54 protein-coding genes and 10 pseudogenes (1 of these 64 running past the window's edge) are annotated in these 57671 nt (G+C 66.2%); 42 read left to right on the forward strand and 22 right to left on the reverse strand.

The features are described 5' to 3' along the window. From JWS13_RS03760 to JWS13_RS03770, 3 genes are all read right to left on the reverse strand, one after another. Window positions 1-229: MFS transporter (locus JWS13_RS03760; protein WP_338050642.1), on the reverse strand; the 229-nt coding region annotated here is incomplete at its 3' end. Window positions 230-314: 85 nt separating this feature from the next. After that, on the reverse strand, window positions 315-680 hold the full coding sequence (locus tag JWS13_RS46365) for an MFS transporter (protein ID WP_206004560.1): 366 nt from the start codon (window positions 678-680) through the stop codon (window positions 315-317). An 11-nt stretch (window positions 681-691) separates the two neighbouring features. Further along, the gene (locus JWS13_RS03770) at window positions 692-1045 is read right to left on the reverse strand and encodes an MFS transporter (RefSeq protein WP_206004561.1); all 354 of its coding nucleotides are present in this window, start codon (window positions 1043-1045) and stop codon (window positions 692-694) included. Between the two features lie 530 nt (window positions 1046-1575). Here JWS13_RS03770 and JWS13_RS03775 point away from each other — a divergent pair. The 14 genes and pseudogenes from JWS13_RS03775 to JWS13_RS03835 all read left to right on the forward strand — a co-directional run. After that, window positions 1576-1773 carry a VOC family protein gene (locus JWS13_RS03775; RefSeq protein ID WP_206004562.1) on the forward strand — a complete coding sequence of 66 codons (198 nt, stop codon included), beginning with the start codon at window positions 1576-1578 and terminating at the stop codon, window positions 1771-1773. Window positions 1774-1927: 154 nt separating this feature from the next. After that, window positions 1928-2186 (forward strand): annotated as a pseudogene (locus tag JWS13_RS45375) (VOC family protein). Between the two features lie 242 nt (window positions 2187-2428). After that, window positions 2429-2857: a fumarylacetoacetate hydrolase family protein gene (locus tag JWS13_RS03785; protein ID WP_206004564.1), complete on the forward strand. Its 429-nt coding sequence runs from the start codon at window positions 2429-2431 to the stop codon at window positions 2855-2857. After that, on the forward strand, window positions 2854-3435 hold the full coding sequence (locus JWS13_RS03790) for a fumarylacetoacetate hydrolase family protein (protein ID WP_206004565.1): 582 nt from the start codon (window positions 2854-2856) through the stop codon (window positions 3433-3435). The genes JWS13_RS03785 and JWS13_RS03790 overlap by 4 nt, the downstream gene beginning before the upstream one ends. Window positions 3436-3463: 28 nt before the next feature. Further along, on the forward strand, window positions 3464-4414 hold the full coding sequence (locus tag JWS13_RS03795; RefSeq protein ID WP_206004566.1) for a fumarylacetoacetate hydrolase family protein: 951 nt from the start codon (window positions 3464-3466) through the stop codon (window positions 4412-4414). A 130-nt stretch (window positions 4415-4544) separates the two neighbouring features. Further along, the gene (locus JWS13_RS03800; protein ID WP_225929616.1) at window positions 4545-6284 is read left to right on the forward strand and encodes an FAD-dependent monooxygenase; all 1740 of its coding nucleotides are present in this window, start codon (window positions 4545-4547) and stop codon (window positions 6282-6284) included. A 51-nt stretch (window positions 6285-6335) separates the two neighbouring features. Further along, window positions 6336-7961, forward strand: coding sequence for an acyl-CoA synthetase (locus JWS13_RS03805; protein WP_206004567.1), 1626 nt, complete (start codon window positions 6336-6338; stop codon window positions 7959-7961). A 436-nt stretch (window positions 7962-8397) separates the two neighbouring features. Further along, a pseudogene (locus tag JWS13_RS46370) lies at window positions 8398-8479 on the forward strand (hypothetical protein); the annotation flags it as partial. A 48-nt stretch (window positions 8480-8527) separates the two neighbouring features. Beyond that, on the forward strand, window positions 8528-9067 hold the full coding sequence (locus JWS13_RS03815) for an MFS transporter (RefSeq protein WP_206004569.1): 540 nt from the start codon (window positions 8528-8530) through the stop codon (window positions 9065-9067). 336 nt (window positions 9068-9403) lie between these two features. Beyond that, complete coding sequence (locus tag JWS13_RS03820) at window positions 9404-9898, forward strand: MarR family winged helix-turn-helix transcriptional regulator (protein ID WP_206004570.1); 495 nt, start codon at window positions 9404-9406, stop codon at window positions 9896-9898. Window positions 9899-10247: 349 nt separating this feature from the next. Further along, window positions 10248-10490, forward strand: a pseudogene (locus tag JWS13_RS03825) (transposase); the annotation flags it as partial. A 114-nt stretch (window positions 10491-10604) separates the two neighbouring features. Next, window positions 10605-10934: pseudogene (locus JWS13_RS46160) on the forward strand (site-specific integrase); the annotation flags it as partial. A 12-nt stretch (window positions 10935-10946) separates the two neighbouring features. Beyond that, a pseudogene (locus tag JWS13_RS03830) lies at window positions 10947-12029 on the forward strand (tyrosine-type recombinase/integrase); the annotation flags it as partial. Window positions 12030-12077: 48 nt separating this feature from the next. Next, window positions 12078-12314 (forward strand): annotated as a pseudogene (locus JWS13_RS03835) (transposase); the annotation flags it as partial. 432 nt (window positions 12315-12746) lie between these two features. Here the strand turns inward: JWS13_RS03835 and JWS13_RS03840 are convergent. After that, window positions 12747-13565, reverse strand: coding sequence for a class I SAM-dependent methyltransferase (locus tag JWS13_RS03840; RefSeq protein WP_206004572.1), 819 nt, complete (start codon window positions 13563-13565; stop codon window positions 12747-12749). Window positions 13566-14137: 572 nt separating this feature from the next. Between JWS13_RS03840 and JWS13_RS03845 the strand changes: the two genes are divergently transcribed. Next, window positions 14138-14572, forward strand: a complete 435-nt coding sequence (locus tag JWS13_RS03845; RefSeq protein WP_005569791.1) for a DUF6653 family protein — start codon at window positions 14138-14140, stop codon at window positions 14570-14572. A 437-nt stretch (window positions 14573-15009) separates the two neighbouring features. Here the strand turns inward: JWS13_RS03845 and JWS13_RS03850 are convergent, their stop codons facing one another. Continuing rightward, on the reverse strand, window positions 15010-15936 hold the full coding sequence (locus tag JWS13_RS03850; RefSeq protein WP_206004573.1) for an MBL fold metallo-hydrolase: 927 nt from the start codon (window positions 15934-15936) through the stop codon (window positions 15010-15012). Window positions 15937-16336: 400 nt separating this feature from the next. Continuing rightward, window positions 16337-16801, reverse strand: coding sequence for a hypothetical protein (locus JWS13_RS03855; RefSeq protein ID WP_206004574.1), 465 nt, complete (start codon window positions 16799-16801; stop codon window positions 16337-16339). 204 nt (window positions 16802-17005) lie between these two features. On the opposite strand from JWS13_RS03855, the gene JWS13_RS03860 reads away from it, so the two are divergent. The 4 genes and pseudogenes from JWS13_RS03860 (at window position 17006) to JWS13_RS03875 (ending at window position 18856) form a co-directional block, all read left to right on the forward strand. Then, window positions 17006-17197, forward strand: coding sequence for a cupredoxin domain-containing protein (locus tag JWS13_RS03860; RefSeq protein ID WP_206004575.1), 192 nt, complete (start codon window positions 17006-17008; stop codon window positions 17195-17197). Between the two features lie 217 nt (window positions 17198-17414). Next, on the forward strand, window positions 17415-17615 hold the full coding sequence (locus JWS13_RS03865; RefSeq protein WP_206004624.1) for a hypothetical protein: 201 nt from the start codon (window positions 17415-17417) through the stop codon (window positions 17613-17615). 243 nt (window positions 17616-17858) lie between these two features. Next, a pseudogene (locus JWS13_RS03870) lies at window positions 17859-18176 on the forward strand (cutinase family protein); the annotation flags it as partial. A 338-nt stretch (window positions 18177-18514) separates the two neighbouring features. After that, window positions 18515-18856, forward strand: a complete 342-nt coding sequence (locus JWS13_RS03875; protein WP_241032070.1) for a hypothetical protein — start codon at window positions 18515-18517, stop codon at window positions 18854-18856. Between the two features lie 486 nt (window positions 18857-19342). Here the strand turns inward: JWS13_RS03875 and JWS13_RS46375 are convergent, their stop codons facing one another. Further along, window positions 19343-19900, reverse strand: a complete 558-nt coding sequence (locus JWS13_RS46375) for a CPBP family intramembrane glutamic endopeptidase (protein WP_420854991.1) — start codon at window positions 19898-19900, stop codon at window positions 19343-19345. 439 nt (window positions 19901-20339) lie between these two features. Beyond that, window positions 20340-21050 carry a hypothetical protein gene (locus JWS13_RS03885; RefSeq protein WP_206004578.1) on the reverse strand — a complete coding sequence of 237 codons (711 nt, stop codon included), beginning with the start codon at window positions 21048-21050 and terminating at the stop codon, window positions 20340-20342. 296 nt (window positions 21051-21346) lie between these two features. Here JWS13_RS03885 and JWS13_RS03890 point away from each other — a divergent pair, with 296 nt between their 5' ends. Continuing rightward, the gene (locus JWS13_RS03890; protein ID WP_206004579.1) at window positions 21347-22516 is read left to right on the forward strand and encodes an alpha/beta hydrolase; all 1170 of its coding nucleotides are present in this window, start codon (window positions 21347-21349) and stop codon (window positions 22514-22516) included. 442 nt (window positions 22517-22958) lie between these two features. On the opposite strand, the gene JWS13_RS03895 is transcribed toward JWS13_RS03890, so the two are convergent. The 3 genes and pseudogenes from JWS13_RS03895 to JWS13_RS03905 form a co-directional block, all read right to left on the reverse strand. Then, entirely contained in the window at window positions 22959-23453 is a 495-nt protein-coding gene (locus tag JWS13_RS03895; protein WP_206004580.1) for a hypothetical protein, read from the reverse strand. A 186-nt stretch (window positions 23454-23639) separates the two neighbouring features. Next, window positions 23640-23879 (reverse strand): hypothetical protein, encoded by a 240-nt coding sequence (locus tag JWS13_RS03900; protein WP_206004581.1) that lies wholly within the window; start codon window positions 23877-23879, stop codon window positions 23640-23642. A 379-nt stretch (window positions 23880-24258) separates the two neighbouring features. Next, window positions 24259-25185, reverse strand: a pseudogene (locus tag JWS13_RS03905) (phospholipase D family protein); the annotation flags it as partial. Between the two features lie 282 nt (window positions 25186-25467). Between JWS13_RS03905 and JWS13_RS03910 the strand changes: the two are divergent. Next, a complete protein-coding gene (locus tag JWS13_RS03910) occupies window positions 25468-26352 on the forward strand; it encodes a hypothetical protein (RefSeq protein WP_206004582.1) in 885 nt (294 codons plus the stop codon). Continuing rightward, complete coding sequence (locus tag JWS13_RS03915) at window positions 26352-26564, forward strand: hypothetical protein (protein WP_206004583.1); 213 nt, start codon at window positions 26352-26354, stop codon at window positions 26562-26564. Before JWS13_RS03910 ends, JWS13_RS03915 begins: the two co-directional genes overlap by 1 nt. A 140-nt stretch (window positions 26565-26704) precedes the next feature. On the opposite strand, the gene JWS13_RS03920 is transcribed toward JWS13_RS03915, so the two are convergent. Further along, a complete protein-coding gene (locus JWS13_RS03920) occupies window positions 26705-27508 on the reverse strand; it encodes a phosphoadenosine phosphosulfate reductase domain-containing protein (RefSeq protein ID WP_206004584.1) in 804 nt (267 codons plus the stop codon). Window positions 27509-27531: 23 nt separating this feature from the next. Between JWS13_RS03920 and JWS13_RS03925 the strand changes: the two genes are divergently transcribed. The 6 genes and pseudogenes from JWS13_RS03925 to JWS13_RS03945 all read left to right on the forward strand — a co-directional run bounded on the left by JWS13_RS03925 (window position 27532) and on the right by JWS13_RS03945 (window position 32087). Next, entirely contained in the window at window positions 27532-28203 is a 672-nt protein-coding gene (locus JWS13_RS03925) for a hypothetical protein (RefSeq protein ID WP_206004585.1), read from the forward strand. A 110-nt stretch (window positions 28204-28313) separates the two neighbouring features. Next, the gene (locus JWS13_RS03930) at window positions 28314-28748 is read left to right on the forward strand and encodes a hypothetical protein (RefSeq protein ID WP_206004619.1); all 435 of its coding nucleotides are present in this window, start codon (window positions 28314-28316) and stop codon (window positions 28746-28748) included. Beyond that, complete coding sequence (locus JWS13_RS03935) at window positions 28745-29599, forward strand: RAMP superfamily CRISPR-associated protein (protein ID WP_206004586.1); 855 nt, start codon at window positions 28745-28747, stop codon at window positions 29597-29599. Before JWS13_RS03930 ends, JWS13_RS03935 begins: the two co-directional genes overlap by 4 nt. Further along, complete coding sequence (locus tag JWS13_RS03940) at window positions 29596-30339, forward strand: hypothetical protein (RefSeq protein ID WP_206004587.1); 744 nt, start codon at window positions 29596-29598, stop codon at window positions 30337-30339. The genes JWS13_RS03935 and JWS13_RS03940 overlap by 4 nt, the downstream gene beginning before the upstream one ends. A gap of 163 nt (window positions 30340-30502) precedes the next feature. Next, window positions 30503-30754, forward strand: a pseudogene (locus JWS13_RS46165) (ParA family protein); the annotation flags it as partial. A 1063-nt stretch (window positions 30755-31817) separates the two neighbouring features. Beyond that, window positions 31818-32087 carry a hypothetical protein gene (locus JWS13_RS03945; RefSeq protein WP_206004588.1) on the forward strand — a complete coding sequence of 90 codons (270 nt, stop codon included), beginning with the start codon at window positions 31818-31820 and terminating at the stop codon, window positions 32085-32087. Window positions 32088-32142: 55 nt separating this feature from the next. Here JWS13_RS03945 and JWS13_RS03950 read toward each other — a convergent pair whose 3' ends face one another. Next, window positions 32143-32787: a PAS and ANTAR domain-containing protein gene (locus tag JWS13_RS03950; protein ID WP_206004589.1), complete on the reverse strand. Its 645-nt coding sequence runs from the start codon at window positions 32785-32787 to the stop codon at window positions 32143-32145. Between the two features lie 129 nt (window positions 32788-32916). Beyond that, window positions 32917-33147: a hypothetical protein gene (locus tag JWS13_RS03955; RefSeq protein ID WP_206004590.1), complete on the reverse strand. Its 231-nt coding sequence runs from the start codon at window positions 33145-33147 to the stop codon at window positions 32917-32919. Between the two features lie 209 nt (window positions 33148-33356). On the opposite strand from JWS13_RS03955, the gene JWS13_RS03960 reads away from it, so the two are divergent. The 5 genes and pseudogenes from JWS13_RS03960 (at window position 33357) to JWS13_RS03975 (ending at window position 37671) form a co-directional block, all read left to right on the forward strand. Then, the gene (locus JWS13_RS03960) at window positions 33357-34517 is read left to right on the forward strand and encodes a site-specific integrase (RefSeq protein ID WP_206004591.1); all 1161 of its coding nucleotides are present in this window, start codon (window positions 33357-33359) and stop codon (window positions 34515-34517) included. 4 nt (window positions 34518-34521) lie between these two features. Continuing rightward, on the forward strand, window positions 34522-35052 hold the full coding sequence (locus tag JWS13_RS45385; RefSeq protein ID WP_241032071.1) for a hypothetical protein: 531 nt from the start codon (window positions 34522-34524) through the stop codon (window positions 35050-35052). Between the two features lie 287 nt (window positions 35053-35339). Beyond that, the gene (locus tag JWS13_RS45390) at window positions 35340-35528 is read left to right on the forward strand and encodes a hypothetical protein (protein WP_241032072.1); all 189 of its coding nucleotides are present in this window, start codon (window positions 35340-35342) and stop codon (window positions 35526-35528) included. Between the two features lie 302 nt (window positions 35529-35830). Further along, window positions 35831-36667: pseudogene (locus tag JWS13_RS03970) on the forward strand (site-specific integrase); the annotation flags it as partial. A gap of 2 nt (window positions 36668-36669) precedes the next feature. Continuing rightward, window positions 36670-37671: a hypothetical protein gene (locus JWS13_RS03975; RefSeq protein WP_206004592.1), complete on the forward strand. Its 1002-nt coding sequence runs from the start codon at window positions 36670-36672 to the stop codon at window positions 37669-37671. A 523-nt stretch (window positions 37672-38194) separates the two neighbouring features. Here JWS13_RS03975 and JWS13_RS03980 read toward each other — a convergent pair. Continuing rightward, the gene (locus tag JWS13_RS03980; RefSeq protein WP_241032073.1) at window positions 38195-39004 is read right to left on the reverse strand and encodes a GntR family transcriptional regulator; all 810 of its coding nucleotides are present in this window, start codon (window positions 39002-39004) and stop codon (window positions 38195-38197) included. 140 nt (window positions 39005-39144) lie between these two features. On the opposite strand from JWS13_RS03980, the gene ilvC reads away from it, so the two are divergent. Next, window positions 39145-40158 carry a ketol-acid reductoisomerase gene (gene ilvC, locus JWS13_RS03985; RefSeq protein ID WP_206004593.1) on the forward strand — a complete coding sequence of 338 codons (1014 nt, stop codon included), beginning with the start codon at window positions 39145-39147 and terminating at the stop codon, window positions 40156-40158. 51 nt (window positions 40159-40209) lie between these two features. On the opposite strand, the gene JWS13_RS03990 is transcribed toward ilvC, so the two are convergent. Next, on the reverse strand, window positions 40210-41121 hold the full coding sequence (locus tag JWS13_RS03990; protein WP_206004594.1) for a LysR family transcriptional regulator: 912 nt from the start codon (window positions 41119-41121) through the stop codon (window positions 40210-40212). Between the two features lie 98 nt (window positions 41122-41219). Here JWS13_RS03990 and mmsB point away from each other — a divergent pair, with 98 nt between their 5' ends. From mmsB to JWS13_RS04030, 8 genes are all read left to right on the forward strand, one after another. Beyond that, window positions 41220-42104 (forward strand): 3-hydroxyisobutyrate dehydrogenase, encoded by an 885-nt coding sequence (mmsB, locus tag JWS13_RS03995; RefSeq protein WP_206004595.1) that lies wholly within the window; start codon window positions 41220-41222, stop codon window positions 42102-42104. Between the two features lie 100 nt (window positions 42105-42204). Then, entirely contained in the window at window positions 42205-43680 is a 1476-nt protein-coding gene (locus tag JWS13_RS04000) for an aldehyde dehydrogenase family protein (protein WP_206004596.1), read from the forward strand. A gap of 281 nt (window positions 43681-43961) precedes the next feature. Next, the gene (locus tag JWS13_RS04005) at window positions 43962-44840 is read left to right on the forward strand and encodes an enoyl-CoA hydratase/isomerase family protein (protein WP_206004597.1); all 879 of its coding nucleotides are present in this window, start codon (window positions 43962-43964) and stop codon (window positions 44838-44840) included. A 1-nt stretch (window position 44841) separates the two neighbouring features. Then, entirely contained in the window at window positions 44842-46047 is a 1206-nt protein-coding gene (locus JWS13_RS04010; protein ID WP_206004598.1) for a CaiB/BaiF CoA transferase family protein, read from the forward strand. Then, window positions 46044-46817, forward strand: coding sequence for a (Fe-S)-binding protein (locus JWS13_RS04015; protein ID WP_241032074.1), 774 nt, complete (start codon window positions 46044-46046; stop codon window positions 46815-46817). Before JWS13_RS04010 ends, JWS13_RS04015 begins: the two co-directional genes overlap by 4 nt. Beyond that, window positions 46799-48241, forward strand: a complete 1443-nt coding sequence (locus JWS13_RS04020; protein WP_206004599.1) for a LutB/LldF family L-lactate oxidation iron-sulfur protein — start codon at window positions 46799-46801, stop codon at window positions 48239-48241. The genes JWS13_RS04015 and JWS13_RS04020 overlap by 19 nt, the downstream gene beginning before the upstream one ends. Continuing rightward, on the forward strand, window positions 48234-48848 hold the full coding sequence (locus JWS13_RS04025) for a LutC/YkgG family protein (protein WP_206004600.1): 615 nt from the start codon (window positions 48234-48236) through the stop codon (window positions 48846-48848). The genes JWS13_RS04020 and JWS13_RS04025 overlap by 8 nt, the downstream gene beginning before the upstream one ends. 174 nt (window positions 48849-49022) lie before the next feature. After that, complete coding sequence (locus JWS13_RS04030; RefSeq protein WP_206004601.1) at window positions 49023-49766, forward strand: GntR family transcriptional regulator; 744 nt, start codon at window positions 49023-49025, stop codon at window positions 49764-49766. Window positions 49767-49773: 7 nt separating this feature from the next. Here the strand turns inward: JWS13_RS04030 and JWS13_RS04035 are convergent, their stop codons facing one another. The 6 genes from JWS13_RS04035 to JWS13_RS04060 form a co-directional block, all read right to left on the reverse strand. Then, window positions 49774-53247 carry a serine/threonine-protein kinase gene (locus tag JWS13_RS04035; protein ID WP_206004602.1) on the reverse strand — a complete coding sequence of 1158 codons (3474 nt, stop codon included), beginning with the start codon at window positions 53245-53247 and terminating at the stop codon, window positions 49774-49776. 142 nt (window positions 53248-53389) lie between these two features. After that, a complete protein-coding gene (locus tag JWS13_RS04040; protein WP_338050643.1) occupies window positions 53390-53719 on the reverse strand; it encodes a WhiB family transcriptional regulator in 330 nt (109 codons plus the stop codon). 22 nt (window positions 53720-53741) lie between these two features. After that, window positions 53742-54272, reverse strand: a complete 531-nt coding sequence (locus JWS13_RS04045) for a gamma carbonic anhydrase family protein (RefSeq protein ID WP_206004604.1) — start codon at window positions 54270-54272, stop codon at window positions 53742-53744. A gap of 131 nt (window positions 54273-54403) precedes the next feature. Next, complete coding sequence (locus JWS13_RS04050) at window positions 54404-55996, reverse strand: acyl-CoA synthetase (RefSeq protein ID WP_206004605.1); 1593 nt, start codon at window positions 55994-55996, stop codon at window positions 54404-54406. After that, window positions 55993-57165: a thiolase domain-containing protein gene (locus tag JWS13_RS04055; protein WP_206004606.1), complete on the reverse strand. Its 1173-nt coding sequence runs from the start codon at window positions 57163-57165 to the stop codon at window positions 55993-55995. The genes JWS13_RS04050 and JWS13_RS04055 overlap by 4 nt, the downstream gene beginning before the upstream one ends. Window positions 57166-57510: 345 nt before the next feature. Continuing rightward, window positions 57511-57671 carry the final stretch of a PDR/VanB family oxidoreductase gene (locus tag JWS13_RS04060; protein ID WP_420854992.1) on the reverse strand. Its footprint extends 808 nt past the window's final position, so 161 of the gene's 969 nt are visible here — the last part of the coding sequence; its start codon lies off the right edge, out of view; it ends in the stop codon at window positions 57511-57513.

Consider the following 57671-nt stretch of genomic DNA (forward strand, 5'->3'; position numbering starts at 1 on the left):
CCACTGCGGTGATGCAGGTCATCACGAAGGTGATGTACAAGGTCAACGACACGATGAGCAGCGCACTGTTGAGTTGGTCGATGACCCAGAACAGCGGGAAGGACACCGCGGCGGTCAGGGCGGTCCCGACGAGCAGGATGGGTCGACGGCCGACTCGATCGGAGAACGACGAGATGACAGGGGTGAGGAGCGCTGACCCGATCGTGCCCAGCAGTACAGCGGTCAGCACGGTAGAGCGCTCGTGGCCCAGGCCTGTGCGTAGGCAAGGATGTAGACGCCGAAGATGCCGGTCCCGGCTACTCCGCCGATCAGGATCAGCGTGCCGAGTACGAGGTTGCGAGGCTGGGTCCGGAAGAGTTCGAGTACCGGTACTCGGGTGGGTTCGGCGGTGGAGACCTGCTTCTCGAGACCGGGCTTTCGACGACCTTGTGACGGACGAAGTAGCCGATGATCAGCAGACCGAAGCTCAGGAGGAACGGGATTCGCCATCCCCACGCCTGGAACTGTTTCGGTGGTGAGCACGCCGGTGAGGGTGAGAACGGACAGCATGCCCAGGCCGAACCCGCAGGGTTACCCATCACGGTGAGGCTGGTGGTCCGTCCGCGCTTGTTGTCCGCGGAATGCTCCGCTGTCATCAAGACGGCTCCGCCGAACTCGCCGCCGAGTGCGAATCCTTGCACCAACCGCAACGTCAGCAGCAGAAGTGGTGCGGCGGCGCCGATCTGTGCCTGTGTGGCAGCAGACCGATGAGGCCGCTGGCCAGACCCATCACGATCATGGTGATCAGCAGGGCGGATTTGCGGCCCAAACGGTCGCCGTAGTGCCCGAAGATGATCGCGCCGAGCAGACGGGACAGGTAGCCGGCCGCAAGTGTGGCAAAGGCTGCGATGGTGCCGACGAGGGGATCGAGGTTGTTGAAGAAGACCTGGTTGAAGACCAGGGCGGCAACAGTCCCGTAGACGTAGAAGTCGAAGTACTCGATCGTCGTTCCCAGGAAGCCTGAGAGTGCGACCCGCCTGGACATGGCGGTGTTGTGGTCTGACATCCGATCTCCTTGAAAGGCGGCATTCGGCCCAGCCGAAAATGCTGATGGAGGGGTGGTGTGCGGCCGCATGGTTGGGGGAGTGCCGGTGTATCGGCCTGCGAGGCCCGCGGCCGCCGGGCCCGATCCGCGGTGGAATTAGGTACCTAACACCACGCCGGTGATGTCTATCACATAGCTACCGATAGGGCAAGAAGCCGATCGAATTTCCCGCGTCCGCTTCGAGTTCTACTGCGCCCCTTGACTCCGGGTCGGCAATGTGGTTTCGTTCACATCAGCAGTTAGGTGCCTAACTCATGGACGTCCATGTAACAGGTGGAGTCCCGATCGCTTTCCCGTGCATGCGGTGCAAGCGCCCAACACCGGCCGAACCCGAGGCACCAGCCCAAGCCCGATCCAGGGCAGAAATGGAGGAAGTACATGGCGGCGGTGACAGCCCTCGGCCACATCGGTGTCGACACGACCGACATCGACCTGTGGCGGCGTTGGGGCAACCTGATCGGCGCTGTGGTCGTCGACGACACCGTGACTCGTTGGGCCTGCGGCTCGACACCGAAGCCGGCGCACGCATTCTGGTGCGCTCGTCCACCCAGGACTCGTTTGCATTCGCGGGATGGGAAGTCGAGAACGAAGCGGCATTGAAAGGTATCTGCAGCAGGTTGAAGCTGCGGGTGCACAACCGAAGGACCGACCCGACCTGGCCGCCGAGCGTGGCGTGGTGGACCTGGTGACATTCGTTGATCCCGACGGATTCGTCGCCGAGTTGTACTGGGGCCGTATGAGCCGTGTTCGAACCGATTCCTCTCTCCCCACGGCGTGGACTTCTCCATTGGAGATATGGGGATCGGACACCTCGTGCTCGGCGTGACCGACTTCCGCCGCACGATGGCCTTCTACACCGAGGTTCTGGGCATGGTCCGTCACCGAGACCATGAACATCGGCGGCAACCGGGTCGCGATGGTGCGCTGCAATCCGCGACATCACAGCCTGGCGTTCGCGGAGGTGACGTCGGCGCGTCCACGCGTGCTGCACTTCGCAGTCGAAGTCGACCACCTCGATGCTCTGGGCGCCATCCGAGACCGGCTTCTCGACGAAGGATTTCCGATCTCTCGTGATCTCGGGCGCCACCCGGCGACGGCGTGATCTCGTTCTACCAGCCCATGGGTGACGCCTTCGAGGTCGAAGTGGCATGGGGGACAACTCGAATCGACGAGCGAACGTGGCCGCAACGACGGCACGACCGCCCCTACTGGTCGTGGGGTCATCGACCGCTGACCGGCGCCGCCACGGCCTTGGGTTCGGATGTCGAGTAGACGTTCGCGCCGTCGACTCCATCTGACCATCACTGCACGAATATCCGCACACAACTATCGAAGGACAGCAATATGAGACTCGCTTCTGTCGCCATCGCGGGCACCGATCACGTCGTGGTCGCGGTTCCGGACCAGGACCGCGTGGTCACGCTCGCCGATCTGTACGCCAAGGCCGGCCTCGGTGATGCCCCCGCCACCGTCAAGACGCTGTTGAAGGCAGGCGCCGACGAATGGGCGAAGGTCCGGCAGGCCTACCAGGGGATCGCCGACGCGCCGTCGGTGAGCCTCGACGAGCTGACCTGGCTGCCGCCGGTCCCCGACACCGGCAAGATTCTCTGCGCCGCGATGAACAACTCGCTGCTCACCCGCGGTGCCCACGTCGAGGCCGCGGCTCCGATGTTCTTTCTCAAGCCGCCGAGCGCGATGGTCGGCCACGGTGACAACATCGAGATCATCCCGACGACTACGGTTTCACCTTCCCTGAACTCGAAGTCGGCGTGATCATCGGGCGCAAAGCCAAGAACATCTCCGAGGACGAGGCCCTCGACCATGTCGCCGGCTACACGATCGTCAACGACATCACCTCGCAGGGTCTCAAGCGGGGCGACTCCATCGCCGTCGACGTAAGCCGGCAGCAGGCCGACTCCCCCGGCTACTCGGAGTACTTCGCATGGCGCCGGGTCAACGGCCCCGACGATCTGGCCGTGTACCTCACCTACCACACGCGTTCCAAGGGAACCGACACCTTCGGCCCGATGGGACCGTGGCTCACCACCGCCGACGAGATCAGCAACCCCGACGCGCTCGCGGTCCGCGGCTACGCGGACGGCGAGGTGTTCGCCGAGGACTCCACCTCCGCCTACAGCTTCACAGTCGCCAAGCTCATCTCCTGGGCCAGCCGCTACTTCACCCTCGAGCCGGGCGACATCATCCTCACCGGCACGGCCGCGAAGGGCAACGAGAAGTTCCCCCGCGGACACCACGAGATCGACATGAGCCGCATGACGCCGACCATCGACATCGAGATCGAGGGCCTGGGCACGCTCACGAACAAGGTCACCCACATCACCCGCGCGTGACCCCATACGGAAGGACAGGAGGCACACCGTGAAATTCGTGACCTACATTTCGCCCTCGACCGGTTCGACCGCCGTCGGAGTGGTGCAGGACGATCAGATCGTCGGTGACCCCGCGTCTGCAACCCTGCTCGAGCTGGTGCAAACCTCGGACCTCGTCATCGCCGGTGAGCGAATCCTCCAGGCGCACAACGAGACCATTCCGCTGACCGAGGCGCGAATGCAGGCCCCGATCGCGGCGCCTCCGTCCTTCCGTGACTGCATGACATTCGAAGGTCATGTCGTCAACTGCAACAAGTGGCTCGACCGACCCGTACCCGAGGTGTGGTACGAACAGCCCACCTTCTACTTCTCCAACCCTCAGGCGATCGTAGGACCCAACGACGAGGTCCCGATCGCTCCGGGATCCTCGATGTTCGACTTCGAACTCGAGATCGCAGCGGTGGTCGGTAGGACCGGCGCGAACCTGACACCCGAACAGGCGGAAGACCGCATCGCCGGCTACATGGTGCTGTGCGACTGGAGTGCACGTGACGTGCAGATGCACGAGATGACCGGATCCCTGGGACCGGTCAAGGGCAAGGACACCGTCACCAGCACCGGACCGTACCTGGTCACCCCCGACGAGCTGGCCGATCGGCGCCGCAATCTCGGATATGACCTCACCGCCCGCGTCAGCGTCAACGGAAGCGTTATCGGCGAAGGCAACTGGGCCGACACCTACTGGTCCTTCGCCGATGTGATCGCGTACGCCTCCCGAGGTACCCGTGTGGTTCCGGGCGACGTCATCGGCGGCGGCACCCTGCCCACCTGCTGTCTGTTCGAACACCTCGGCCTCGACACCACCTCGTCTCGCTGGCTCACTCCGGGCGACACCGTAGTCCTGGAGGTCGAACGCCTCGGCCGCATCGAGACCACCGTCGTCACCGGTCCGGAGGTCGTGCCGGTCCCACCGCGCGGATCGCGCCTCGCGGCCCGCTGATCCGCGTCGAAAACTACCCCACCAACCGAAACCCCTGGATGTCACTGTTCGCCTGCAACGCCGTCGACACACGCGAAGCCCGAACGAATGACACTCATTCACCCACGGATGCACGAGAAGGACACCTCCCATGGCTGATGCTGAAACCCCGGTGCTCATCGTCGGTGCCGGACCCGCCGGGTTGACCGCCGCCCTGGCGCTTGCGAAGTTCGGAATCGAGCACGTACTGGTCGAAAAGTACCCGGGAACCGCACACTCGCCGCGTGCCCACATCGTCAACCCCCGCACCGTCGAGATCATGCGACACCTGGGTGTCCAGGAAGAAATCGAGGCAGTGTCCTCACCCCACGAGCGCCTGCGACACCACGTCTGGTACACCACGCTGAACCAGCCCGAGATCGCCCGCAAGGAAGCATGGGGCACCTCCCCGCACCGCAAGGCCGACTACCTCGCGGCGAGCCCCTGCCCCTCGATCAACTGCCCCCAGACCCGGTTCGAACCGGTCCTGGTCGAGGCACTGCGTGATGCCGGCTCCGACGTGCAGTTCCAGCGTGAACTCCTCTCGATGGAGCGCGAGGGGGACCACTGGGTCAGTACGATCCTCAACCGCGAGGACGGCACGACATTGACGGTCCGCTCCCGCTACGTCATCGGTGCGGACGGTGCCCGCACCAAAGTGCTCGGCTTCGCCGGGCTCGACATCGAGGGACCCTCGGGGCTGTTCCACGCCGCGAACATCTGGTTCAAGGCCGACCTCAGCCGCTATCTGGCACACCGACCCGGCGTGCTCACCTGGAATATGCACCCCGGCCCGCAACCGCCGCTTGCGCTCGGCACGTTCATCTGCATGAACCCCTTCGACGAGTTCGTGCTCAACAGGTTCTACGACCCCGAGGTCGAGGATCTGTCCGAGATGACCGAAGAGCAGGCGATCGGTCACATTGAACGGGCCGTCGGCGAGCCCGTCGACGACATCGAGATCCTCGGCATCTCGGGGTGGAAGGTCAACGCGCAGGTCGCCCCCGAGTACGCCCGCGACGGCGTGTTCTGCATGGGTGACGCCGTGCACCGCCATCCCCCGACGAACGGCCTCGGCCTGAACATGTCGGTGGCCGACGCCTACAACCTGGCCTGGAAGCTTGCACTCGTCCTCCGCGATGAGGCCGGTGCCGAGCTGCTGGACACCTACAACAGTGAGCGCCAGCCCATCGGCGCGACGGGCGTCGACCGAGCCATCAAGAGCCTGCACCAGGCAACGGCGATCCAGGAAGCTGTCGGACTCCACGAAGGGCTTTCCGAGGAAGAGGGATGGGAAGCGCTGGCGTCCCTCGAGGATCCGGGTCCGCTGGGAGATGAACGGCGCGCGGCTTTGCGCGCTGCCCTCGACAAGAACGAGAACCGTTTCAACGCATTGGGTCTGGAAGTCGGATACCACTACGACGAGGGTGCCCTCGTGCACGACGAGACGCCCTACCCTCCGTTCGAGGGTGATCCCGTCCTGGACTTCCAGACCACCACCAGGCCCGGGGCGCGTGTGCCCCACGCGCGGCTGATCCGGAATGGGGAGCAGATCTCCACGCTCGACCTCGTCGACGGGTTGGAATTCGCCCTGCTGGTCGGTCTGGACGCCGAGCACTGGTTCGAAGCTGCCGAGAAGGTCTCGGCCGAACTCGGGGTGCAGGTCGTCGCCCATCGGATCGGCGGTGACATCCTCGACCCCTACTGGGAATGGAGCGACGCCCGCGAGGTCGGGCACGCCGGCGCGGTGCTGGTCCGTCCCGACCGGCATGTTACCTGGAGGAGCGTCGACCGTCCGACGGATGCAGCAGCCGAGCTCTCCCGCGTGATGAGGACTGTGCTGCACCTCTGACCGCGCTCGCTCCTCTCCACTCCCCGACACTTCACCGGAGACAGAAGACACATGGACACGACGTTCACACCGGAGACCACCGCTGCCGTCGCAGATGCCCGGCAGCACTCCATCGGAGACCTGCTGCACCGTACCGCCTTACGGTATCCGGACAAGCTCGCGGTCGTCGCCGGAGACCTGCGGGTGACCTACGCCGAATTCGACGCCGCGGCCAACCGGATGGCCCATGCGCTGACCGCCCGTGGCCTGACCAAGGGCGACCGGCTGGCACTGCTGAGTCACAACTGCTGGCAGTACGCTCTGACCGTCTTCGCCACCGCGAAGCTGGGCGTGGTCCTGGTGCCGGTGAACTTCATGCTCGGCCCGGACGAGATCGCCTACATCCTGCAACACGCCGATGCGCGTGGGATCCTCGTGGAGGACACGCTCGCCCCCACAGCAGGCAAGGCACTGGCCACCGCGCGCATCGACGGTGTGCGGGGATGGATCTCGACCTCAGGGGCAGCACCCGACGCCGGGTGGGAGGACGTCGACGACTGGTGGCGTTCCGGTCACGACTCGGCACCGAACGTCCTGGTCGCCGACGACGATCCGGTCCGCCTGATGTACACCTCGGGCACCGAATCGCGCCCCAAGGGCGTGATGCTGTCCAGTCGTTCTTTGATAGCCCAGTACACCTCCTGCGCGATCGACGGTGGAATGAGCGTGGACGATGTCGAGGTGCATGCGCTGCCGATGTTCCATTGCGCGCAGCTGGATTGCTTCTTCTCCGTCGATGTCTACCTCGGCGCAACCAGCATCATCCTGCCGGCCCCGGACCCCGCGGTGCTGCTCGAGACCATCGCCCGGGAGAACGTGACCAAACTGTTCTGCCCGCCGACGGTGTGGATCTCGTTGCTGCGCCATCCTTCGTTCGACAGCACGGACCTGTCGAGTCTGCGCAAGGGCTACTACGGTGCGTCGCCCATGCCGGTGGAGATCCTCCGGGAGTTGCAGCAACGCCTGCCGCAGGTGCAGCTGTGGAACTTCTACGGCCAGACCGAGATGGCACCTCTGGCAACGATATTGCGCCCACATGAACAAGTCGAACGAGCCGGGTCGGCGGGCCGTGCCGCCCTGAACGTCGAGACCCGGTTGGTCGACGACGACGGAAACCCCGTGCCGGTCGGCGAGATCGGCGAGATCGTGCACCGAAGCCCGCAGGCCGCACTCGGCTACTACAACGACGAGGAGAAAACCGCCGAGGCGTTCCGTGACGGCTGGTTCCACTCCGGCGATCTCGGCATCATGACCGAAGGCGGCTACCTGTCGGTCGTGGACCGCAAGAAGGACATGATCAAGACCGGCGGAGAGAACGTCGCCAGCCGTGAGGTCGAGGAAGCGATCTACGAACACGACGATGTCGCCGAGGTCGCGGTTTTCGGCATCAGCCATCCGTACTGGGTTGAGGCCGTCACCGCAGTCGTCGTCCCCAAACCTGGAGCGGCAGTGACCTCTGAGCAGATCAAGGACCACACCCGTGGCCGGCTCGCCGGCTACAAACAGCCGAAATATGTTGTCGTCAGCGACGCGCTGCCGAAGAACCCGAGTGGCAAGGTACTCAAGCGTGAACTGCGTGATCTGTACGGCGGCCTCGCATCGAACATCGGCTCGGCAGAGAATGATTCGGGCCAGTAGTTGAGCCGAGCACCCGTGGATCCCTCGACCGACGACCCGCAGAATCGCAGTCGAGGGGCCTTCCGGCTAACCGTCGATCCGGTCTTCGGGCCGTTCTTCTGGGGCAAACTGCTCTCGTCGTGCGGCACGTGGACCTTCGTGGTGGTCGCCGCGATCCTGACATTCGATCTGAGCGGTTCGGCCTGGGCCGTGGGCATGGTGACGGTGGCCCACTCCGCCCCGCAACTGCTCTTCGCGCCGTTCAGCGGGCAGTTGGCCGACCGTGGCAAGGCCGCCACCCAGATCGTGGCGGGTTCGTTGTTGACCGGGGTCGGCGCGGGTGGCCTGGCGTTGTGGCTCTGGCTGTCCGGGGGGAGTGGACGGACTGTCAGGTCTCACTCCGGTGATGCTGTCCTCCGTCGTCGTCGGACTGGGCTTCGCGATCGGCGGCCCTGCGATGCAATCGATCGTGCCCGCAATGATCAGACCGGGGGAAATGACCGCGGCAATGTCGCTGAACACGGTCCCCATCACGGTAGGCAGGGCCGGTGGGCCTGCCATGGGTGCCGCCGTGGCACTCTCACCGGGTGCTGCTCGTGCTTCTGCTCGGGATCGCGGCGGTTGGAGTCGGCGTAGACCCAGCCGTCACTTTGGCGCCGGCATTGGCGGAGCAACTCGGCGCCGAAGCGGCTCTGGCCGGATGGATGGCGTCCTGCTTCGGTATCGGTGCCGGCGTCGGCTTCTTGCTGTTCGGTCCGCTGCACCGCGCCGTGGGGATCGAGTGTCTGGGCAGTGGCGGATTGCTGCTGATCGCAGGTGGTCTCGTGCTCGCGGGAGGAACGGACAACGCCCCTCTCACGTTGATCGCATTCGGTGTGTCCGGTATCGGGATGACCCTGGCGTTCACCAGCATTACTACGCAGATCCAGAACAGATCACCCGACGAGCTTCGGGGCCGGATCATGGCCCTGTGGTTCGTCGGCTTCGTCGGAGCCCGTCCGTTCGCAGCAGGACTGAGCGGGTGGATCACCGACACGATCGGAGTGACAGCAGCACTTGTCGGAGTCGCGCTGCCGGTGGTGGTAGTCGCCTATCTGTGCCGTCCCAGCTATCTGGCATCGTCGTGAATGACCACCGCAGCACAGACGTGTCCGGCCTTCCGGCGGATGCCGCCCATCTGGTGAGAGGACATCGGTGGGTCTCGACGGCGGCCGTCGATCTGGGCCTGTGCGGCTCCGTGGCAACGGTCGGCCACCATGGCTCTGACTACACCACCATTTTCTGACCCGTAGCGTGCGGCGAGGATGGTGACGGGGGTGTGCACGATGCAGGGACAACGGGACGAGATGATGGGGGCATCAACGGTGACGCAGGAGTTGGACATTGTCCCGACGGAGGGTTGTCCGCGGGAGCCGGACGGGGCGAAAGCCACATCACGTGTCGGGTCTCGTACACTCAGGCCCATGCAGCTCGAGGGTCGACGGTGGCAAGAGGCCTCCCTTCGGTTGCTGGGGCGCCCGACGACCCAGGTCGACTACACCGCCGCCGCGATCGTATGGCATATCGGCCGCCTCGCCCGTCTGAACGAAAAGCGCATGGAATACGAGGTCCACCGACCTCTGGGGTGGACGTGGGGAGCGTTTCGGATCATGTCCCAGCTCTACGTGCTCGGACCCCAGGAACCCTCCCAATTGGCAGACAGTCTACAGTTGACCCGTCCCACAATCACTGGGGGAGTCGACCGCCTCGAGCGCGATGGATATGTGACGCGTACGGTCCAGCCCAAGAATCGAAGCCGACTCACGATCGACCTCACGGAGGCCGGTAAAGAAGCTGTCGAGGAGGCAGCCGGGTTACAACATCAGGTCGAGCTTGATCTGGTCTCAGGTTTGTCCGAGGAAGATCAATCCCAGCTGTCCGAACTGCTCACGAAGTTGTTCAATACCCTCCAGCAGTGAACAGCCTATTCGGAAGTCGGCGCGTTTTCACTGCAGGTCGAGGCCGACCTGCGTGCCTTGCTCGACCGGATCTCAGGTCCGGAACACGCGCACTGACGAAATGAGCCAGCTCAGGTGGTCTGCGCTCGTCCGGAAATGGATCAGGCCGACTGGGTGGACATGTCCAAGTGCTGGTGTGGCCGCGCAGTATTGAAAGCGTGCAGGGTGCGCCGATGGCCGGGCGGTGCCGTCTGCTGCGGTGCGTCGGTCAGGCCGGCAGCGAATGGGTCTCGGATTTGTGTCTGTAGACGAGAAGGGCATCCGTGGTGGACTGGATGTGTCGCTCCAGGGTGTCGGCAGCCTCGTTGCTTCGACGAACTTGATGTCGCAGACGCCGAAGGCCTCGTGGCCTTGGGTGAAGACGCTGCTGCACTCGGTCTACGACCAACCGGACTCCGATTCCGTTCACGCCCAATATGATCGGGTGATCGACGCTCTGCCTGAGAAGCTGCCGAAGGTCGCCGACCACCTCGACGCCGCACGGTCGGACCTGTTGGCGTTCACCGCATTTCCCAAGCAGATCTGGAAGCAGATCTGGAGCAACAATCCGCGATCGGTTAACCGGCCCTCGGGCGACACGATTCTGTCCGCGGCGTGAGGTCCGGGGCCGCTGCCCGGATGGGGCGCATGCTGATGGTGGCGGCTCGATTCACGAGAGGAGCAGGCGATGGCCGTTCGGGTGCACGCGGTGGACGACGGTTATGTGGTGGTCGGCGGGTGGGAGGGTTGCGCGGCGACGAACGCGTTTTTGGCGCATCTGGCGGGGCGGGCGTTCAGTGCGGCGACGGTGCGGGCGTATGCGTTCGATGTGCTGAACCTGGCGCGGTTCCTGATCGACCGCGATCTCGGATTGGCGGCGGTGACGCCGGTGACCGTGTTCGAGTGGATCGATTGGCAGGGTGTGCGCCGTGATCCCCGACCCGGTGCAGCACCGAGGAACGGGCGGCAGCGGACGACGGCGGCGTCGACGATCAACCGGCGGGTCGCGGCGGTGCGGGCATTGTTCGACGCTGGCGCCGGACGCACCATCTCGACGGCCGTGATCCAATCGACGGTGCTGAGTCTGCGTAACCTGCTCGACGACATCACCGCATGGGGCTGGGAACAGGCACCAGCCCGCCGGCTGGTCTTCGCCGCCGACGTCCCCAAACTCGACCAACCGCTACCCCGCGCACTGGCACCCGACGTCGACGCCATGGTGATGAACTCCGTTGCTCTGCTTGAGGATCCGTTCGCCCGCATCGGGTTGACGGTGCTCCGCGGGGCAGGGTTGCGGGTCGGGGAACTGCTCGACCTCGAACTCGGCAGCGTCGTCGACTACGGCCCGGCCGGGACCTGGCTGAAGGTGCCGCTGGGCAAACTCGCCACCGAACGGATGGTGCCGCTGTCGGCGGCCACCGTCGCGGCGCTGGACGAGTGGACCAGCGGGCGCGGCGTTTGCCGACCACTGCCGCATCCACGCACCGGAGCGCTGACCGACTTCCTGTTCGTCGCACACGGCCGCCGCCTCAGCCAGACCCGGCTACGCAACGGGCTTCTCGCCGCCGTCGAACGGTCGGGGCTGCGCGGCGCCGCCGGCGCGCCCCTGATCGTCACCCCGCACCAGCTGCGGCATACTTGGGCCACCGAACTCGCCAATGCCGGCATGAGCCTGCAGGCGCTGATGGCGCTGCTCGGGCACGTCACCCCACAGATGACGATACGGTACGCCACCCTGGCGTCACCAACGCTGCGCGCCGCCTACGACCAGGCCATGGGCAAGGTGCGTCGCCGGTTCACGCTCACCCCGGTCGGCAAACCCATCGTTCCCGACGCCGTCAGCTGGCTCGGCAGCGAGATGCTCAAGACCCGTGTCGCACACGGCTACTGTTCCCGCCACGAAGCCGCCGGCGCCTGCCCCTATGCCAACATCTGCGAAACCTGCGACAACTTCGTCACCGGACCCGAATTCCGCGACGCGCTCGAGGCGCAACGCACCGACATCCAGGCCCTCGAAACCGACGCCCGCGACCGCGGCTGGCCCGACGAAGCTGCTCGCCACCACCGCGTCGCGGACGCCTTGACCGATCACCTCCACCGGCTCGACCGCTGACCCAAATCGGCAACCTCGGGTTGACCCACACGCGAAGGCCGGTTAAAGGAACGCCTCAATAAAGAAATTCGCAGACGGACCGATGTGGTCGGGATCTTCCCTGATCGCACCGCGTTGATCCGGCTCGTCGGGGCGGTCCTGGCCGAGCAGCACGACGAGTGGATCGAAGGGCGTCGCTATCTCGGCCTGGACGCGCTGGCACGCTCCCGCAACGACAAGCCCACCGACAGCACCACCGGGGCCACCGGGGCCACCGAGGAGGTGACACCAGCCTTGACTGCCTGACTCACCCACGAGGCATCACGCGACGACGTCGTACACCACCTCCAGGGACTTGACCGCCTACTAACCTAGGGTTATGGAGCACTATGTGCGTAAGGAACCAATCCCGTACGGGTCCGCGCCAGCACCGTTCCGTTCGGTGAACTGGTTCCGGCGGACGCTCCAAGGGTTGGGGATCACCTTTCGGGGGCTGATGAACGACCGAAAGCCGAGTCAGTACTCGTCACTCTCACCTCGACGCATGGACGACACCCATACCGAAATCTTTCCGTTCAACAGCAGCGGCGGAGGATCAGGTGGGGGCGGGGCCGGCTAGATGACCGTCAAGGCCCCGCGGCGTTGACGAAAAGATGGGCGCGTGTGCCGTCGCTTGTCAGGATCATCGTGACTTTGTCGCTGGCGGAGAGTAAGTCGGGTCTGCTGACAAGGTCTGGGTTAGCTGCTGTCGGTTCGTTCGGCGACGAGGGTGATGGCCCCGAGATTGTCACGGTAGCGGTGGAAGGTGCGCCAGATCTTGACGAGCCGGGGCAGGACGGTGGGGTGTGTGAGGGCGCGGCCGAGGATGGCCGCGGTGCCGGCAGGTCCTTCGTCGGCGAGGACGGTGCGGGGATCGAGGAGCAGGAGTGGGCAGGTCTCCTCGGTGCGGACGGTGAAGCCACCGTCTGTGAGGAGCTGGCGCCATTCGCTGTGCGTGAGGGGGCGGGCACCGACGTGAAGGACCGAAGTGAGGGTGGTCTGGATATCGGCCTTGTCGGTGTCGCTGAGGCCCTCGGGGGTGAGGAGGAGTTCGTGGATGCCGTAGCGGCCGCCGGGGCGGAGAAGCCGGGCGGCCTCGGCGACGGTCTGGGTTTTGCGACTTGCCGGTTCGAGGGTGAGCAGTGCCTCGCCGAACAGGACGGAAGCGCTGTGGTCGGGTAGCCCGGTGCGGTGGACGGGTGCGACGGTGCACTGCTGATTCGGGCCGGTCAGGGCGGTGCGGGCGCGTACGGCTTCGGCTTGTCCGCGTTCGATGCCCACGTACGAGCGGGGTTGGCCGACGAGGGCGAGTGTGGTGGTGCGACCCAGTCCGGGCCACATCTCGACGACGTCGTCGTCCGGGCCGATGCCGAGGGTGTCGATCATGCGTTGGGAGGGTCCGAGTCCGCCCGGTCGCATGACGGTTTTGCCGAGTCGTCCGAGCATCCAGTGGGCGGGCATCCTGCGCAGGGACAGTCCCTCGCCGAGACGCGGGGCAGGGGTGTCGGAACCATCCATAAGTGGAGCATAGCCTGCCCTAACGCCCAACGTTTTGGGAGTCTTGCCGACCTCCGGGTGAGAGACACCGGGGAGCAGGACCTCGGAGCGGCAGATCGATTGGCGGCTACCCGCCAATGAGTTCAGTGGTCGATATCGTGCCTTTCGTGGGAATCTGCGCGGTGCCGAAGCGAATTCGGCTGATCGAGCGGGACCTGATCCACGCAGCGCATGCCTTTCAGCGATCGGTTTGCGGTACTGGCGCCTATATCCCCTGCTCAGTATCGCCGCCGCAGTGAGCGTGGGGCTGCCGGCCTTCCTGCTGGCGCGGCGACTCCAACTCGCTGCGAGCCGATCCAGCTCGTTCCCGGCGCCGCGCGCCGGTGCCAGACTCGCGCAGATGACTGACATCGACACGCTGCCGCCCGACCTTTCCAGGTTCGTCGGCCGTGCCCGTGAACTCCGAGAGATCGCCGTCCTCGTGGTCCCGGGAGGTTCGTCACGTTGCTCGGCCGGGTAGGGTGCGGCAAGACACGTCTCGCAGCGCCCGCGGTGATCGAACGCTGGCGCCGGGCCGGAAGGTAGATCCTGACATGCCACGCGGTTTCGCCGATCTCAAACACGAGGTCTTCGCGCGCCACTCCAACCCATGGAGTGCCTGGACTCGCTGGCTGAGCACCCCTCTTGTGCTCGTTCCTCTGTGGACACGGCGGTGGAGCCATGCCGCGATCGTCGGTGCCTGGATGGCCGCCAACCCCGTGATCTTCCCGAAACCGGCGGACGAGCAGGCTTGGTCCACCCGGGCGGTGCTCGGCGAAGAACTCTGGATCACCGAGCGGCCACGCGACACCGCGATGGCGGTAAACGCGGCGGCCACGCTGGCCGGCATCACCGCACTGATCGCCGCCCGGCGACGCCGCGCCGCACCGGCAGCCGGTGCCACCGCGGTCATGATGGCGCTGCTACTGGTCTACTGGCGGCTGATGGCCGGCTACTACAGCCGACACCGGGGCGCCAACACCGGCTGAGCCCCGAATACGAGTCGGCTTCCGGTCGTCGTATCCGACGTGGACGATCCGGACGAGGGCAGGCTACTGATGTAGACCCGATAGCCGCCGCGGCGCCGACGAGTCCGAACGCAACCGACTCGGGTGCGACCGGATCTCACCACCGAACGCGCTGTCGCCGCCACCTGGGTGCTCACAGGCCATGCGGTCCACCGCACGCTCGTGCGCGAGCCCGGCTGGACGCGCCCAAGTACGCCAACCGGATCCAGGCGCACGACCATGGCCGAGCTCCTCAGGGATCGGCAACCGACACCATCGGCGAGCCCTAGTCGCAGACCTGCGGTGCGGCGAGAAACAATTTGCCACAGACGAAGGCGCGGGAGAGCTTCCACTCGTTGTTGTAGCGCACGAAGGGTGTCGGCAGTGTGTCCGCCGGTGGTGTTGTAGAAGTCCTCGGCTCAAACAGTGACGAATTGGTAGGCATTGCCATCGCTCACGATACGACCGACACTGTTCCCTGCGAAGTGCGTGCCGAACACGAGAACATCACTGTCTGCAACGGAGGCGAGGAACTCCTGACGCCGAGCGGAGGACACCTCACGATCCCAGTCACTTCGCGAACTCCAGGTAGGATGGGCGACCTGGATCGGATGATGCACGAAATCGCCGGTGATAAAACCGATCTCGCCCTTCGATTCGATGGTGAGACTGTGATGGTACTTGGTATGACCCGGCGTGGAGGTATACCGCACACCCTCGCAAATGGTGTGGTTGACCGGAACCAGATCGACGAGTCCCGCATCGACACAAGGTTGAATCGACTGCGCGAACACGAGACGCGTCTGCCGGTGGATGTCGGGATCCGCTCCGTTGTACGTGACGGCATGCCCGAGGTCGTCGGAGACGTCACCACCCTCGGTGAGTCCCTTGTGGTACTCGAACTCGTCCTGAACGAAGGTGTACCGGGCGTTCGGGAAGGTCGGCACCCATCGGCCACCCTCGAGCACGGTGTTCCATCCCACGTGATCGAGGTGCAGATGTGTGATGGCGACGTAGTCGATCTGTTCGGGCTTGTAGCCGGCATCCGCCAGTCGATCCAGATAGGGGGAGTCCAGGCCACCCCAGGACGGGATCAGCGGTAGATCCTTGTGATTGCCGCACGCGGTGTCGACGAGAACGACAGACGACCCGGTGTCGACGACGAACGAGTGAACGCTCCAGAGTGTCTGCCCCTGTTCGGTGGCGTAGTCGGGGTACAGCCACGGAACGGCCTTGACCGCATCCGGCGTTGCCTCTGCGATCAGTCCGTCGAGCTCACCGACCTCAACCGCGATTTCGTTTATCTGGGTGATTTTCACATCACCGATCTGCCACCTCTGAGTCATGAGGTTTCCTTCTTTCATTCAGCGTGTGGAGCGCTTGTTCAGACAGCGCGTCCGGCCATTTCGCCTTCGTAGATCGCCTCGTCCACCCGGCGGGGTGCCAAGCAGTCTCCGACGCCGTCACGTCGAACTGCGCTTCGAGTTGGGGAAGCAGGGCCGTATCGGCATCGCGAAGCATGACGGTCACGAGAGACTGCGCCGGCAACCACCAGGCGTCTCTGGGGAGTCGATCACGCCCCAGCCCTCGTCGTAGTTCCATGTCCGCATCGTTCCGATGGTCGGAGACATGAATCGATACTGCATCATCACAACGACCGTGCACATGCCAATTTTCTATTCGGCCACGTCATAGACGGATCCCGTGGATCGATCGCAATCCGGTGCCGAGACACGTTCCGGATCGTCAAAGGCTGCCGATCATTGTGTAACGGCTTCTGTCTGACCAGAACGCGACGGCATCGACAAGGCGAGGGGTCATGAAACCACCGGTGTCACCCCATGGCCATGCCACATGAGCGCGGGCCACCTGATCTTGAACGAGGTCGGCAATGCAGACGACGACCGACTCCTCGTCGTTGTTGACCTGCGCGCCGTATCCGCTCATACCTAAACCGCCGGGCCCGCGACCGAGCACCGTCACGTCGCTCAGAAGCAGCACACAGCCGCTGTCCGGGTCGTACTCGGCGACCCAGTCGACCCGCTCGACCACACCTCCGTACTGACGCACGTTCAGATCCCGGCCGACGCGACCCAGCGCGTTGACCCACGCATCCGGCAGGTCCGACGACACCAGGCGCACGCCTTCCCGCGCAACCCAGGTGGCCGTTAGCACTTGCTCACCGCGAGGGTTCCCGAAGAAGCCAGTCATCGTTCCAGGGTGTCACCGAGACGCGATGTATCGAACGAAATCGAGTGCGCCTGGTCGCGACTATGGCGTCGCCTCGATGCCCTGACCTGTCGGGACACCGGTCAGCGATCCCTCAGCGGCGACTCATAGCCGGACTCAGCAATGCGCGAACCCAGCAGAAGTTGGTGGCTTGTGAACCGAATCCGTACGAGTTAGGCATGTCGTATGGCTGAGAATCCCGGAACCCGATCGGGTTTGAAGGTCGGCGACAAAGTCACGGTTCATGCGGAGGCGACGTCGGTGTTCACGATTGTGAGCATCGATGGCGACGACGCGCTGATCGAGTCGATTGCCAGTACGCCGGGGACGTACCCGTTCCACTGCAAGCTTGAGCGCCTCGTTGCGGTCGAGTCCTGAAACAGTCAAGAATGCGCCTGACCGGCGCAGATGACACGTCCCCCTCGTGGGTATGGTTCTCAGCGGTGCAGGGTTTGTCGCCGGCGATCGGGACGCACGGCATCTACGGCATTTCATGATGATTGAGTTGTGACGGCCGGGGCCGGCCTGCGTGGGTCACCGCGCCCTCACGGGGTGTGCCATGCTGGGGGGCACAGTATCGAAGTCGGGGGACAACATGACTGTTCATGCGTTGGTGCGATCGGCAGGCAGGCGCGGGTGGACGTTGCGGTGCGATCTGTGCGAGCACACCTTCACCACGGCCGTCGCCGGCCGGCCCGAGGCGGTGGCTTTCGCTCGAACCCATGGGTGGATCGTCGGTGAGCGCACGTTGTGCCCGATGTGCGCGGTCACCGACACCGCCCGCCGCACAGCCTGACCCGCCGATCCACAGCACCGCCCCGGGACCGCGGGGCGGGTGCCCGGCTGTGAGGATGTACCGAAAGAATTTGTCGCGTGTTGAAGGGAAACAGGTGTGATGGGGGAGCGGGCCGTAGCGAGCAAGGTGCATGTGATGGTGTCGTATTGGTGGTGCCGCGGCGACGGTCTCGCCAACCATCAACTCGGCCAGATCCTCACCCGCGCAGCAGGTGTGGGCGAGGTCGACATCACCGATCCGCAGTCCATGCTCACCGGCACAGCCGGCAAGACCGACCCCACGCTCCTGGGGAAACAAGCGGCCAACCCGGTCGGGAATGCGATCACCACCCAGGCGCGGACCCTCGACCTGAAAGGACTCGCCGGATCGGTGTCGACGATGGCGCGCTCGCAGGGGGCCGAGGACCTCGCCGCGGTCGTCGGGGAGGGCCTGAACGCGGCCAGCTTCCTCGCCTCCGGCGCACACCAGAGCTACCAGAACCTGGTCGTCGACAACGCCGGCCGCAACGCCATCCAATGGGTCTCGGATTGGCTGAACCTGCAGATCACCCGCGCCGCCTGACGATCCCGACCGTCTCACTCACCTCCCGAACAGGAGCACCGAACATTGGCCCCTCACGCCCACCGCCGCACCTCCTGCTGGGTGACTTGCCCGCATTGCGACAAACGCACCTACTTCACCCGCAGGGATGCCCGCGCCGCTCGCACCCACCACGAAAAACGCCGCGGCCTGTCGATCTACCCCTGCCCACACCAAGACCAGGACAGTGACGGCTTCCACGTCGGGCTCCGGCCAATCGGGTTGGGCCGCGGGAACATCGATCGCTGCACCCTCGCCGAGAACCAGCGAGGAACACTCGCCGACACCCGGTTCACAGTGCGGGGTGGGTGGTGACCCTGATGAACACCACGGGATCATCGACCACCCCGATCCCACTCGCCCCCGGTGACCGGATCCGCTTCGGTATCGAACCGCGCCGCCCCTACACGGTCCGCGCACTCTCGAAGAACTTCGTCGTCTGCACCCGCCACCGCGACTTCGCAACCCAAGGTGAGTTCGTCTACACGGTCATCGACTGGCGCAGCGGAATCCGCGGCCCGGTCACCGTGATCGGACACAGCATGGACGTGAGCACCGATCAGCAGTGCCGCGACCTCCTCGACGATCTCGAAGTCGGTCGGTGGGAAATCAGCCACCGCAACCGTGTCCAGCTCGACATCCTCGACCGGGGTGAAGCATGAAAGACCCCACGCCCCGAGATGTCTTCTCGCGGAACTGATGCTGCTCATCGCAGCCGCGGTGGTCCTGTTGTGGCTGGAGGCCAGCCGGTCCTCGTTCGACCAGCCGCCACTACCGATTCCATCCACATAGGGTGCGGATCGCCGCCCCTGCCGGTCGGTCTCAATGCCGCTCCGAGACCAAAGAACACCACAGCGCCCGGCGCGGCGATGTTAGATCTCACGACCGCCGAACTCATCACGATCAGCCCAGGAAACGAGGCGTGTGGCATGCCGCGGGTCGCCGCCGATGAATCACTTTCCTCTCATCCAGTCCTGCAGACAGAGCACCTTCGCGGCACCCTGGCACAGATGGAACGCCAGATGATCCGCGAACGCACCATGGCCGGTCTCCACTCCGCCCGGCGGGAGTGCCGCAGTCGGCGGTCGCCACCCGTAATAGCGGCGGGCCGCATCGAAACCGCACGAATACTGCGCGAACAGGGCAGGTTAGACGACGCGATCACCGACCCTCTCCGAGCGGGGGGATCTTCCGTTCGGTGTGCCCTTGCCGACATCAGTCGGGTGTAGTGCCTGACAAAATCTACTTCTCTTGCCGAAAGGGCTGGCAGATCGCACCGCCGCAGATATGCGATAGTCGATCCACCGAACCTTCCGGCGCAAGAGAGGTTGCACTCGATACCACAGAACCACCCACCACACCGCGAACCCCAACGAAATGACGATCTTCAGCGCTGCCCCCAACAACGTGAGGGCATCCTCGGCGTCAACAAGCAGCCCAGGCGCATTCCACAAGCCATGCATGACGATCAACCACCACAACCGTCGGAACCTGTAGTAGATCCACACCGCAGCCGAACCCCATACCAAGGCCCACACGAACCCGCCGGCGCCGTAGTACAAATGGAGTAGTCCGCGCATCGTGCCCGCCAGAATGATGATCGCAGGCAGTGGGAGACGCCCGATCAGAAGCACGACCGGCAATGCCGCGATCAGGCTCTTCTTCGAAGCCCGCCAACACGATGGTGAGATTCTGCAACCAACCACCCGACTCGATCACCGGCGGAGGCAGTGGCTCCATCCGCAGACCCACGCCTACGCAAGTTAAAGCAAGGGCGACCGCGGCGATCTGGCCAGCACTCCACGCACAGATCATCTCCACGGCCTGAACCACCACCAGGCGTCCGCCACCACCGGCGTTGCACCGGCAACAGCAACAGCACCAAACCGAGCGCAACGAACCCGAGCACCGAGCGGAAGAACTGCACCTCGAAACGGGACACGATCGAACCCCAGTCGCGCACTCGCGGTGCGGTCGACGGCGCTAGGAACTCACCCCAAGTCGAGACAACCGCGGGCCCATATGCGACAGCCCAGATGGCCAGCAAAGCAACAATGAGCAGCGGACCAGCGACCATCGACCAGCGGACCGGGCCGACCGATCCCTTCTGCCTCGACAGACCTGGGAAGGACCGCAACGCGGAACTCAACGACCGGCCTGCGGAAGTGATGCGCGGCGAATCTGCCGACGAAATCTCAACCGGTGAGTCGGGTGAAGCAGATCGTTCCCTCCCTGCGCCTGTGTTTCGATCATGTCCAGGCAGCTTGCAGCGCGGACGATGCCACCGTGGTCACACATGAAGTCATCTGCGCGGAATTCACAGAGCCACGACAGCGGAATGAAGGCAAGTGCTCCCAGAAGCAGTAAGAGCAGGCCGATCACGAAGCCCACGTACACAATCGGCAACTCCCAAAACAGATCCACGAGCGCGGCTGCGACGAGTAACCCGCCCGCACCGACGACCGGCCACCACCGCGCGCGCAGCAGGGTTGCCTCGGCACGGTGACCCAACTCGTGCAGAATCAGCCCCTCAAACCAGTACCCGACGAACCAGTCGACACCGAAATCGCTTCGTCCGCGAACCTCGGGATTGAGGACCAGGTCGTCGGTCTTGTAGTGATACGCCGCAAGCCCTAGTGCCCTCTGCCGATCAAAAACCACATTCGGAATGGTCGATTGACCAACCCGGAGCGCGAGGTCACGAACCGTCACGCGTATCGCCTCTTCAGCCGCGGCGAGCGTCGGATCACCAGAGGCATCCACGGCAGACATGTCGGACGGATCGCCCATCCCTATCGACTCCCGCCACGGCCGCCCGACCACTTGCCGGCTGCGCCCGTCCGGCAGCAGATCCACAGACCACACAGCATGATGAACCTCCCTGAAAGTCCGAAGCTCGCGTGTCGAGACTCCGTTCATCCGGCCTCACAGGTCCTCCCACCTGTGTCGCCGATGACAGTCTGCCGTGCGACCCCGACACGCGGTGCGCCATACCACCGCGGGCGAGTCCGCGAATGTCCTGTGCCAACGGCGTCCATGGTCGGTTTCAACGCGTGCCGGACTGGTGGGTGTAGTGGTCGGCTCGGTCGGTACGATCCGCATCGTGTTCGTCGGGGAACGGGCACGGAGAGTTAACTGGGAGGGGATCGTCGATGCCAACGTTCGCGGGCTACGTAAGGAGCACAGATCTGAAACGACGCACCGCACTGGCCTTCGCGGCGTCCGTGAGCGCGACACTTCTCACTGCCGCACCCGCCGCCCTGCCCGGCGACACGCACCCGGCGGGTACGTTGCTCGATGAGCAGCATGTCACCGCAGCGGTGCTCCCGGCCGGCGCCGCGGACACCAGCACTGTCATCCGCTATTCCACCTTGCGAACCGCCACCGAAGCCGGAGAGTCCACCGGGTCGATATTCCTGCCGCAGGGCGCACCACCCGCCGGTGGATGGCCCGTCGTGTCCTACGCGCACGGCAACGTCGGCATCGACGACGAATGTGCACCGTCGGTCACCGGATCCGATGACGTCGAACGGGAATTCATCCACCGGTGGCTCTCCGCCGGCTACGCCGTTGCGGCCACCGACTACGCCGGGATCGGCACCGACGGAGTCAACGCGTACACCGACGGACCCGCGGCCGGCGCCAACACCGTCGACATCGTCCGCGCCGCCCACCAGCTCTACGGTGACCAACTCAGCGACCGGTGGATCGCCGCGGGCCTGTCCCAAGGTGGTCACGCCACCTACTTCGCCCACCAGGCCACCACCCGCACACCCGAACTCGACTTCCGCGGCGCGATCGCCGTCGCCGCCCCCACCCACCTCGACCAGCTCTTCCCGCTGGCCGGACCAAACTTCCCCGCCGTGCCGGTCGCTGGGATCGCACACTACGTCCTCTACACCCTCGCCGGACTCGACGACACTCGTCCGGAACTCGGAATCCGCCAGTATCTGACCCCCACTGGCATCGAGTTGATGGAGAAGGCGAAGGCAACCTGCAACAACGACCTGAACGACTATTTGAGCGCTCACCCGGTGATCGTCGCGGAACTGTTCACCACCCCACTCGACACCCCCGGCCCCCGTGAGGCGCTCGATGAGATGCAGCACGTCCCCACCGATGGGTTCGACCGACCGATCCGGGTCGTGCACAGCCTCGCAGACACCAAGGTTCCGATCCCGCTGACCTGGGCACAACTCACCGAAATGCGTTCCAGTGCCCTGGACGTCGAGTATCAGCAACTGTCAGAGGTGGACCATGCTCACAGCCTCACCGCGTCGATGCCCGAATCCCTGGACTTCGCCGCCCGGGTCCTGCGCTGAGCGCACCCTCGGCCGCCCGAGGTCATGAGTCGGCCCCGGATGGCGTGCCGACACCCGTCGATCCGTGAGCAGTGGCGACTATGAGGGTGGACCTGGTGGCAGGGGGAGGGCAGCCGCCGATTTCATCACCGTGACGGAAGTGCGGAGCAGGTCGGGGTCTGTCTACTTCGATGCCGAGGGCGGGTGCCGCGGAAAGTGGGCATCGCCATCCCACGTACGAAGACACGGTCTGCTAGCGTAGCGCTGCTAGCTATCAGCGCTACGCTAGCAATCGTAAACTTCTTGGCTTGATCGTCGGCGAGACCACCCGAGGCCTGGGTTGCGGTCCACCCACTCGGCCGAGCCCCTTCGGGGGTGGGGCGGTGAACCGGGGGTTCCGACACTCGGAGATCGTCACCGGCGGCGCGGGGCGTTCCGTTCGTCGGACCGGGCTCCGAACCCATCATCGACGGGCCCCGGACCCGAACGCGGTGGTGGGGAAGGGGCTGGGACCGAGCGTGAGGGTGACTGAGGTGGGGTGGAGTCCGACCTGTGGCCAGCCGGTGGTGAGGGGCAGTGATCCGGTGGTCGGGTAGGTGCCGATCCAGTACTGCGGCGTGGTTCGATACGGCCCGGATCCCTCCTGTCCGGAATCGGGTGTCAGGTGGAACGGGTCGGCGTACCCGTCGAGGTCGTCGGCGCCGACGCGCACGGCCAGATAGGACCACTGCGCCGACCAATCACCGGGGTCGGTCAGGGCCCGGGTTTCGTAGCGCGCGAAGTCGGCGCGGTCACCGGTGACGCACAGCGTGAACCGCAGCAGCAACCCGGACGAGAACGCGGTCGCCGCGGACAGCTCGAGGGCGAGGTCCTTCTCCGCCGCGATCGGCATGCCCGCGTGCACGACGATCCCTCCGGTGGTGGGCGGCGCGAGGGCCGACCAACGATGGCGGCGCATGCTTCATCGTCGCACCACCCGGCCCCGCAATGCCTGTGAATCTCCTGAGAGTCCCACTCCAGAAGGTGATTTGAGGACATAACCTACAGGCCGGTAACGCCGATCAGGGGTGCACATCCACCGGAAAAGTCCGCCAGGGGAGTGTATCTATCCGCTCCAGGTAGCGGGCGGAACATGCCGGCCGGATCAGAGGGCGGCAATGACCAGGCCGGCGACGCCGGCGACCGCGACGAGCGCGAAAAGAGCCAGCGGGAAGAATCCGAGGACAGTGCACACCAGGGTCGTCAGCACGGCCAGGCCGATGATCACGGCGATACCCGCTTCCCAGGACTCGAGCAGCGCCATGTCGGCCGGCGCGGGCTCGTCGCGACCGGCGGCGCGGGTGGGCTGTGTGGTGTGTAGATGCGGGCCGGGGACGGCGGTCACGGGTGCTGCGGATCCTTTCTGGGCGTTGCAGGTTCGTGCGGGTTGGTGTCACCGCGTGCAGAGAATTTAGCACTCTCCACGATGGAGTGCTAATGCATTGTTCTGTCGGCATGACTCGGTGAACACCGCGGTCGACTGCACACGATTAGGAGTGTTGACCGGAGTGCGGAGCTGTCTCCCTGCTCGGGAACGGGTCGGACCGCGAATGACGGGTCGACCCCGAATGGTGAGGACGGTTCACCCTGTTGGTGGAGCGGCCAGCCCCGCATGGAGATCGCTCGAGCGGCGAGCAGCACTGTCGGGGTTGCTCGTGCCGGCTAGCAATTCCGCTGTCGGGTTCGGCGATTCCGGCGCAGCCGGGTCCCCAGGTTGGGGCGTCGAGGACGGTCCGGAGACTGGGGGAGCGGACGAAGTGATCGGTCCGCAACCGGGAACCGGGGTGCCCGAGATCGGTGAGCGCCCTCTCGGCATCGGTGAGGCGAAGCGGCGTCAGGTCGATGCGGATCCGCAGGAAGTACAGCACCGCACCACCGGATCGCGGGATCGTCATGGGGTCGGACACCACGACCGTCGGCGGGTACACCCACCCGTCGTCGACGGAGACGAAGACGACCACGTCGCCGCGCCGGACAGCGCTGGTGCGGTCGAGGCGCAACGATTCGAGCCCGTACCTGACCGCCGGCCCTGCCGTGGCCGGTCGCCGCGACCGGTGCTCGTCGAGCACATGCTGTTCGGTGGGACTGGGCTCGTAGTCGACGGCATGCTTGACGAACATCCGGGTGACCGGGACCGGCAGAAACCCGGCCTCCGGGTCGCGGATTCGACCGGTCACCCCGGGGATCGGCACCGCCCGGCCGATCTCCCACTCCCGAGCGGCATTATCGATGAAAACCGCATCGACTTCGGTGATCTCGTCGATGCGGTCGATGAACGTCCGCACCGAATCAATCACCTCGGGGTCATCGGTGATGATGACGGCATCGTCGGCGAAGGCCGAGTTCTCGGAGGCATTCGCCGACCCGACCACCGCTCGCCGACTGGTGACGATGACCTTCGCATGCAGGGTCGGCGACGACAGCACCCGAACACCCTTGTTGAGGTAGTAGGCGAGGGCCGCGGGGGAGGTGGCATGCGCCCGGATCGCGCCCTTGGACGCGTTGACGACCAACAAGTCACCGGCGCGCAGGGGAAGCAGCTCTGGTGCGTCCTGGCCGAGGTAGGCGATCGCCGCGCGGCGGGCGCCGCGGGTGCCGATGGCGCGGGTGATGTGTGGCCATGGGCTCGGTCCGTGGAAAGTGGTCCCCATACCAACTGACGGTAGCGGCCCATACGTGAGTGGGTGCACTGTTGGTCGCCATGCTTTGGCGGAGCCTGATGCCGGGCACGATCTTTCGGTATAGTTTCGGGCATCCGGCGGAGACGCCGGCGACACGCACGCCGAACGTTGTTGATGGTTTGGTCGCCAGATGACGCACGTTCGCCGTGGCACCCACCAGGTGTGGGTCCGAGCGTGGCAGATGGTTACTAAGGCCCGTCTGCCACGCTTCGTCGTATCCACGGGGCGAAATCCGAGGCGGGGAGGCGACGGGTGGCATACAGCATCAGCCCGGACACCAGGGACACTCGCCTGGACCCCGAGGCCGGCATCAGCACCACCCCGGCCGCCAAGCCCGCCGGCTACCGCACGGCAGCAAACTATGACGACCGTGCCGCCGACCGCGACGGGGCCCGGGAACTGGACCGGATGGTCGAGGAGGCCCAATTCACCCGTGCCCGCAAAGACCTCGAGCGAGCCTTCCCCCGGACCACGGTGCCGGAGGTGTCCGAGCGGAAACGCCGGGAGCTGCCGATCCCGGATTCGATTCGCCAGCCACCGAGTTCGCGGCAGCGCAAGGCCCGGTCGGTGAACAAGAACCGGGCGCAAACCCAGCTTCCGAAGGTCGGGTACACCGCGGTGCAGAACCTGATCACCGACCCCGACCGGTGGGACGAGGTCAGCGGCGCGCTCTCACGCGCGCGGGGCGACGCCCAGCAGTTGGAGGAGAAGATGCGCTCCCAGGTCCAGCGTGTCGATCGCGCGATTCAGACCGCGGAACGGTTCAACGACCGCGGCCACATCCTCTACGCCGCCGTCCGACTCCCACACACGGCACCACAGGAGGCGGCGAACCTGCCGTCGACCCTGCAACCCGGCTCCCGCCTCGAGTTCGACCGGTACACCGGGGCGGCGCATGCCCTTCACGAACTCGATCAGACACTGACCGAACGGGACGTTGTGTTCGAGATCGACACCGGCCGGGGCATGTATCTGGGACGCTCGGACACGGTCGACGACACCGCGCACCTGCTACCGCGCGGGATGCGGTTCGAGGTGATCTCCTCCGGCCCTGGGCGTTACCGCCGACCGGATGGATCGATCGGCGAGCAGATGATCGTGCAACTGAAAGACATCACCGACGAGAAGGGGTTGTGATGGGATTGTTCACCGACGGCAAGGGCCGCCCCGAGCTGGTTATGCACCCGGACATCAAGCTGGGACGCGCACATTACCGGCCTGTCGACGACGAGCCCGAGCCGGAGGAGACGCCGAAGCAGCGCGCGCGCCGCGAGCTGAAGATGCGGCTGAGCGCCGAGAAACGGGCACGGGAGAAGAAAGAAAAGCCCGGAGACACCAACCCCCAGTAGGGGTGACGCCTCCGGCTCATCCTGTGCAACCGCAGTAACCGAGACACTACCTCAGGTAGTGCAGCAGTGACGGGAGCCGGGACCTCATGGATTGGCAGTAGCGCGCGACGTCACCGACGTCGTTCGCGGTGATGCAGCCGTCAGGTCATCTGCCGAATGCGAGGCAAGGTGTCGGCAATCTGCTCGAAGAGGGTGGGCCAGCCGCGCCGCAGCCAGGTCAGCCGGCCGCGGTCAAGGTGCCCGCCGTCAATCAGGTGCGAGAGCCGGTGCTGGTGTTCGGGCACACCGAGTTCGCGGAGTCTGGTGTAGACGGGATTGACCGGTAATCGGTGTCGGGCGATGTGCGCCCAGACGTCGGTGGTGGCCCAGTTCCAGATCGGCCCATACGCGGTGGTGCCGTCCGCGCGGACGATGACCCCGTCACGGAGACCCTTGCGGGTGTAGAGCAGGCGGCGGGCGGCCGATTCGTCGGCCCGCACACCCCACAACTCACCCGGCCCGAGGAGCCGGTGCGCGCGGCGGGCGGGCTCGGCGATCAACACCTCGTGCAAATCCATCGCGGCTGCTGTGACGTCGGCGGTCGCGTGGTGGTCCCACAACCCGGAGTCGGCGAGGACATCGAGCAGCGGCGGATCAGTACGGATCCGGTGCAGATCCAGCCCCCAAGTGTGGGCGAGTTCGGTGAGGTAGTCGTAGGTTTCGGGGTAATCGAGACCGGAATCGAAGAACACCACCGGCACATCCGGATCAACCCGGCGGGCCAGGTCGAGAACGACTAACGAGTCTTTGCCGCCGGAGAACGCGACGTACCCGTCATGCGCGGTCAGGTGCGCCTCGATCCGCGTGAGGATGGTGTCGACGGCGGCCGGGCCGGCCTTCGTCGACGGTGCCCGCAATCCACGGAGCACGGTCAGGTCCAGGCCGGGGCCGGCTGCATCCACCACACTTGGCAGGTTACGGTGCCGCCATGACCCTCGCCGCCGACACCGATGTCGTCTGGGCCGCCTACACCGCCGCCTCCGGGTCCGTCGACGCGGCAACACCCGACGACCGAACGACGGGGTGCGCGCGCTGCGGCCACACCACACCGGTGATGACCCCGGTCGGGCAGGTGATCTCCCGGCGGTTCACCGGCTTCGAATCCTGGACGAACCTGGCCGCCCGGAAACTGTGTCAGGTGTGCGCGTGGGCATACCGAGACCGGACGTTGCGCTCCGACGCGCGTATCGTCACCCGTGATCCCGCCACACTGAGAACGGCGACCCCCACACTGCTACACCAGGTGCTCTCCACCACCCTCGGCGCGGACACCGCGGTGATCGTGCCGCTGCGGCCCGGCCGCAAACACCTGATACCCGATGCCCGTTGGGGCGCCGTCACGGTCGACGACAGCCGGCTGAATTGGGCGGCAGAAGATGCCCGCCGCCTCGAGGTGATGTGCCGGCTCCGCGACCGCGGCTTCACCGAAACCATGCTCCGCGACAACGCCCCCACCTACTCCGTGGTGCACCGCCTCCCGGCCGACCGCTGGCCACAGGTCTTCGACGACTGGAACCTGTTGGCGCCGTGGCGGCACGCGGACCCGTGGTGGGAGGTCGGCCTCCGCGCCACCCGACACCAGCACACTCCGGCACCATGACCTCACCAAACCATCAGCCGATGAATGTCGTCGGACCGCTCAGGTTGTTGAGCCGATGAGCTCTCGACTCGAGAAAACTCCGATTCTTCTCTAGCATTGCGGTGATGACTATGTCGGGGGAAAACGCACTGTCAGTAACCGACCGCTGGCTGGCCGCGGTTCCACAACTACCCGGGCTGACCGACCCCGCCGCGCAGGCGGCGGAGCGGTTGGTGCTGCTGCTGCACTACGGAATCGACTGGTCCGACCGCAACTGGGTGGCTGCCCGCCGCGGCGACTACTGGGACGCCCTGCTGCCCACTAGGGTGCGGTTGGCCACCTACAACAGCATCAACCTGCACCAGTGGTGGACCGCCTCCGCCGCCCGGCTCGGCTCCGCCCCGCGCACCGACGACCAACGCTCCGAACTGGCCACGCTCCTCACGAGCGAACCGCGGCCCGTGCTGCAGGTGATGCGCGATCAAACCACCGCGCTGACCCTGCGGATCCGGATCGTCGCCGACGCAGTCCGCGGCGCCCGCACCGAGCACGGACTGGCATCGTGACCGTCACGCGGGTGTGGGAGATCGAGATGACCGCGAAATCCCCGATCTCGCATCGCGGGGAGCTGATCGGCACCACCGCGATCGGCCGGCGCATGAAAATCCTTCAACCCGACGGATCCGTCGAGCTGGTCCCGGTCATCTCCGGCAACTCCTTCCGCGGCGTACTGCGCCGGATCGCCGAAGAACTGCTGCGCGACATCCTCGGCTACGAGGGCAAGTTGCCGCTGGCCGTCGCACACACCCTCCGCAACGGCGGCGCGATCGTGAAAACGCAGGCGGAGCCGATCACCGGCCGCCGCCTGCACCAACTCCGTGAGTTGGTACCACTGCTGAGTGTGTTCGGCGGCGCCGTCGGGGCCGCCCCGATCGACGGTTGCCTGCGGGTCGGGCATGTGGTGCCGATCGTCACCGAAGCCGCCCCGATCCTCCGCCGCAGCTATGAGGGCCAGCCGCTGCCGTCGAGGTTCGACATCGAAGCGCTCGAGTCCTACTCGCACCTCGACGACGTCACCGCCGGCCATGCCGGCACCACCGTCGATCCGGATTCCGGATCGGGTGGGTCGGGGTCGCCGGTAATGCGATACGACATCGAAACCCTCGCCCCCGGAACCCGCTTCGAGGCATGGGTGCAACTGGTCCGCGGATCCGACCTCGACCACGCCTTCACCGCCGACGTCCTGGCCGAGTTCACCCGCACCGGCTGGCTGGGTGGGCGCACCGGGATCGGGCACGGCCAGATCGCCACCACCCTCGACCCAACCCCTGATGGTGCGCCGGTGGTCGATTGGCGGGAGATCGTCGCCGCACGACGCGATGAGGCCCTGGAAACCCTGCTCTCGCTCCCTGCATGACCCTGCCGATCGCTGCAGGGATGGTGCCGCTGATCATCCGGGCGAAATTGGCCGCCGGTGTCGCGCACGCGGTGCCGTGGGGCATCAGCCTCGACGGCCTCCTGGCCTCGGAGATCCGGGAGAACACCAAGGCCGCCGCCCGAGCATCCGGAACCGACTACACCCCCTACAGTCTCGACACCGTGCCGGAGGACCTCGACCTGCCACTGGCCCGCTGCCCGGGCGACGGCGGTGACCGGTGGCACTGGGCAGCGACATTCGCCTACCCCGAGGACGAGGACGAGGTCCCGGGCCCGCACGTGCAGTACTGGTCCGCCCGCCCCGACCAACAGGCCCTGGAACAGATGTCGGTCGAGTTGCCGGCGTTGGTGTCCGAACGACAGGGCCGTTACCGCTCCCGCGTCATGCCGCTCCCGCTCACGGCCTGCCGGCACCTGGTGTGGCGCGCCGTCGGCGACGCAGTCGCCATCACCGAGTTGCTTGCACCCCTCGTTTCGATCGGGAAGAAACGCGGCGCCGGAAACGGCCACATCCTGTCTTGGGAGATCACCGAGCAGTCGGTCGGCAAGCCGTGGGAGTTCGCGCACCTGCACCCCGACGGCAGTCTCGGCCGCACCGCACCCGCGACCTGCCTGCATGAGCGCGGCGACCTGCGAACGGGTGGGGAGGGGCGGATGGGGTTGCGTCCGCCGTACATGCACCCATCCCGTCGCGCACAGGTGCTTCTACCAGCGACCTGACCTGTATTCGAGGCGATGCGTGTGATCCGCGGGTCGAGCTTGATATTCCGGGATAAGACCCGCCGGGACAATCGAATGTGCGTAGGTCGCCCTGAGGTGAATGAATTCGCGGGCGAGGCGAAGTATTTCACGATGTCAATCGCGGCCAGGCTGAGGCTCACCCGGCAACACCGTCCGTGTCGACCTCGACCCGCAATACAACGCCACGACCTGGCTCGGTGCCACGCCCGAGGCCGTCGACAATGATGTCCTGTCGGTTCTGATGGTGCTGGCGAGCATCGAGGACACCACCACCATCACTGCGTCCGGGATTCACCTCGTTCCTGCCACCAAGGAACTCGATCCCGTCGGGCCCTCCTTTCTCAAGAAGCCCGGTGCGCACGGCGTCCTGCGTAAAGCCATCGTCGGCGCCCCCACCGCGAATTCATCCGCGGGACGAACAGCTGCCACTCTTTATTCACGATTGGCTTCGCAACGGCGCCGGAATTCACCGACGCCGCGGTCATTTTCATTACCGCCACGTCCCCTGACTTGGCCGCGAAGGCCTCGCCGCACACCTCCTAGCCGGCCACCCGATGGGCATCGGATCGGCTAGGTGAACTCACTCAGAAGTAGTCGGCGGGTGTCGCGTAGTGAGCAACGTGACGCTTGACATCGAACGGTTCCCACTCGGGATCGCAGAAGGCCGCCGCATCCAGCCGATAGTGCACGCGACACCGTTGTGCCAGATACTGCTCGCCGACATCTTCAGGCAGCGGACCGTAATAGACCACACTTCTGCCGGAGACCGTTGTAGGCTCGTATGGCGCGACTTGCCCCTTATCCCACACCGCGTTACGGCACCTGCGTCCTTGAACTGTTCGTCCGATGCACTGCCCACCTAGGTAGTACACCGGGAACGAAAACAGGCGCGGCTCCCCGTGGACGGTGATACACACCGGATAGTTCGGGTCCAGATCGGCCAGTGAAGGTATGCGATCCGGGAGAGTCCTTACCGGTGGCGTATCCCGCGTCATCGCGACTATTTGCCGCGGCGGCGTCGGGCCGCGACGTGGGCCGGACTTCTTCTTGCGAGTCTTAGATTTCGGCACTAGGCCAAACTTACACAGCCGGACTAACCGATGCGATCAGGGGTGTGGCCAGCTCGATGGTCGTCTTCGCCGGCACTAATTCCGGCGCAGGCCCCGGCAACTATGGCCGCCCGAGCGGCAACGTAGTAATGCAACCGTGTGCCTATTACGACTTCGCAACCGGTATTAACATGGTTCTGCGGATGACTGCTGTAAAAGAACATTTACGCAGCGTCTCCTGAAAAACCCGTCGTCAGCACACTTTTTGCGTTGCAGGAGCGCCGTCGAGTGCCTGGGCTCGCGGGTTCGTGCAGGTGGGGTTGAGAACGGCGGTGCAGCCCGGTGTCAGGCAGTGTTCGAGGGACGTGCCGCGGTAACAGCACGGCGGCCGTCCGCGAAGTTGATCTTGTGCGGACATTGATACTGATCGGAACAGCTCTCGGACTCGGCGCGGGCCTGGTGTGCACCAGCCTGTTCGCCTGGTGGCTGTCCTACCCGGTGCATTTCTACGTGGGCAGCTACGAACCGCTCGGCAGCGAAGGCGCCACTGGCCACCTGGAATCGGTGGATCCGATCCCGTTCCTGGTGGCCGGCCTGATTGTCAGTGCGGTACTCGGTGCGACCGCCGGTTACACAGCGGCCCATCGTGGATGGCGGCTGACCCGACAGGGCGCCTGACGTGCGCTCGATCCGGCGTGTCGGTGCCCGGGACTGACCGCCCCTCGACGAAGACCTACACCGGATGCCGGGCACCCTCGTGCGCGGTGAGCAGCAGGTGATCGAACTGGGTGCGCAGACCCGCGCCGGTGTCGCACTGACCGAACCCGGCGACGAGCAGTTCCGCGAGGATGCGGAGCCGGGTATTGGTCTCCTGGGAGCGCCAGATGAGGATGTCGAATGCCCGGTCGGCGGAGATGCCGTAGACCAGCATCAGTGCACCCTTGGCCTGCTCGATGATCGCCCGGGACTGCTCAAGTTCGGCGACCGCTTCGTCGACGGACTCCTTCACCTCGTCGCGGTAGGAGGCGGTGAGATCGATGTAGAACCCGGTCGTGCCGATCACGGCCCCGGTGTCGTCGCACAGCCGGTCGCCCACGACGACGACCTGGTGCACCTGGCCGGCGGTGTCGATGATGCGGTGTTTGCTGCTGAACGGTTCGGCGGCGTTGATCATCCGGTCCAGGACCCGCGCGACGTGCGGGTGGTCCTCGGGATGTTTGTGGGAGAGCAGCAGTTCGGTGGTGGGGACGATTTCGCCGGGTTGGTAGCCGTGCATCTGGGCGACGGCATCGGACCATTCCCACCGCTGCCCGTCGAGGAGGAACCGGAAGCTGCCCACCCGCTGCGGTTCCCCACCGAACACCTGATCCGTAGTCACGCCCTATTTTCTAGCGCATCGCGATAACCGACAAGTTGCCATGGTCATGCGGCCGTGCCGCCCGCCGCCCGCGCAACGGCTCGGAGCCGTGGAGAACGTCAACTGTGCTGCGGCAGGGGAGGGTTGGCGTCAATGACGTGAGTGATGTACAACATTGGAGGCAGAAAATGTGAAGCGGATCACATCACTGTGACGGTGGTGCACACCAACCTGGTGCGCCGGGTCCGCGGACACGATGAAAGGTAGGGCGCGCATGAGCACAGCCTCGACGATTCCGGCGTCTTCGATCACCTCGCCGCCGCCGATGCGGCGCAGCGGCGCGATGAGCACCGCGGAGATCAAAGCGAGGATCGAGGCCATGTTCGCCGACGACCGCCGCCCAGCCCGCCAAATGGGTCCACGCTGACGCGTCGAGAGGGAACACGATGAATGTGTTGCTCCTGCTGGGTTTGCTGATCACCGCGTTCGCTGCCGTCCTGGCGATGCACACCGACGAACAGTCCCGCTCACGCCACTGACACCGGCGCGCCACCGGTGATTGTCGGTGACCCTGGGTAGATTCCCCGGTTGTGACGATCGAGGCGACCGCCGGCGTACCGGCAGGAGTGAGTCCCGACCGTGGGTGGGGCGCGGCCCCCGAGTTGTCGGACCAGACCGTGGCCCACATCACCGGGGCGCTCGAGGCGTCACACTCGGCGGGCACCCGCCGCGTCTACGCCTCCGACTGGCGCCGCTTCCGCGGATGGTGCGAGCGGAGCGGTCATGCGGCGTTGCCGGCGCACCCGGTCACCGTCGCCGCGTATCTGGTCGACGCCGCCGAGACCCTCACCGACGTGGGGGAGCGCGCCTACTCACCGTCCACCCTGAACCGGTGGATCTCGGTGATCGGCCACTACCACCGCGCCGCGAACCTCCCGAACCCGTGCACCGAGGCCCTGGTAACTTCCACCCTGTCGGGGATCCGCCGCACCTACGCCACCACCGGCGACCGGCCCCGCACCCCGCGGGCACCGTTGCTGGTCGAGGACATCGTCACCATCGTGGGATCGGCCCGGCAGGCTGTTACCGGCTGGGCATCGGAAGTGCACGAGCGCCGCGACAGTGCCCTGTTGTTGATGGGGTTCGCCGGCGCATTCCGGCGCAGCGAACTCGTCGCCCTGCACTGTGGTGATGTCACCGTGCACCGGCAGGACGGGATCCATGTGCGGTTGCGGCGGTCGAAGACCGACCAGGACGGCGCCGGGAGCGTGCGGGCGTTGCCGTTCACCACCCACCACCACAGTTGCCCGCCGTGCGCGTATGCGCGGTGGGCGCAGGTCGTCGCCGCCTTCGACCTGGCCGGGCGGCCCGGGGTGATCCGGTTGCTGCGCACCGCGGCACCCTTCGAGGCCCATGTGTGCCGGGCGGGGTTGCCGCGGATGAAGGCTCGGGCGCCGTTGTTCCGGGCGATCGCCAAGAACGGCAACCTCTCCGCCGCGGCGTTGTCGGGGGCGTCGGTGCATGCGGCGATCCGCCGCCGCGCCCAGGCCGCGGGCTATGACGAGACGGTGGTGGCGCAGTTGGGTGGGCATTCGTTGCGGGCCGGGTTCGTCACGCAGGCGTTCCGCAACGGCGCCGACGCGCACGCAATCATGCGGCAGACCGGGCACACCAACCCGGCCACGGTGGAACTGTATGCCCGCGAACACGCTCCACTGGTGGGGAACGCGGTCACCGAGATCGGGCTGTAGAGCCGTGTACGCCGACCCCGCCACCGCGGCGGCCGGGCTCGGTAACAGCCCACCGCAGCTGGTGGTGCCCCGCCGATACCAGCACGACTGGGCGCTGTTCGCCGACTGGTGCGCAGCCTGCGATCACCGGGCTCTGCCCGCGCATCCGAGCGTGCTCGCCGACCACCCGGCCGCCGCCGGCACCCAACGTCGGCGGGTGACCGCCATCAACGCCGTCCATACCGGCGCGGGGTTGCCGGCGCCGGGTCGCGCCGAGGCGATCCGGCAGCTGCTCAACGCCGCCCGCGCCGACCGTCTGGCGAGGGTCGGGGAGCGGGTGGCGCACGTGGTGCCCCGGATCCCGGTGACGGGGTGGCCGGGTGGGTTGTTCGGCCGCCGCGACGCCCTGATCCTCACCCTGGCCGCCGCCGGTCTGGGCTTTGAGCAGATCGCACGCCTCCGCCGCACCGACGTCACCGCCGAGGATGACGCCTTGGTGGTCCGGGTGGGGGAGGGACTGGCTCCGCATCCCCACCGACGGTGTGAATTCGGTTGATGTGTATTGGAACTGGGTAGAAGTGCTCGGGTTCCTGGACCGGTATCCCAGCACCCGGTTACTCGCCGGACGCCTCGAGAGGAGCGCGGATCTGTCCGCCTTCGCGGACAACGCCCGCCGCGACGACCGGCCTTTGCTGACCCCGATCGACCGGTGGGGCCACACACCCTTCGCCCCGACCCCGTTGACCGGGCAATCCGTCGCCGCCCTGGTCCGCGCCCACCTGACCGGCCAGGCACCGGTACATAGACGTCCCCCCCACCCGACGCCCGGCGGTCCGCGCGGGTGTGGCGCAGACGGTCTATATCGCCGACATCGAGTTGGACCAGGATTACTACGACCGCGGCATCGCCGCCCGCCGGAGCGCACACACCCACCTCGCGGACGTCACCGACATCCTCGACGGCATCGAAGACGAGGCAGACAAACTCCTTGCCGATTTGCTGGTAGTCCTCGACAACATCGACGTCGAATGATGGTTGGGCACTTGCTCGCCGAGCGGCTCGCATGATCGCGCCCACGGCTGTTGCCGGGCCGCTCGGGACATCGTTCACCGGTCGCTGACCGCAGGTTGTCGGTTCCTACCGTCAGTCCTGCGGAGCAGAAACGCGCTGACGTCGCAGTTTCCGGGGATAGCTGCGATAACTGAAATTATCGTCGCCGAGTGCGCATAAACCGTGAGTGACACGGAGGTGGAGCCAGAAGTGCCGTGAGTGTAGAGACTTGTAGGTTCCGCGACGCGGTGTCACTTTCCAAATTTCATGTCACTCGCGTGTCACACCACCACCGGACCGGCCACGAGTCCCCGACCGGGCAGGAGATCGTGCGCGCCACCCTGTCCGGGATCCGCCGGGACTATGCCGCCGTGGGGGACCGGCCCCGCACCCCGCGGGCCGCCCTGCTGACGACGGACATCGTCAACATCGTCGCCGCCGCGAGAAACACGGTGGACGGGTGGGCGCAGGCGGTGCTAGAACGCCGCGACAGCGCCCTTATCCTGATGGGGTTCGCCGGGGCATTCCGGCCCAGCGAACTGGTCGGATTGGACGGCGCCGACGTGAGTGTGCACCGGCACGACGGCGTGCACGTGCGCTTGCGCCGGTCGAAGACCGATCAGGAAGGCAAAGGGACCGTGCTGGCGCTGCCGTTCACCGACCGCCACGACAGCTGCCCTCCGTGCGCGTACATCCGGTGGACGCAGGTGGTGGCCGCGTTCGATCACCGCGGCCGTCCCGGGGTGATCCGGCTCCTGACCACTGCAGATCCGTTCGAAACACATGTGTGTCGCACTTCCGGTCCACGCACCACGCCGCGGGCGCCGCTGTTCCGGTCGATCCGTAAGAACGGCAACCTGTCCGAGACCGCCCTGTCGGGGGCGGCGGTGCACAAGGCGATTCGCCGCCGCGCCGGCAAGGCCGGCTACGACGCAGACCTGGTGAGCCAGCTCGGCGGACACTCGCTGCGGGCCGGTTTCGTCACCCAAGCCTTCCGCAACGGCGCGGACGCACACGCGATCATGCGTCAGACCGGGCACCGGACGCCGGAAATGCTCGAAGTGTATGCCCGGGAACGCACCCCGCTGGTCGGAAACGCCGTCACCGTCCTCGGGCTGTAACTATGTACGCCACCCCACCCGGCGCCGGCGATGGATCACTGGGCCTCTCTGCCCGGGATCGGCACGTGTGGGCGCTGTTCACGGACTGGTGCGCCGCGACTGACCAACCACCGATTCCCGCCCCACCGCAGCAGCTGGCCCGCTTCCTGCACGACAACCCCGCAGTCCCGGCTACCCAACGACGTCGGGTCAGTGTCATCAACACCGTCCACCGTAGGCAGGGACACCCGGCGCCCGGCACGGATGAAGCGATCCGCCGCGCCCTCAACACCACGAGAGCCGCCCGGCTGCAACGCAGATCAGCTCTCGTCGCCGAACGGCTTACGCAGATTCCGATCGCCGGGTGGCCGGCCGGACTCTTCGGCCGCCGTGATGCCCTCATCCTTGCCCTGGCCGCGGCGGGCGTAGGTTTCGAGCAAATCGCCCGACTCCGCCGCCGGGACGTCACCGCCACAGGCGATCACAGTGGATCCCTACTGCTGAGCGTCGACCGCGACCGAATCGACCTGCCTGAATCACCCGAGATACCCCTGGTCTCGATCTATCGGGAGTGGACCGAGGTCCTGGGATTTCTCGACCAGAACTACGGCACCCGCACAATCGCCCGGCACTTCGAAGCCGGCCGCGACCTCGCCGGATTCGACGCCGTCTACTGCACCGACGACAGACCGCTGCTGACCCCGATCAACCGCTGGGGTCACACTCCGCTCACCCCGGCACCGTTGACCGCACGCGCGATCACCGCCATCACCCAGGCGCACCTGTCCGGAAAAGCACCCGCACACACCGTTCCGCCACGAACGTCGCGGCCGGACACGGCACCCGACATGCATTCGATCGACGACGGCCGTGTCCTCGATCCGCACTACTACGAGCGAGGGATCGCGGCCCGCCGCAGCGCCCACAAGGACTTGACCGACGTCACCGACCTTCTCGACGACATCGAAGACCGCGCCGACCAGCTGTTGGCCGAGCTGGATTCCATCCTCGACGACGTCACCTGAGTACACCCCCGCCGCACAACCCCGATCGATATCCTGTGGTCGACGGACCGGAGGTAGCCCTGACTCGAACGGACAATCCGCATGGACATCAATGAGCGGTTCTACGACGACAGCGCCTTTCTGCCGATCGGATCGCTGATGCCGGCACCCGGCACCACCGGCGGACTACTCGGCCGGCTGAAACTGATCACAGCTGATCCCGCGTCCCAGTCCGCCGGGATCGCCGAGTGGCTCCGCGATCACACGCCGTCGGCCGGTTTCGTGCGAGCTCGCTCAGTGGCACGTTGGTCGGGGGTGAATTCTCAAATTTCGTTCAGGAATGCCCGAAGTCGTTCACGCGCCAACTCGTGTCGTCGTTGATCGACAATCCAGTGACCCGACTCCGTCGACCGGTTCGAGATGAAATCCAGCGGTCGTGTCCTGGGCAATCCGTCGCGGGCCGGACGCGGTATTCGCATTGTTCACCGATCGCGGCGCCCGCGTGTGAATCGACCGGCTTCGCGCAGCCGAGGGGCGAGCATGTCTATCGAGGGTCGTGGGTTAGCCGGAGAATTGCGGGGTTCCCTATCCACGGACATCCGGTCAACTGGTGCACTTCCCGCATGTGGGTATCGAGCAAGATGCTGAATTGATCGACCTCTCCGGCGCGGACGTGCTCAGTCAGTTCTGCATGATCGGTGATGATGCGATTCAACTGCGAGGGGTCGCGACTGACGGAGATGGCGGTCATTCGTCGTTGTCGATCGCGGAGTGCCGTATGTACGGAGGTCAGTAGTGGGTTTCCGCTGTAGCGCACTACGACTGCATGGAAGTCGGCGTCTTCGGCGCTGAAGGCGCCGCGGTCGTCTTCGGCGGCAAGCCTTCGTTGTCGCTCCAGAATTGCGAGCATCTCGTCGGCGGCACCCGTTCGGCGCCTTGTGTCGGCCGTGAACGACCGCAAACATCCGCTCTCGATCAGAAGGCGAGCCTCGACGAGGTGTTCGGGTTCGTCCGGTGGAATAGCGTTGACCAAGGCTCCGCGCTTCGGATACAGGGTCAACCAGCCCTCGGCTTCGAGCCTCAGGAACGCTTCTCGCACAGGGGTTCTGCTTGTTCCCGTCCGCTCGGCCACGGCACCCTCGCTGGTGAGCTCGCCGCCGCCGAGTTCGCCGGCGATGATCAACTCTTTCACCGCTTCGTACACGTATTCGGACAGCGTGCCGTGCTTGGCCGGGCGCCGCGCCGAAGCGGGGATGCACGTGGTCGGGTCGGGCAAGAAAGACCCCCCCCTTGTATCTATTAGCATCCGATGTATCCTGGATCCACACTCTACATACGCTGCCTTGCAGACCACAAGACCTGCTCGGACAGCATTCGGCTAGGCCTGGCGTGAGGAACGCGCCGGAGCGGTCTCCGTTGGTGGCACAGCAACACACACCTGATCCGACTGCTCCGCGCGAACGCCTGAACAATTAGTAGGAAGAAGGAAGTACGTTGGCAGCGAAGATTTTCTACGACGACGACGCCGACCTGGGCATCATCCAGGGACGGAAAGTTGCCGTCATCGGGTACGGCAGCCAGGGGCACGCCCACGCCCTGAGCCTGCGCGACTCGGGAGTCGACGTGCGCGTCGGTCTCCCGGAGGGATCGAAGTCCCGGGCGAAGGCGCAGGAGGAGGGGCTGCGGGTGCTCACCCCTGCCGAAGCGGCCGCCGAGGCGGACGTTATTTCGATTCAGGCGCCCGACACTGTCCAGCGGACGCTGTACGCGCAGGACATCGCTCCGAATCTGAAGCCGGGGGATGCCCTGCTCTTCAGTCACGGATTCAATGTGCGCTTCGGTTACATCACCCCCCTCGACGGGGTCGACGTCGCGTTGGTCGCACCGAAGGGGCCGGGTCACCTGGTTCGCCGGCAGTTCGTGGACGGCCACGGGGTGCCGTGCCTGGTGGCGGTCGAGAGCAACGCCTCCGGTAAGGCTCTCGAACTCGGTCTGTCCTACGCGAAGGCAATCGGCGGCACCCGGGCCGGGGTGATCGAGACGACGTTCGCCGAGGAGGCCGAGACCGACCTGTTCGGTGAGCAGGCCGTACTGTGCGGCGGCGCCTCGGCGCTGATCCAGGCCGGGTACGACACTCTCGTCGATGCCGGTTATCAGCCCGAGATCGCGTACTTCGAAGTGCTGCACGAACTCAAGCTCATCGTGGATCTGATGTATGAGGGTGGCATCGCCCGGCAGCGGTATTCCTGCAGTGACACTTGCGAGTACGGAGACCTCACCCGCGGGCCGCGCATCGTCAACGACGCCACCCGGACGGAGATGAAGAAGATCCTCGCCGAGATTCAGGACGGAACGTTCGCGACGGAGTGGATCGCCGAGGACGACAACGGTCGCCCGGACTTCCTGCGACTGCGCGAGGAGGGAAAGGCGCACGGCATCGAGGAGGTTGGCTTCAAATTGCGTGGCCTGATGTCGTGGGTGGACCGTCCGATCACCGAGACGGTGTGAGAAATTCTCGGGGATGCGGCAGTGCGCGCATCGTGTGCATCCCCGAGTCCGTCAGGGGGCCGGAAGGTCGGGGACCAGGCGTGCGTGCTCGATCCGGGCGGTCTCCATCAGGTGCTCGCACACCGTCGTCACCCGCTCGGTCGTGAGAAGACGGGTGGGAATCACCATCCAGAAGCTGCGCTGGGCGCGAACCTGCTGGTGCAACACCGGACGCAGGCGGCGATCGTAATGTGCGAGAAAGCACGGCACGAGCGCCAACCCGACACCGCTCGCCGCCGCCTCGAGTTGGGCGAAGAGATTCGTCGTGCGAAAGACGATGTTCGCGCGAGCGGCGATCGCCTCGGCGCTCTGCAGTTCGGGAAGGTCGAGCAGCGACTCGACGAACCACACCATGTCGTGCACAGCCAAGTCCTCGGGAGCGGAAACCGGGGGATGATCGGCGAGATAGCGCGGACTCGCATAGAGCCGCAAGTCGTAGTCGCACAGGTGAATCATCTTGAAGCCCGGACGTTCCGGTCGGTTGGTCGTGACCGCGATGTCGAACTCTCCGACCGCGTAGTTGAGGAGGTGACTGGTGGTCACCAGTTCGATTTCGATCGCCGGGTGCTCGGTGCGTAGCCGGGCCAGTCCGGGGGCGATCACCGTGCCGCCGAACCCGTCGGTGGCGACGATGCGGACGGTCCCCTGCGGACTGTGCTTGCGGTCGCTGATGGCGGCCTGAGCGGAATCGGACTCCAGTTCGATCCGCTGGGCGTAGGGCAGCAGGCGCTGTCCGGCGGTCGTGAGAATCCAGCCCCCGGGCGTCTTGTCGAACAGCCGGGTGCCGAGATCCGTTTCGAGAGCGGTAACTCTGCGCCGGATGGTGGTGTGCTCGACCCCGAGTCGTTGAGCGGCCACGGCCAGCTTGCCGTAGCGCGTCAGGGCCAGGAAGTACCGGAGATCCTCGAGGTTCACACTGTGCATCTTTGCACAGTCCACGTGCGAAGGTCCTTCTTGTCCGTGCACTAATCCACCATCAATAGTGAACTGCAACACCCCCCCACGAACGAAAGCAGGTTGAGATGAGCACAATCGGGTTCATTGGTCTGGGCACGATGGGACGGCCCATGGCCGCGAACCTCGTCAAGGCCGGTCACGAGGTGAAGGGATTCGACGTCGTCTCCGACGCCCGGGACCGTGCGGTCGAGGACGGGATCAAGGTCGCCTCATCTGCGGTCGAGGCCGCAACCGGCGTCAATGTCCTGATCACCATGCTCCCCAAGGGCGATCACGTCCGTCAGGCGCTGCTGGTCGCCGACGGTCCGCTCTCGGTGCTTGCGCCGGGCGCCGTCGTCATCGACTCGTCGTCGATCGACGTGCCCACCTCGCGTGATCTGCACGAACGAGGCGTCGAGTTGGGAATCGAGGTGCTGGACGCCCCGGTCTCCGGCGGCCTCGCCGGCGCCCAGGCGGGAACCTTGACCTTCATGATCGGCGGTGCGGCCGAGACGGTAGAGAAGGTGCGGCCGCTGTTCGAGGCGATGGGGTCCCGCACCGTCCTCACCGGCGGTCCCGGCTCCGGGCAGGTCGCGAAGGCGGTCAACCAGATGGTCTTCGGCAGCAGCCTCGTCGCCCTCACCGAAGCGTTCGTCATCGCCGAACGACTCGGGCTGGCCCCGCAGAAGCTGTTCGACGTCCTGAGCACCTCCTCCGGAGATTGCTGGGCGCTGCACAACTTCTGCCCGCTGCCCGGACTGGTCGACGGCTCGGCCGCCGACAACAACTACGCCCCGAAGTTCGCGGCCGCCCTGCTGGCCAAGGATCTCGGCCTCGCGGCTACTGCAGCCGACAGCGCCGGCGTCGAATTGGTCGTCGGACGGGGCGCGAAAGACAAGCTCGACGAATTGTCGATCAAGGACGGCCATCTCGATGCGTCCGCGGTGATCACCAAGGTCGGCCTCAAGTAAGCGACGGCCGTACGCGGTCCTCTCCGAGCGCCGGTCACATCAGGCGCGCACACCGGGCCCTCACACGACTTATCCAGTACACACGGAAGACATCAGCAACATGGCTACAGTAACTGCCGAGCTCGCCGACGAGTACCTGAACCTGGTCGATGGCCAGTGGGTCGGCGCCCGCAACGACGAATGGATCCCGGTCGAAAGCCCCCGGGACCGTCGGACGATCGCCCGCGTGCCCCGTGGCGGCGAAAAGGACATCGCGGACGCGGTCAACGCCGCCGGGCGCGCCTTCCCCGGCTGGCGGGACACCGCACCCCGCGCCCGAGGGCGCCTGCTCCAGCAGATCGCCGACGCCCTCGAACCCCATGTCGAGCGCATCGCGCGGATCATCTCGGTGGAGAACGGCAACGCGCTGCGCACCCAGTCGCGCGGTGAGGTGAACTTCGCTATCGACGTCTTCCGCTACTTCGGATCGGTCGCCGGCGAAATCAAGGGCGAGACCATCCCGCTCAACGCCACCGTGCTCGACTACTCCCGTCGTGAGCCGCTCGGCGTGGTCGGCGCGATCACCCCGTGGAACGCTCCGGTGCAGCTGGCGGTCATGAAGATCGCGTCCGCACTGGCGGCCGGAAACACGCTGGTGCTCAAGGCCGCCGAAGACGCCCCCCTCGCGGTCCTCGAGATCGCCAAGATCGCCGACGAGTTCCTGCCGCGTGGCGTGTTGAACGTGATCGTCGGCTACGGCACCGAAGCGGGCGAAGCCCTCATCACGCATCCGGATGTGCGGAAGCTCTCGTTCACCGGCTCCACCGCGGTCGGCTCCCGGGTGATGGCCGCCGCATCCGACCGGATCCTGCCGGTCTCCCTCGAACTCGGCGGGAAGAACCCGCAGATCGTCTACCCGGACGCGAACGAGGACTGGGTCGCGCAGGGCACCATCACCGGTATGCGCTTCGTCCGCCAGGGGCAGTCCTGCACCGCCGGATCACGCCTGTTCGTGCACAAGAGCATCCTCGACTCCTTCGTCGACAAGGTCACCACCAACCTGGCGAAGCTGAAGGTCGGTGACCCCCTCGACGAGGACTCCGACATCGGTGCGATCGTCAACAAGAAGCAGTTCGACCGGGTCTGCGGCTACATCGACGACGGCTTGCAGCGCAGCAACACCACCGCCGCCGTCGGCGGCCGGCCCCCGACCGAGGGGCCGCTGTCGGAGGGCTACTACGTCGAGCCCACCGTCATCGTCGGGGTGGAGAACGACTGGCGTATCGCGCAAGAAGAGATCTTCGGACCGGTGATGTGCGTGATTCCCTGGGAGGACGAGGACGACGTCATCCGGATGGCCAACGACACCCACTACGGTCTGTCGGCGTTCATCTGGACTCACGACATCGGCCGTGCCCTGCGGGCGGCGCACTCGATCGAGGCCGGTTGGGTTCAGGTCAACCAGGGTGGCGGGCAGGTGCTCGGGCAGTCCTACGGCGGGTACAAGCGCAGCGGCATCGGCCGTGAGTTCTCCCTCGAGGGCATGATCGAAAGCTTCACCCAGCGTAAGCACGTCTCCATCGACACCAACCGCTGACCCATCACCGGCGATGGGTGGGTGATGCCGCAGTCGACGAGCCGGAGCCTTCGGCAGTCCTGAACCGACGTGCACGGCTCCAGGCCCGGCTGCTGACGGGCGAAGGCGGGCTCAACCTCCACGCCTTCGCCCGTCCCCCCGCCGGCTTGACCCAACCCCCTACTCCCCAGACCCGTACCGCCGATCACTTCGGTCGAGGCTCGAGACAAGACCTCTCACCTTCCCCTGCCGAGATCAGCGAACAGGGTGGATCACTGCGACCGCGAGGAAGAACAGGCACCATGACCATCACCCAGGAGTCGACGGCGACCGAACCGGAACTCGCCCTTCGGCAGCTGCTCGAGAACGATCCACCGGCCGACCTAGTGACCGACCGCGTGGCCCTCCAGCGCCAGGGGAGTGTCGCCGTGGTCACCTTGAGTCACCCGAAGGCCCACAACGCCCTGGCCCTCGCAAGCTGGCAACGACTCCGGTCGATATTCGACGAGCTGGCACACGATCCGACGCTGCGCGCCGCCGTGATCCGCGGTGCCGGTACCAAGGCCTTCGCCGCCGGCGCCGACATCAAGGAGTTCCCCCGCACCCGGATGACGGCCGCCGACGCCACCCACTACAACGAGTTCGTCGCGCAAACCCTGCGCGCCGTCTCAGCTGTCCCGGTTCCCGTCATCGCGGCGATCCGCGGACTGGCCGTGGGAGGCGGATGTGAATTGTCCACCGCGTGCGATGTCCGCATTGCCACCGAGGACGCCCGGTTCGGAATCCCGATCGGGCGGCTCGGGGTCATCCTCGGCTACACCGAGGCCGACGCCGCCGCCCGACTGATCGGTCCGGCAGCGCTGAAGTACCTCCTCTTCAGTGGCGACCTGATCTACGTCGAGGACGCCCAACGGCTGGGACTGGTGCAGAAGATCGTCCCGACGCACGAACTCGCCTCGGCCACTGCGAAACTCGTCACACGAATCTGCTGCCAGTCGGCCGTCACCATGCGGGCATCGAAGCTAGTGGCCGACATGCACGGGCGGGCACTGACCGCGGCGGACACCGAGCTCTTGTCGCGTCTGAGTGTCGAAGCCTACGAAGGCGAGGACCTCCAGGAAGGGGTGGCGGCCTTCGAACAGGGACGCCGACCCGTGTTCAACCAGCAGGAAGTGAACTGACATGGCTGCACTCGACGGGATCCGCGTCGTCGATCTCACCCGCTATCTCTCCGGACCGACCCTGACCATGCTCCTGGCCGACCTCGGCGCCGACGTCATCAAGATTGAGACGTTGCCCGTCGGCGACCCCGCCCGCCAGTCCGGCCCGTTTCAGGACGGCGAGAGCGTGTACTACATGGCCTCCAACCGGAACAAGCGCTCGATCGCGTTGGACCTGCGGACCCCGGAGGGAATGCAGGCGTGCCGGGACCTGATCCTTGACGCCGACGTATTCGTCCAAAACTTCAAACCCGGCACCACCGACGCCATGGGGCTCGGCGCCGCAGACCTGCACGAACTCAACCCCCAATTGGTGTATGTGTCCCTCAGCGGTTTCGGTCAGCGCGGACCGGGTGCGGACCTGCCCGGCTTCGACCAGACCGCCCAGGCGATGTCCGGGCTGATGAGCATCACCGGCACCGCCGAGACCGGCCCCCTGCGCGTGGGTATCGCGGTCGCCGACTCGGTGACCGGAGTGTTCGGTGCCGTCGGTGTGCTGGGTGCACTCTACGAGCGTGAGCGCACCGGAGTGGGCACCGTCGTCGAGGGGTCGCTGATGCAGTCGATGCTCACCATGCTGTCGTATCAGGCGCAGAAGTACCTCAGCCTCGGCGTCGTGCCCGGTCAGGACGGCAACGACCATCCGATCATGTTCCCCCAGGGCACCTTCAAGACCGCCGACGGTGCCATGACCCTGGCCTGCGGCAACGAAAAGATGTGGCACCGGCTGTGCGACGTACTCGATTTCCCGGCCTACAAGAGCGACGAACGCTTCGCCGACAACGCCGCCCGGATGACCAACCGGGCTGAGCTGCGCCGCATCATCGAGGACGTCCTCGCCGCGAAGACCACCGAGGAATGGCTCAACGTTGTTGCGGCGTCCGGTGTGCCGTGCGGTCCCGTCCTGACCGTCGACCAGGCACTCGATCACCCGGTCACCGCCGGACTCGACATGATCGAGGAGACCGACCACACCACCCTCGGCCCGATGAAGGTCCTCGGACAGGCGATCAACATCACCGGGAGCGAGAAGAACTGGCTGCGCCGCCCGCCGCCGCTGCTCGGCGAACACACCCGCGAGATTCTCGCAGACGTCGGATACGACGACGAGCGGATCGGCGAGATGCTCACCGGGAAACAAGCGCTGCAGTGGAACTCGGAACAATGACCACCGCCCAGCACGAGAGTCCGACGTCCCGGCCGGCGGCGGGGATGCGGGTGGCCCTGATGGCGACCTGTCTGACCGACACCCTGTATCCGCACACCGCCCGGGCCGTCGTCACGTTGCTCGAACGCCTCGGCTGCACCGTCGAATTCCCGCTGAGTCAAACATGTTGCGGTCAAATGCACTTCAACACCGGCTACCGTGACGACGCCACCCGGCTCGCCTCCCGCATGAACGAGGTGTTCGACGGGTACACCGCCGTCGTGGCACCGTCCGGATCGTGCGCAGCCATGGTCCGCGACATCTACCCGAAACTTCCCGGCGTGGGGGAGGACCTCGCCCACCGCATGTATGAGCTCTCGGAGTTCCTCGTCGATGTGCTCGGGGTGACCGACGTCGGTGCCTACTTCCCGCACCGCGTCACCTACCACCCCACCTGCCACTCACTGCGGATGCTCGGTGTCGGCGAGCGGCCGTTGCAGCTGCTGCGCGCGGTTCGCGGCATCGACCTGATCGAGCTGCCCGCCGCGGAATCGTGCTGCGGATTCGGTGGCACATTCGCGGTCAAGAACGCCGAAACATCGAGCGCTATGCTCAGCGACAAGATGCGGTGCGTGCTCAACACCGGCGCCGAAGTGCTCACCGCCGGCGACAACTCGTGCTTGATGCACATCGGCGGCGGTCTGTCGCGTCTTCGCACCGGAGTGCACACCCTGCACCTCGCCGACATTCTCGCCTCGACCGAGGAGGACCCGTGGCACGTAACCCAGTGACCTGGATGGGGGTACCCACCTTCCCCAAGGCTGCCCAGGAAGCGCTTGGTGATTCACAGCTGCGGAGCAATCTGCGCCACGCCACCCACACCATCCGTGACAAACGGGCCGCCGCGGTCGGTGAGGTGCCGGACTGGGAACGGCTGCGGCGCGCCGGGGAGGCGATCAAGGACGAAACCCTCGCCCACCTCGACACCTACCTTCAGAAGCTGGAAGCGGCGGTGACCTCCCGCGGTGGTGTCGTGCACTGGGCGCGTGACGCCGCCGAAGCCAACGCGATCGTATTGAAGTTGGCACGCGCCGCCGGAGCCGACGAGGTGGTCAAGGTCAAGTCCATGGCCACCGCCGAGATCGGACTGAACGAAGCCCTCGAGGAGGGGGGCGTGACCGCGATCGAGACCGACCTGGCCGAACTCATCGTCCAACTCGGCAACGACCGCCCCTCCCACATCCTCGTTCCGGCCATCCACCGGAATCGATCCGAGGTCCGGGAAATCTTCCGGAACCAGATGCCGGAAGCGCCCGCGGACTTGTCGTCGGAACCGAAGGCGTTGGCCGAGGCGGCACGCCGGCATCTGCGTAAGAAGTTCCTCTCCGCGAAGGTCGCGGTCTCGGGAGCGAACTTCGCCGTCGCCGATACCGGTTCGATCATGGTGGTCGAATCCGAGGGAAACGGCCGCATGTGCCTGACCTTGCCGCAGACACTTATCACCGTGATGGGAATCGAGAAACTCGTCCCCACCAGCCGGGACCTGGAAGTCTTCCTGCAATTGCTGCCGCGCTCGTCGACCGCGGAACGGATGAACCCCTACACCTCGATGTGGACCGGGGTCACCCCCGGCGACGGCCCGCAGGAATTCCATCTGATTCTCCTCGACAACGGTCGCACCGCGACCCTGTCCGATCCCGTCGGGCGTCAGGCGCTGCGATGCATTCGCTGCTCGGCATGTCTGAACGTGTGCCCGGTGTACGAGCGCACCGGTGGCCAGTCCTACGGGTCGGTGTACCCCGGCCCCATCGGGGCGATTCTCACCCCGCAACTCGTCGACGACCCGCACGACAAGCAGGCGGCCTCGCTGCCGTTCGCATCGTCGCTGTGCGGCGCCTGCTTCGAGGTGTGCCCGGTACGCATCGACATCCCCGAGGTCCTCACCCACCTGCGGGCACGCGCCGTCGCCGAGAAGAGCAAGATGTCGCCGGAAGCCCTGGCGATGAGCGCCATGGCGACGATGTTCGCCGATCCCCGCAAGTACGCGCTCGCTCAGCGGGCCGGGGCCGCGGCCGCGAAGCTCGCCCCGTCCGGGTCGGTGTCCCGACTGCCGTTCCCGGGTTCGCGATGGACGGCCACCCGGGACATGCCGATGCCGGCGACCGAGTCGTTCCGCACCTGGTGGAAGACGAACCGGAAGGATTCCGATGAGTGACGCCCGCACCGCCATCCTCCACCGGGTCCGAGACGCGCTCAGCGATCGACCGATGGCCGGTGACATCCCCCGCGACTACGACCTGCATCGCGACTACCCGGATCTGCTCGAGTTGGCGCAGGAGCGGATCGCCGACTACAAGGCCGACGTCCGCAGGGTCAGCCCCGCTCAGGTGGGGACGGAGATCACCGCGGCCCTGGCCCGCCGAGGCGCCGCCCGGGTCATCGCCCCGCCCGGGCTGCCGACCGACTGGCGCACCCCGGAAGTGACATGGCTCGACGACACACCGTTAGGTCTCGACGAACTCGACGCCGCGGACGCGGTGGTGACCGGGTGCGCCGTCACGATCGCCGAAACCGGCACCATCGTCCTCGACGCGGGCCCGACACAGGGGCGGAGGGCGTTGACCCTCGTCCCCGACTACCACCTGTGTGTGATCGAAGCCCACCAGGTGGTCGCGACCGTGCCGGAGGCTCTGGCCCGCCTCGATACCACCCGGCCGCTGACGTTCATCTCCGGCCCGTCCGCCACCAGCGACATCGAACTCGACCGAGTCGAAGGCGTGCACGGACCGCGGACCCTCGACGTCCTGCTGATCGAGTCGTAGGCCTGCCGACGGGGGTGACACACCACCGCCCGTGGATTGTGGATCCAGAATCACGATCCCCGCTATACTGACATCCGAGAGAGCTGCCGGACACCCGGCGGTAGCTCTCGGACCAGCGCGGGTGTCGGGTTCATCCCGCCACCCGCGATCAGTGGACACAGCGGAGGGCCCATCATGTCTGAGCAACTAGCCGACGGCACGACCGGCTTCGCCCTGGGAGAGTCCGTCCTCGGCGAACTGCCGCCGCGCGACACTACCGCCCTGGTCCGTGGGGTGCGAGACCGACTTCGGCTGGCCATCGCACTGGGGGAGATTCCCTCCGGGTCCCGACTCAATCAAGTGCAGCTGGCCAAACAACTCGGCGTCAGCCGTATGCCGATCCGGACCGCGACCGCAGAACTGGTGGCCGAAGGACTGCTCGAGGTCGTTCCGGGCGGCGGGGTCGCGGTGCGTCAGTTCACCGAACGCGACCTGCGTGATGTGTTCGAGGTGCGTGGGGCGCTCGAATCCCGTGCGGTACGACACGTCGCCGAGCATCAGCCCGTCTGGGGACTGGCCACCATCGACAAAGTGGTGGAGACGCACAAACCGTTGGTGCCGACCTATGGGCCCGCGCAACTGCTCGCCGCGGACCGCGAGTTCCACATGTCGATTCTCGACGCCACCGAGAATTCGTTCTTCCGGCGTTCGATCATGCCGGTGTGGTCGACGGTCGAGCGGGCGATGGTTCAGGTCCTCCATCTCCAAGAGGTCTTTACCTCCGCCTGGGACGAGCACGAACAGATCGTGCAGGCGATGCGCGCCGGTGACCCGGAGTTGGCCGAGGCCCGATTGCACCAGCACCTCGAGCACGCCGCTTCGGAATTGGCGAAGGTCATGCCCCCGGAGGACCGTGTCGCTGCCGCCGACCAGGGCTGATCGCCGCTCAGAGTAGATACGCGGACTCGACCTCGGCCATCGCGTCGAGGAAGGTCTGGGTCACCGGTGACCAGAGCGGCGACCACCGTCCTGCCGTCAGGTCGCCCCGAAGCTCGGTCACCAGGTCCGCGACGGCTGGTCCGCCGTCGGGCAGGAACCGCACCATGCCCAGCGGCATGCACGTAGCGGCGATCACGGTGCACAGTTGCTTGGCGTCAGCGGTCCGGCCGGCGCGCACCAGCGCCGCGACGTACAGCCGCTGCGCGTGTAACAGGGCACGAGGCCGCGCTTGCCCCTCGAGATCGTCCACCCACTGCCGAGCCCACCGACAGGCGAGTTCCACCTGGTCGGCGGTGGCGGCCGATCGCAACAGGGCGCGGATGAGGGTCGCGTCGCCAATCTGTGCGGTAATCGCCTCGATCCCGTCCAGCGGAGGGCGCGGCCACGGCGGCGCCGCGGCGACGACCGGGGCGTCGACCAGACCCAGCCGCACCATCTCCTGCTCCACCGCCGCCTGCAACCGGCCCAGCTCCATCGAACGGGCTATGCGCGCACCCTCTCTCAGCCGACGCAGCGCCTCGTCCCGATCGCCGCGCAGCGCTTTGATCAGACCCCCGGTCACATACCGGGCGAGCTTGAAGTCGACGATGCCGGCCTCCGCTCCCAGCTCATACCCCTCGTCGAGGAATCGCTCGGCCTCTGCGATGTCACCACGCTCGTATCGGAGCTGACCGAGCAGACTTCCCGCGAGGCGAGCAGGATGCGAATGGATGCCGCCGGCCCGGCGGGCGACGCGGAGTGCTCGCCGAAAATTGTCCTCGGCGCTGTCGAGGTCGAGTTGCTCGTAATCGGTGAGACCGAGACAGCACAACCCATGCACCGCGTTGTACGGACCACGATTGCGTTCGTGATAGGGCTGGGCCCATTGCTGGAAGCGGCGGGCGGCATCGAAGTCGAAATGGTAAATGGCACCGAACGTTGCAACATTCGCGGCGACCGAGGCGACCCAGGGGCGCAGCGTGTCCGGCCGGGTCTGGCAGACCGCGACGAGTTCGTCGAGTCCCTCGATCCGGTCGGCGCGGATCTCAGCTACCCCCGTCACCACCACAGCTTCGGTGCGCAGGTCTGCGATCTGGGATTCGGTGAGCGAGGAGTCGGTCAGTGCAGTCTCGGCGCGGTCGAGTGCCCGGCGCATCTCGGCCGGTCGGTGCAGCAGACTGTTCGCCCAGGCCAGCGCAAGTTGAAGGCGTGGCCGGGTATCGACCATCGCCGGGGGAAGCTTTTCGACCAGTCCCCGGAGAGTGGCGATCTGGGAATCCTCGAGCAGCTCGACGCCGTCGACCTCGATGATCTCCGCTGCGGATTCCGGGTCCCCCGCGGCGAGGAAGTGATTGATCGCCTCATGGAGCGATCGATGATCGCCGAACCACTGTGCCGCAACAGCGTGCAGCCGGCCGAGCCGTCCCGGGTGATCGCGCTCGAGGCGCTGCTGGAGGAATTCGGCGAACAGATGGTGATAGTGGAACCATCGCCCTTCGTCGTCGAGGCGGCGCAGGAACAGATCGCGCCGTTCGATGTCCTCGAGCATCAGCTGTGCGCGACCGGGCCGGGTCTGTGTCAGCTCGGCCGCCAGATCTCCGCTGATCCTGGTCGGCACGGAGGTGGCCAGCATGAACTCGAGCAGATCGGGATGCAGGGCGTCGAGGACGTTCTGGGCGAGGTAGTCGCCGATGGTGCGATGCCTGCCGGACAGGTGGGCGATCAGCTCGGCCGGTTCGTCGCAGTCACGCAGCGACAGGGTGGCCAGATGCAGCGCCGCCACCCAGCCCTCGGTGGCGTTCGTGAGATCGATGACCGCGTCATCGTCGAGGGGAAGGCCGCTGACGTCGCGCAGCAGGGCGCGCGCTTCCTCCTCGTCGAACCGCAGTGCCGTCGAATCGATCTCGACCAGTTCGTCGCGAACCCGCATGCGGCTGGCCGGAATACCGGATTGTGTTCGACTGGTGATGACCGTTTGCAGGTGATGGCAGCCGTGGTCGAGGAGGAACTCCATCGCCGCGACGGTGGATGGGGCGGTGATGCGATGCCAGTCGTCGACGATGAGCACTATCGATTCGCCGTCTGCATGAATCTGGTTGACCAGCTCGGTCAGCACGTACTGTTCGGCGTCGGCGCCGTAGTGCTCGAGGGTCTCGCGCAGCTCCCGGGCCAGGGTGGGACGCGTCTTGCGGAGCGCCTCGATGACATGGGAGAGGAACCACACCAGGTTGTTGTCGTCGTGATCGACGGTGAGCCAGGCGACGGAGGTTCCGCTCTCGGTCAGGAACTCGCCCCACTGCGCGGCAAGGGTGCTCTTTCCGAAGCCCGCCGGTCCGTGGATCACGGTCAGGCGACGGCGACCGCTGGTGCGGAGCAAGTCGATCAACCTCGACCGCTCGACCATCGGGCGTACCGCACGGGGCGGCCGGAAGCGGGTCGCCGGTGCCGGCGGCGGGGTGGTATTGGCTCGCCGGTACGCCCTGTAGGGGGAGGTCGCGTCGCCGCCGGTCGATCCTCGGGTGACGTGCGGGTCGTCGGGATCGACCGCCAGCGCCATGTCGTCGACCGGCAACCCGTGACGACTCTGGGTGCGGCGGAGGAGTTCGCCGAACGCGGCGGCCGTGGGCGGCCGCATCGACCCGTCGCGGGCCATTGCGCATTCGATGCAGTCACGGACGTCGCCGGGGATGTCGTGTCCGTGCAAATCGGGAAGAGGGTCGGTGGTGGTACGCGCCAGCTGGGCGAGCAGGTGCTCACCGCCGCGGCGTTCGAAGGCGGCATGACCGGTCAGGGCGCAGAACAAGGTCGCGCCGAGCCCGTACACATCGGACTCGGGTGAGGCGGGGGCGCCGCTGAGCACTTCCGGTGCGGTGTAGGCGGGAGAGCCGGCGATCACCCCGGTGGTGGTTTCGAAACCCCCGGTGATGTGTGCGACACCGAAATCGGTCAGTTGAGGCTCGCCGTACTCGGTGAGCAGGATATTCGCCGGTGTGACATCGCGGTGCAATGTCCCGGCCCGGTGGGAGGTCTCGAGGGCGCCGGCCATCTTCACCCCGAGCGCAACAACCTCGGCCCATGGCAGCGGGCCGTGGGCGCGGATCCGGCCGTCGAGGGAATCATGCCCGAGGTACTGCAGCACGATGAACGGGCGACCGCTGGCGAGGACTCCGGCCTGGAAGACGTTCACGATGTGCGGGTGCCCCGATACCCGCCCCATCGCTCGTTGCTCGCGCAGGAATCGTTCCCGGGTGACCGCGTCCAGCGTCGTGGTCAACACCTTGACCGCGACGACCCGATCGAGCCGAGGTTGACGACACCGGAACACGGCCCCGAATCCACCGCTGCCGATCGCCTGCGCATCGTGGAGGCCGGCGTCTCGCAACTCGACAATCAGAGCGCCTACCCGGTCATCTCCGGTAGCGGTGGGATCGTCGGCGGCCATGCTGGGCCCCGTACTCCGGTGGATTCGTCCGTATCGGTGCGTTCATCCGGTCACCTCTCGGCTGTCCTCATCGAGGGTAATCCTGGAAGCGCAGATCGGTGTGAACACCGACCCATCCGATGCAGCGAAGGGGCACCGGCACCTAGCTCCCGCCGTTCCGGCGCCGCTGCTTTCGGTGTAGGCGGGCCCGTTCGGGGGCGGAGGTGCCACCCCAGACCCCGTGCGACTCGCCGACGCGGAGTGCATGGTCACGGCATCGTTCCCGGACCGGGCATTCCCCGCAGATGGCTCGCGCCCTGCGCTCGCGCCGGATCCGCGCGCCCCTCGTTTCGCTGTCGGTGCCGAAAAACGTCTCGGTTCCCAGTGACCGACAGCGGGCACGCAGTTGCCAGTCCCACTGGTCGGTGCACGCGCGGAGGGATCCGCGGCCCTCACCGGCTCCCGCATGTGTTGTTCTCACCTGTCGCACCACCCTCCGGGATTACTGCGTGGCCTTACACGGCCGCGTCGGCCCGGGCGTGGACAGCGGCATGGGTCCGCCGCGCGGTCAGGTATCCGTCGGCGTTGGCCCGAATGTGATCGACTTCCGCCTCGGTGAGTTCGCGGCGCACCTTGGCGGGAACACCGGCGACCAGCGAGCGCGGTGGCACGACCATCTTCTCGGGTATCAGCGCGCCGGCGGCCACGAGGCTGTCGCGGCCGATCTCGGCGCCGTTGAGGACCGTCGCGCCCATCCCGATGAGAACGTTGTCGCCGATGCTGCAGCCGTGGAGGGTGGCATTGTGTCCGACGGACACGCCGGAGCCGATGGTGGCCGGGCTCCCGGGATCGGCGTGCACGACGCAACCGTCTTGGATGTTGGTACGGTCGCCGATGGTGATCGTCGTGGTGTCGGCGCGGATGACGGCGTTGTACCAGATACCGACCTCGCAACCGATGGTGGCAGCGCCGATCACGGCTGCGGACGGTGCGATCCAGGACTGTTCACCGATCTCGGGAACGGCGGAGTCGATTGCCAGAATCATCAATTCACGGCCTTTCGGTTGTGGGGTAGGTAGGTGCCGCATACTGCGGACGGATCGAGGATGCTCGGGTCGTGTACGGCGTGGACGATGGTTGCCGTCGCCGGCACGGCCGCCGGCAATGCCCGTGGCACTCACGAGACCGCCCGGGGCCGCGCGGGAGGCCACGAGCGGGCGTGGAGTTGGCTGCGGATCGTGCGTTTGACGACCTTGCCGTAGCCGGATTTGGGCAGCTCGTCCCAGAGCAGAAAGTGCCGGGGCAGTTTGTACCGGGCCAGCCGCGGTTCGAGCCATCGACGTAACTCGTCCGGGTCGAGGCAGGCTCCGGGGACCGGCACGCAGATCGCGACGCCCACCTCACCCCACACCGGATCGGGCATCCCGAGAACCGCGGCCTCCGAGACGTCGGGGTGCTCGAGCAGTTTCTCCTCGATGTCGCGCGGGTAGATGTTCGAGCCCCCGCAGATGTACATGTCCGAGGCGCGTCCGGTCACGTACAAGAAGCCGTGATCGTCGAGGATCCCGAGGTCGCCGGTGCGGAACCAGCCGTCCCGGAATGCGGCGGCGTCGGCGGCGTCGTTGTTGAGATATCCGGCGAACACCGCCGGTCCCGCGACGCAGATCTCGCCCTGCCGGCCGGCGGGGAGTTCGTGACCGGTCTCGTCCTGAATGCTGACCTGCATGCCGGTGCGGGGATATCCGCACGTGCCGATCTCGACCCCGTCCGGGCTGGGGTGGTCGTGCAGCCGGGGCGGTAGGACGGTGATGTTTCCGGTGACCTCGCCGAGCCCGTAGTACTGGACGAGAACGTCGCCAAGGACACGGCGGGCATGCTGCTGGTCCGCGGCATACATCGGGGCGCCGGCATAGATCACGTGCCGCAGGCTGGAATGGTCGCGCACCCCGGCATCGGGGTGTTCGGCGAGTAGCTTCAAGATGGTCGGCACGGTGAACATGTTGCTCACCCGCTCGCGCTCGACGAGCTCCCACACCTCGGACCCGTCGAGCGTGCCCGACCGGGTCAGCACCGTGGCGGCGCCCACGGCGACCTGCGGCAGGACATGGGTGCCGGCACCGTGCGAGAGCGGAGCCACCACGAGCGACACATCCCGCTCGGTCAGGGCCGGCATCAGGTCACAGAGGTGATTGGTCAGTACGAATCCCATCTGGTCATGGGTGAGGATCGCCGCCTTGGGGGCGCCGCTGGTGCCGGAGGTGAAGAAGTACCACGCCGGGGCACCGACACGGACCGGCGCATCGGTGTACGGGATGGGTGATCCGGCCGCGGCGACGCCGTCCTCGTCCGTCGGATCGGCGCCGATCCACAGGATCCCGGCGGGCAGGGGGATCTCCGCGGTCACCGCGGACGCATGCTCGGGGAAGTCTCGGTGGCACACCAGCGCGACCGGCCGGCAGGTGCGCGCGATTCCGGCCACATCGGCCGGTGTCACCCGCACATTGGTGGGGGCCAACACCGCGCCCACCCGCCACACCGCGAACATCGTCTGGACATACTCGAGGTGGTTGGTGCTGTGGACGAGCACGCACTGTCCGGGACGCACCCCGCGCTCGTGCAGCAGGTGCGCGAGCGCGCCGACCGCGTCGTCGAGTTCGCGCCAACTCCACCGAACTGGGCCACTGACCAGTGCGGTCGATTCCGGCAACCGGCGTGCGGTCTTGGTCAACGTGTGCGCGAGGTTGACCGCGCGAGTCGCACGCGGGCTCACCGGGTCTGCTCCAGAACCGTCGCGTAGTTGGTCACGGCTGCACCGCCCATGTTGAACACCGCTGCCCGCCGCACCGTCGGCAACTGCATCTGCCCGGCCTCACCGGTGAGCTGCATCGCCGCCAACACGTGCTGGGACACACCGGTAGCGCCGATCGGGTGCCCCTTCGACTTCAATCCTCCCGAGACGTTCGTCGGCAAGGCCCCGGTGCGCTCGGTGATGCCGGCATCGATGACCAGCCCGCCCTTGCCCTGCTCGGCCAGCCCGAACGCTTCGTACTGCATCAGTTCGGCCTGGGTGAAGCAGTCGTGGGTTTCGAGGAGATCGAGGTCCTCCCGCGAGATCCGGGCCTCGTCGAGTGCACCGCGGAACGCCGCCTGCGCCCCGGCGAAGAACAACGGGTCCCGCCGCCGTGCCAACGGGAGCGGGTCGTTGGCCTGTGCCCGTCCACGCACCGACACCGATCGTCGCGCGGCCCGGGCCACCTCGGGGGAGGCGACCACCAACGCGGCGGCCCCGTCGGACACGAGCGAGCAGTCGGTGCGCAGCAAGGGTCCGGCGACCACGGGGTTGCGCGTGCTCGGTGCCGCGCAGAACTCGTATCCGAGGTCTTTCCTGATGTGTGCGTAGGGGTTTCGTACGCCATTGCCGTGGTTCTTCGCGGCGATCCGGGCGAGGGAATCGTGCTGGTCGCCGTAGCGCCGCCCGTATTCTTCGGCGAGCCGACCGAAAATCCCGGCGAAGCTTCCCGCTCCGGCCTCGGTCCGGCGATGTGCCGCGCCGAGCAGGATGTCCCCGACATCGGCGCCGAGCACACCGGTCATCTTCTCGGCGCCGATCACCAGCGCCACCCGAGCACGGCCGGACTGGATGTGATCGAGAGCGGCGAACAATGCGGCACTTCCTGTGGCGCAGGCATTTTCGACGCGTGTCGATCGAGTCCGGGCAAGTTCGGGGTGACCGACCCCGACGAGGGCGGCCTCGAAACTCTGCGGCGAGAACCCGTTGTTGAACACGCCGACGTAGATGGCATCGACATCCCGGGGCTCGACACCTGCGTCGTCGAGCGCGGCGACCGCTACCTCGGCGATCAATTCTTCGACGTCCGGCAGGTCGAGCTTCCCGAAGGGGGTGTGCGACCAGCCGACGATGGAGGGCATATCTGGCATTGGTTCGAACGCCTCCGCAGTGGGGGTAGGTGGAATCGAGTGTCTGCCGACCACGAGCGCCGCCACGACCGCCCTTGCCGGGAATCGACTGCGGGCTCCTGCCTCTCGGGACGGGAACACCGTTGCGGAGCTGACCTCGGGTTTGGTCGCCTCAGGAACCGAGTCGACCTACCCGGAGCATTGGTGGGCACGGGTGCCGAGCGGGGCGATGGAACCCCAAACCGGCGGGACCCTGATTTCGGCGGGACACCGGCCATCCGGGACGGGAGGCTTCGACAATGCGGGGACAACTCGGTGGCCCCTGCGCTCCGACGCGGGCATACGCGATCCCGCACGGGCCTCAGCTCACAGTTCGAGGACGAGCCGGCTGCACTTGGACCGCGAGCAGCACAGCATCATGACCTCGTTGGACTCCTTCTCCTGCTCGGTGAGGTAGGAGTCGCGGTGATCGGGTGTGCCCTCGAGGACCACGGTCTCGCAGGTGCCGCAGGTGCCCTCACGGCAGG

Source organism: Rhodococcus pseudokoreensis (assembly GCF_017068395.1).
In the GTDB taxonomy this organism is placed as follows: domain Bacteria; phylum Actinomycetota; class Actinomycetes; order Mycobacteriales; family Mycobacteriaceae; genus Rhodococcus_F; species Rhodococcus_F pseudokoreensis.

What these genes read in the sequence shown, in the direction of transcription:
- mmsB (WP_206004595.1), top strand. Translation starts at nt 41,220, where the DNA reads ATGAGCACAATCGGGTTCATTGGTCTGGGCACGATGGGACGGCCCATG.
- JWS13_RS03785 (WP_206004564.1), top strand. Translation starts at nt 2,429, where the DNA reads ATGAGACTCGCTTCTGTCGCCATCGCGGGCACCGATCACGTCGTGGTC.
- JWS13_RS03805 (WP_206004567.1), top strand. Translation starts at nt 6,336, where the DNA reads ATGGACACGACGTTCACACCGGAGACCACCGCTGCCGTCGCAGATGCC.
- JWS13_RS04025 (WP_206004600.1), top strand. Translation starts at nt 48,234, where the DNA reads ATGAGTGACGCCCGCACCGCCATCCTCCACCGGGTCCGAGACGCGCTC.
- JWS13_RS04045 (WP_206004604.1), bottom strand. Translation starts at nt 54,272, where the DNA reads ATGATTCTGGCAATCGACTCCGCCGTTCCCGAGATCGGTGAACAGTCC.
- JWS13_RS04010 (WP_206004598.1), top strand. Translation starts at nt 44,842, where the DNA reads ATGGCTGCACTCGACGGGATCCGCGTCGTCGATCTCACCCGCTATCTC.
- JWS13_RS04035 (WP_206004602.1), bottom strand. Translation starts at nt 53,247, where the DNA reads ATGGCCGCCGACGATCCCACCGCTACCGGAGATGACCGGGTAGGCGCT.
- JWS13_RS03860 (WP_206004575.1), top strand. Translation starts at nt 17,006, where the DNA reads ATGGCTGAGAATCCCGGAACCCGATCGGGTTTGAAGGTCGGCGACAAA.
- JWS13_RS04015 (WP_241032074.1), top strand. Translation starts at nt 46,044, where the DNA reads ATGACCACCGCCCAGCACGAGAGTCCGACGTCCCGGCCGGCGGCGGGG.
- JWS13_RS03915 (WP_206004583.1), top strand. Translation starts at nt 26,352, where the DNA reads ATGGGATTGTTCACCGACGGCAAGGGCCGCCCCGAGCTGGTTATGCAC.
- JWS13_RS03875 (WP_241032070.1), top strand. Translation starts at nt 18,515, where the DNA reads ATGAACACCACGGGATCATCGACCACCCCGATCCCACTCGCCCCCGGT.
- JWS13_RS03855 (WP_206004574.1), bottom strand. Translation starts at nt 16,801, where the DNA reads ATGACTGGCTTCTTCGGGAACCCTCGCGGTGAGCAAGTGCTAACGGCC.
- JWS13_RS04055 (WP_206004606.1), bottom strand. Translation starts at nt 57,165, where the DNA reads ATGCCAGATATGCCCTCCATCGTCGGCTGGTCGCACACCCCCTTCGGG.
- JWS13_RS03990 (WP_206004594.1), bottom strand. Translation starts at nt 41,121, where the DNA reads ATGCACAGTGTGAACCTCGAGGATCTCCGGTACTTCCTGGCCCTGACG.
- JWS13_RS03955 (WP_206004590.1), bottom strand. Translation starts at nt 33,147, where the DNA reads ATGGCCTCGATCCTCGCTTTGATCTCCGCGGTGCTCATCGCGCCGCTG.
- JWS13_RS03770 (WP_206004561.1), bottom strand. Translation starts at nt 1,045, where the DNA reads ATGTCAGACCACAACACCGCCATGTCCAGGCGGGTCGCACTCTCAGGC.
- JWS13_RS03845 (WP_005569791.1), top strand. Translation starts at nt 14,138, where the DNA reads ATGCCACGCGGTTTCGCCGATCTCAAACACGAGGTCTTCGCGCGCCAC.
- JWS13_RS03850 (WP_206004573.1), bottom strand. Translation starts at nt 15,936, where the DNA reads ATGACTCAGAGGTGGCAGATCGGTGATGTGAAAATCACCCAGATAAAC.
- JWS13_RS03820 (WP_206004570.1), top strand. Translation starts at nt 9,404, where the DNA reads ATGCAGCTCGAGGGTCGACGGTGGCAAGAGGCCTCCCTTCGGTTGCTG.
- JWS13_RS04005 (WP_206004597.1), top strand. Translation starts at nt 43,962, where the DNA reads ATGACCATCACCCAGGAGTCGACGGCGACCGAACCGGAACTCGCCCTT.
- JWS13_RS03800 (WP_225929616.1), top strand. Translation starts at nt 4,545, where the DNA reads ATGGCTGATGCTGAAACCCCGGTGCTCATCGTCGGTGCCGGACCCGCC.
- JWS13_RS03925 (WP_206004585.1), top strand. Translation starts at nt 27,532, where the DNA reads ATGACCCTCGCCGCCGACACCGATGTCGTCTGGGCCGCCTACACCGCC.
- JWS13_RS03865 (WP_206004624.1), top strand. Translation starts at nt 17,415, where the DNA reads ATGACTGTTCATGCGTTGGTGCGATCGGCAGGCAGGCGCGGGTGGACG.
- JWS13_RS04030 (WP_206004601.1), top strand. Translation starts at nt 49,023, where the DNA reads ATGTCTGAGCAACTAGCCGACGGCACGACCGGCTTCGCCCTGGGAGAG.
- JWS13_RS03840 (WP_206004572.1), bottom strand. Translation starts at nt 13,565, where the DNA reads ATGGATGGTTCCGACACCCCTGCCCCGCGTCTCGGCGAGGGACTGTCC.
- JWS13_RS03975 (WP_206004592.1), top strand. Translation starts at nt 36,670, where the DNA reads ATGTACGCCACCCCACCCGGCGCCGGCGATGGATCACTGGGCCTCTCT.
- JWS13_RS03890 (WP_206004579.1), top strand. Translation starts at nt 21,347, where the DNA reads ATGCCAACGTTCGCGGGCTACGTAAGGAGCACAGATCTGAAACGACGC.
- JWS13_RS03895 (WP_206004580.1), bottom strand. Translation starts at nt 23,453, where the DNA reads ATGCGCCGCCATCGTTGGTCGGCCCTCGCGCCGCCCACCACCGGAGGG.
- JWS13_RS03930 (WP_206004619.1), top strand. Translation starts at nt 28,314, where the DNA reads ATGTCGGGGGAAAACGCACTGTCAGTAACCGACCGCTGGCTGGCCGCG.
- JWS13_RS04000 (WP_206004596.1), top strand. Translation starts at nt 42,205, where the DNA reads ATGGCTACAGTAACTGCCGAGCTCGCCGACGAGTACCTGAACCTGGTC.
- JWS13_RS03940 (WP_206004587.1), top strand. Translation starts at nt 29,596, where the DNA reads ATGACCCTGCCGATCGCTGCAGGGATGGTGCCGCTGATCATCCGGGCG.